This window comes from Fibrobacter intestinalis (assembly GCF_900167415.1).
GTDB classification, from domain to species: Bacteria; Fibrobacterota; Fibrobacteria; order Fibrobacterales; family Fibrobacteraceae; genus Hallerella; species Hallerella intestinalis.
In genome coordinates, this window is the sequence record NZ_FUWU01000017.1 from 15,992 (window position 1) to 57,409 (window position 41,418).

The 41,418-nt window shown below is 47.5% G+C and carries 33 protein-coding genes, 1 tRNA gene and 1 pseudogene; 13 read left to right on the forward strand and 22 right to left on the reverse strand.

The window, feature by feature from the left end; genetic code table 11:
* Nucleotides 1-424 precede the first annotated feature (424 nt).
* Complete coding sequence (locus B5D40_RS06155) at nt 425-1,858, forward strand: potassium/proton antiporter (RefSeq protein WP_078776216.1); 1,434 nt, start codon at nt 425-427, stop codon at nt 1,856-1,858.
* 84 nt (nt 1,859-1,942) lie between these two features.
* On the opposite strand, the gene rpmB is transcribed toward B5D40_RS06155, so the two are convergent.
* Genes rpmB through B5D40_RS06180 form a run of 5 tightly spaced genes read right to left on the reverse strand, consistent with a single transcriptional unit; the run spans nt 1,943 to nt 6,517 of the window.
* Nucleotides 1,943-2,164: a 50S ribosomal protein L28 gene (gene rpmB, locus B5D40_RS06160; protein WP_073303956.1), complete on the reverse strand. Its 222-nt coding sequence runs from the start codon at nt 2,162-2,164 to the stop codon at nt 1,943-1,945.
* A 53-nt stretch (nt 2,165-2,217) separates the two neighbouring features.
* Nucleotides 2,218-3,150 (reverse strand): 4-hydroxy-3-methylbut-2-enyl diphosphate reductase, encoded by a 933-nt coding sequence (gene ispH / locus B5D40_RS06165; RefSeq protein WP_078776217.1) that lies wholly within the window; start codon nt 3,148-3,150, stop codon nt 2,218-2,220.
* Complete coding sequence (locus B5D40_RS06170) at nt 3,147-4,364, reverse strand: 3-deoxy-D-manno-octulosonic acid transferase (RefSeq protein WP_078776218.1); 1,218 nt, start codon at nt 4,362-4,364, stop codon at nt 3,147-3,149. The genes ispH and B5D40_RS06170 overlap by 4 nt, the downstream gene beginning before the upstream one ends.
* 12 nt (nt 4,365-4,376) lie before the next feature.
* On the reverse strand, nt 4,377-4,967 hold the full coding sequence (locus B5D40_RS06175; protein ID WP_158222158.1) for a methyltransferase family protein: 591 nt from the start codon (nt 4,965-4,967) through the stop codon (nt 4,377-4,379).
* Entirely contained in the window at nt 4,958-6,517 is a 1,560-nt protein-coding gene (locus B5D40_RS06180) for an ATP-binding cassette domain-containing protein (protein ID WP_078776220.1), read from the reverse strand. The genes B5D40_RS06175 and B5D40_RS06180 overlap by 10 nt, the downstream gene beginning before the upstream one ends.
* 78 nt (nt 6,518-6,595) lie before the next feature.
* On the opposite strand from B5D40_RS06180, the gene B5D40_RS06185 reads away from it, so the two are divergent.
* Together B5D40_RS06185 and B5D40_RS06190 are read left to right on the forward strand one after the other, a co-directional pair.
* Nucleotides 6,596-6,668 (forward strand) — tRNA-Glu (locus B5D40_RS06185).
* Between the two features lie 176 nt (nt 6,669-6,844).
* Entirely contained in the window at nt 6,845-8,524 is a 1,680-nt protein-coding gene (locus B5D40_RS06190; protein WP_078776221.1) for a carbohydrate-binding protein, read from the forward strand.
* 109 nt (nt 8,525-8,633) lie between these two features.
* Here B5D40_RS06190 and B5D40_RS06195 read toward each other — a convergent pair whose 3' ends face one another.
* The 5 genes from B5D40_RS06195 to B5D40_RS15610 all read right to left on the reverse strand — a co-directional run bounded on the left by B5D40_RS06195 (nt 8,634) and on the right by B5D40_RS15610 (nt 19,000).
* Nucleotides 8,634-9,206 carry a chromate transporter gene (locus B5D40_RS06195; protein WP_073303946.1) on the reverse strand — a complete coding sequence of 191 codons (573 nt, stop codon included), beginning with the start codon at nt 9,204-9,206 and terminating at the stop codon, nt 8,634-8,636.
* Nucleotides 9,100-9,738: a chromate transporter gene (locus tag B5D40_RS06200; RefSeq protein ID WP_078776222.1), complete on the reverse strand. Its 639-nt coding sequence runs from the start codon at nt 9,736-9,738 to the stop codon at nt 9,100-9,102. The genes B5D40_RS06195 and B5D40_RS06200 overlap by 107 nt, the downstream gene beginning before the upstream one ends.
* Nucleotides 9,738-16,520, reverse strand: a complete 6,783-nt coding sequence (gene sov, locus B5D40_RS06205) for a T9SS outer membrane translocon Sov/SprA (protein WP_078776223.1) — start codon at nt 16,518-16,520, stop codon at nt 9,738-9,740. Before sov ends, B5D40_RS06200 begins: the two co-directional genes overlap by 1 nt.
* A 347-nt stretch (nt 16,521-16,867) precedes the next feature.
* The gene (locus tag B5D40_RS06210; protein WP_073303937.1) at nt 16,868-18,751 is read right to left on the reverse strand and encodes an AIPR family protein; all 1,884 of its coding nucleotides are present in this window, start codon (nt 18,749-18,751) and stop codon (nt 16,868-16,870) included.
* Between the two features lie 96 nt (nt 18,752-18,847).
* Entirely contained in the window at nt 18,848-19,000 is a 153-nt protein-coding gene (locus tag B5D40_RS15610; protein WP_158222159.1) for a hypothetical protein, read from the reverse strand.
* A 501-nt stretch (nt 19,001-19,501) separates the two neighbouring features.
* On the opposite strand from B5D40_RS15610, the gene B5D40_RS06215 reads away from it, so the two are divergent.
* The 3 genes from B5D40_RS06215 (at nt 19,502) to B5D40_RS06225 (ending at nt 22,831) form a co-directional block, all read left to right on the forward strand.
* Nucleotides 19,502-20,605 (forward strand): MBL fold metallo-hydrolase, encoded by a 1,104-nt coding sequence (locus B5D40_RS06215; RefSeq protein ID WP_143394470.1) that lies wholly within the window; start codon nt 19,502-19,504, stop codon nt 20,603-20,605.
* A gap of 100 nt (nt 20,606-20,705) precedes the next feature.
* A complete protein-coding gene (locus tag B5D40_RS06220) occupies nt 20,706-21,458 on the forward strand; it encodes a leucine-rich repeat domain-containing protein (protein WP_078776225.1) in 753 nt (250 codons plus the stop codon).
* A gap of 14 nt (nt 21,459-21,472) precedes the next feature.
* Nucleotides 21,473-22,831, forward strand: coding sequence for a S41 family peptidase (locus B5D40_RS06225; protein ID WP_078776226.1), 1,359 nt, complete (start codon nt 21,473-21,475; stop codon nt 22,829-22,831).
* Nucleotides 22,832-22,882: 51 nt separating this feature from the next.
* Here B5D40_RS06225 and B5D40_RS06230 read toward each other — a convergent pair whose 3' ends face one another.
* Entirely contained in the window at nt 22,883-24,181 is a 1,299-nt protein-coding gene (locus tag B5D40_RS06230; RefSeq protein ID WP_233134305.1) for a M23 family metallopeptidase, read from the reverse strand.
* Between the two features lie 61 nt (nt 24,182-24,242).
* Entirely contained in the window at nt 24,243-24,974 is a 732-nt protein-coding gene (locus B5D40_RS06235; protein ID WP_078776228.1) for an FKBP-type peptidyl-prolyl cis-trans isomerase, read from the reverse strand.
* An 829-nt stretch (nt 24,975-25,803) separates the two neighbouring features.
* On the opposite strand from B5D40_RS06235, the gene B5D40_RS06240 reads away from it, so the two are divergent.
* The 3 genes from B5D40_RS06240 (at nt 25,804) to B5D40_RS06250 (ending at nt 27,097) form a co-directional block, all read left to right on the forward strand.
* The gene (locus B5D40_RS06240) at nt 25,804-26,022 is read left to right on the forward strand and encodes a hypothetical protein (protein ID WP_073306255.1); all 219 of its coding nucleotides are present in this window, start codon (nt 25,804-25,806) and stop codon (nt 26,020-26,022) included.
* Nucleotides 26,023-26,096: 74 nt separating this feature from the next.
* The gene (locus B5D40_RS06245; RefSeq protein WP_073306254.1) at nt 26,097-26,813 is read left to right on the forward strand and encodes a zinc metallopeptidase; all 717 of its coding nucleotides are present in this window, start codon (nt 26,097-26,099) and stop codon (nt 26,811-26,813) included.
* Entirely contained in the window at nt 26,813-27,097 is a 285-nt protein-coding gene (locus tag B5D40_RS06250; protein WP_078776229.1) for a hypothetical protein, read from the forward strand. Before B5D40_RS06245 ends, B5D40_RS06250 begins: the two co-directional genes overlap by 1 nt.
* Before the next feature lie 6 nt (nt 27,098-27,103).
* Here B5D40_RS06250 and B5D40_RS06255 read toward each other — a convergent pair whose 3' ends face one another.
* From B5D40_RS06255 to B5D40_RS06300, 10 genes are all read right to left on the reverse strand, one after another.
* Nucleotides 27,104-28,351, reverse strand: a complete 1,248-nt coding sequence (locus tag B5D40_RS06255; RefSeq protein ID WP_073306252.1) for a segregation/condensation protein A — start codon at nt 28,349-28,351, stop codon at nt 27,104-27,106.
* 3 nt (nt 28,352-28,354) lie between these two features.
* Nucleotides 28,355-30,187: a glutamine--fructose-6-phosphate transaminase (isomerizing) gene (gene glmS, locus B5D40_RS06260; RefSeq protein ID WP_078776230.1), complete on the reverse strand. Its 1,833-nt coding sequence runs from the start codon at nt 30,185-30,187 to the stop codon at nt 28,355-28,357.
* A gap of 29 nt (nt 30,188-30,216) precedes the next feature.
* The gene (gene glmM, locus B5D40_RS06265; RefSeq protein WP_078776231.1) at nt 30,217-31,563 is read right to left on the reverse strand and encodes a phosphoglucosamine mutase; all 1,347 of its coding nucleotides are present in this window, start codon (nt 31,561-31,563) and stop codon (nt 30,217-30,219) included.
* A 75-nt stretch (nt 31,564-31,638) separates the two neighbouring features.
* Nucleotides 31,639-32,061 (reverse strand): hypothetical protein, encoded by a 423-nt coding sequence (locus B5D40_RS06270; RefSeq protein WP_143394471.1) that lies wholly within the window; start codon nt 32,059-32,061, stop codon nt 31,639-31,641.
* Between the two features lie 270 nt (nt 32,062-32,331).
* Nucleotides 32,332-32,922, reverse strand: coding sequence for a hypothetical protein (locus tag B5D40_RS06275; protein WP_078776233.1), 591 nt, complete (start codon nt 32,920-32,922; stop codon nt 32,332-32,334).
* Nucleotide 32,923: 1 nt separating this feature from the next.
* On the reverse strand, nt 32,924-35,425 hold the full coding sequence (locus B5D40_RS06280) for a DUF6973 domain-containing protein (RefSeq protein WP_078776234.1): 2,502 nt from the start codon (nt 35,423-35,425) through the stop codon (nt 32,924-32,926).
* 8 nt (nt 35,426-35,433) lie between these two features.
* Nucleotides 35,434-36,033: a S41 family peptidase gene (locus B5D40_RS06285; RefSeq protein ID WP_158222160.1), complete on the reverse strand. Its 600-nt coding sequence runs from the start codon at nt 36,031-36,033 to the stop codon at nt 35,434-35,436.
* 618 nt (nt 36,034-36,651) lie between these two features.
* The gene (locus B5D40_RS15260; RefSeq protein ID WP_143394472.1) at nt 36,652-36,852 is read right to left on the reverse strand and encodes a hypothetical protein; all 201 of its coding nucleotides are present in this window, start codon (nt 36,850-36,852) and stop codon (nt 36,652-36,654) included.
* Nucleotides 36,853-37,022: 170 nt separating this feature from the next.
* Nucleotides 37,023-37,640 carry a hypothetical protein gene (locus tag B5D40_RS06295; RefSeq protein ID WP_078776237.1) on the reverse strand — a complete coding sequence of 206 codons (618 nt, stop codon included), beginning with the start codon at nt 37,638-37,640 and terminating at the stop codon, nt 37,023-37,025.
* A 2-nt stretch (nt 37,641-37,642) separates the two neighbouring features.
* Nucleotides 37,643-37,927 (reverse strand): hypothetical protein, encoded by a 285-nt coding sequence (locus B5D40_RS06300; protein WP_078776238.1) that lies wholly within the window; start codon nt 37,925-37,927, stop codon nt 37,643-37,645.
* Nucleotides 37,928-38,624: 697 nt separating this feature from the next.
* On the opposite strand from B5D40_RS06300, the gene B5D40_RS06315 reads away from it, so the two are divergent.
* The 4 genes and pseudogenes from B5D40_RS06315 (at nt 38,625) to B5D40_RS06325 (ending at nt 41,339) form a co-directional block, all read left to right on the forward strand.
* Complete coding sequence (locus B5D40_RS06315; RefSeq protein WP_078776241.1) at nt 38,625-40,385, forward strand: ATP-binding cassette domain-containing protein; 1,761 nt, start codon at nt 38,625-38,627, stop codon at nt 40,383-40,385.
* A gap of 305 nt (nt 40,386-40,690) precedes the next feature.
* Nucleotides 40,691-40,753 (forward strand): annotated as a pseudogene (locus B5D40_RS16480) (zinc-ribbon domain-containing protein); the annotation flags it as partial.
* Nucleotides 40,754-40,759: 6 nt separating this feature from the next.
* Entirely contained in the window at nt 40,760-41,041 is a 282-nt protein-coding gene (locus B5D40_RS06320; protein ID WP_233134306.1) for a hypothetical protein, read from the forward strand.
* 76 nt (nt 41,042-41,117) lie between these two features.
* Nucleotides 41,118-41,339, forward strand: coding sequence for an FISUMP domain-containing protein (locus tag B5D40_RS06325; RefSeq protein WP_078776243.1), 222 nt, complete (start codon nt 41,118-41,120; stop codon nt 41,337-41,339).
* Nucleotides 41,340-41,418 lie beyond the last annotated feature (79 nt).

Sequence of the window (41,418 nt, forward strand, 5' to 3'; positions counted from 1 at the left end):
CTTTGCATCCCTGAAACTTGGAATCTCCGATTCCATAGTTGAAGTATCCCTGAAAGGGACAATTCGTCTAAGGGAACAAGTTCCCAAGACTCATGGGGCTAACCGTTTTGCTTTTAAAAGCAGCAGGACCGCCGCTTCTACTGTGTTTAAGGCAAAATTCAATTTCCATGGGTAGGCAAGCATCGCCGTCTGCGAGAAAAATTCATTTTCTGAAAAAGAAATTTCCGTTTTGAAGAAGAGTTCAACCTGTAAAGAAACATTCCTCTTTGAAAAGAATGAAAGAAAAACTCCATTTGAAGATGAGTTCCCCTTGTGAAAAGAAGTTCCCAATTTGAAAAAAATGAAATGCAAGCGTCTAGTGGAGGATTGTATATAATTATTTTTAAAGGCAGCCCAAACAACTTTTTTTTGTATTTATTGAGAAATGATTTTCTTTCTGGCATTGTTGATTATCGCAAGCATTTTTTCAACGAAGATTTCGGATAAAATCGGCGTTCCTGTTCTGCTCGTATTCTTGGCGGTAGGAATTATCGTCGGCAGCGATGTTCTAGGTCTCATCAAATTCAGCGACGCCCAAACCACCAAGCGGATTGCGGACATTCTGCTGATTTTCATTCTGTTTGACGGCGGTTTTCGAACCTCGCGGGACGATTTGCAGCTTGTCGCCAAGCCGGCGACCATTCTTGCCACATTCGGCGTGCTGATTACGGCAGTCGTGCTGGGCATCGCGATTCATTTTATCATGGACTACGAGTTCATGACTTCGATGATGATCGGTTCCATCATTTCTTCTACGGACGCTGCCGCCGTTCTTCTCATCACGCGCCAAAATCCGTTGAAACGGAAAATCGCCGCGACTCTCAATGTAGAAAGCGCGGCAAACGACCCGATGGCAATTCTCCTCACCCTAACTTTTGTAGGGAGCCTCGCCGGACAAGGATCTACGCCAATCGGATTCATCACTTCTCTCCTTTGGCAATTTACCGGCGGCATTCTTACCGGGTATCTTGTCAGCAAATTCGCGCGCCTTCTTTTTGATAAGCTCAAGTCAGAAAACCGCGGCTACTATTACGTTCTTATCGTCGGCGTCATTCTGCTGGCCTATGGTTCTGCGGAAATCATTAAAGCTAACGGAATTATCGCTGTCTTTTTTATGGGCTACTGGCTCGGCAACTCGGATTTTGTTTCCAAACGCGGCGTCAGCAATTTTTTGGAAGGCGTTTCCACTTTCAGCAATATGACGCTTTTCCTGATGCTCGGGCTTTTGGCGTTCCCCCGCAGCTTTTCCCTGGTCTGGAAAGAAGGCCTGCTGATCGCCACCCTCATGATTTTTATCGCGCGTCCTATCGCCGTATTTCTTTCGACGATTCCTTTCCGCTTTACCATGAAAGAGCGCCTATTCCTATGCTGGGGAGGCATCAAAGGCGCCGTTCCCATCGTGCTCGCCACATATCCCGCCGCCTACGGAATCGATTCCAACGAATCCGTATTCAACATCATCTTCTTTGCGGTCATCCTTTCTTGCCTTTTGCAAGGAAGTTCCCTCGGGCATCTAGCCCGCCTATTCAAATTGACCATCCCCAAGCGTCCCCTTTCGCCATTTTCCGTCGAGCTGCATTCCGTTCGCCGAGCAGACCTGGACATGTACGAATTTCAGGTTTTTTCCACCTCTTTCTGCCAAGGGAAATGCATTAAGGATTTGCATCTGGGCAATGAAGTCGTGATTACATCCATCACAAGGAACGCCAAGATTTTACCGCCTAAAGGCGGCGTACAGCTTCAGACGAACGATATTTTGTTCATCCTGGCTCCCATCGCCAAGTATCACGACCTGCTGAATTATCTCGAAAACGGTTGATAGATTCATCTATTCACTTTTTGCCCACAAACACGAAATGCCGCCTTAAGCAAGGCGGCTTCCGAATTATCTCTCTGAAAAAGATTAAAGGCCGAGATCTTTCACAACGGCATAAATGCCGCGTTTTTCGATCGTGCGCAAACCCGCAGCGCTCACACGAAGAGTAACCCAGCGGTCTTCTTCAGGAATGTAAAAACGCTTAGAGAACAGGTTCGGAAGCTGACGAATCAACTTCTTGCGGTTCGAGTGAGAAACCATGTTGCCAACAAGGGCACCTTTTCCAGAAACTTCGCAAATACGGCTCATTGTATAACTCCGTGTTTTATTGGGCACAAGATTAGTTAATTTAAGCGATTTCGTCAAGATGCTAATTCATCCGGAAGCGGGAACTTGAGTTTTTCCTGCATGGTCACCCAATTTTCCACCTGAACTTCGGGCCATTTTGCGCGCACCCAGTGCACAACATCTTGCACCAGATCTTCCGGAGTGCTCGCTCCGCTGGCCAAACCGACGACATCGATTCCTTCAAACCAAGATTCTTCGATATTGTCCACGCAATCGATGAGATGCGAAGAAATGCCCTTTTCGACGCCAAGCTCCGCCAAGCGATTGGCATTGGACGAGTTGTTCGAACCGACGACCAGCAGCATCTGGACCTGCCCGCACAGCGAGCGAACCGCCCCTTGCCGATTGCCCGTCGCATAGCAAATGTCCCCGCGCGCAGGTCCCGCTATATCGGGAAAGCGATTCCGCAACGCTTCGACAATGTGTTGGGATTCCGCCACAGAAAGAGTCGTCTGCGTAATGTAGGCCAATTTGATTTCAGGCGAAAAAGAAAGTTTTTCCACATCATCCACATTCCGAATCAGCGTCATCGAATTAGCGGGAAGCTGCCCTAAATGCCCTTCCACTTCCGCATGGCCGGTATGGCCTATCAGAATGACGTGGCGTCCCGCTTCGTGATGGCGTTTCGCGCTCATGTGCACTCTTTGAACCAGCGGACAGGTAGCATCTAAAACCCGCAGATGACGATTCCGAGCCTCTTGATACACGCTGTCCGGAACCCCGTGAGCCGAAAAGATGACCGTGGAATTTTCGGGCACCTCCGAAAGGGATTCCACAAAAATGGCTCCAGCATTGCGAAACCTTTGCACCACAAACTGATTGTGCACAATTTCGTGGCGGACGTAAATCGGCGATCCGAACTTTTCCAAAGCCCTCTCCACAATATGAAGCGCCCGGTCCACTCCTGCGCAGAAACCGCGAGGACTCGCCAGAATAATTTTTTTCATGCTTTACCATCCAAGTCAGATTTTTGTTCTACAGATAAAACGGTGGAGCGCACAAATCCGAGAAACGCCTTATACGAAGAAAGAGCTTTTTCCCGTTCGTGCGATAGGAAACGGCAAACGGCATCTGGATTCGGAACGGTCCTAGACGCATAGTCCAAAGGTCTGCGCAACCGTACGACGGCCCCTTCTCGTAAAAGTGCTTCCACCGATGCCTGCTGCCCCCGACAATACGGCCCGACATAAGTGGCGACGCCGAGCTTCAACGGCTCCCAAAAATCATGGATTCCCAAACTTCTAGAGTACGATCCTCCGATAACAGCCGCTCTGGAGACCTTAAAAATTTCCGTCAGCTTGCCGTATTCCGTCACCAAAGAAACCGCACCCTTTTGCACCTCCGGCCATTCGACCGTGGGCATTTTTTTTTGACAGAGCGCGTCCCGAAATGCGGGCAACTCCTCTTCAAATCGCGGAGCCAAAACGACAGCTTCTTTTTTTTGCAGAGCCAAAAGCAACATTCGGCACAGCGGTTTTATTTCTTCTCGGTGAAAGGATACAAACGCAGAATCCACGTCCGCTTGACGAGGCAAACGCATTTCTTCCGGGAACTTGGCCCAGCGAAGCAGTTTCCAGTCCCCGCCGACAATCGCTTTCGCCGAAAAAGAGTATTCGCTCGCTGCCATAAAACGGGCAAGATCCGCACCGGTTTGCATACTCGCAAAACCGATAGAGCCAAAATCGGAAGCGTCCACGCAATGAAAGAAACGCCCCGAAATCAAAGCGACTCGAGGCTCTTCAAAAGCTTTGCGCATCGCCGACAAATATCCCGGCCACAATTCATTTTCCGCAAGCACGAGCATCATCGGCTGAACCGATTCCATAAAGCGGCGCATGACAGCCGGAGAGTCCAGCGGAGCCAAAGACGTTTCAAAGCCCAACTCCTCCACGGCGGGTTTTAAAAATTCCAGCACTTCCGTTTTTTGCGTCGTTATCAAAATTCGGGGAATTTCCGGAACGTCCCTTTTCAAAATCTGCGCCAAAGACAATAGCATTTTGCACTCGCCAAGGCTCGCTCCATGGAGCCAAAAACAAGGACCGGACGAAAAAGGGCCATACATCCGGCTGCGGATTTTATACCTCGATTCCACAGAAGAAACCCGACTTGCCACCCAGGCAATCGCACCTAAAGTACTTCGCAAGGCATTCAATCCGACCATCGCAAATCCTCTTTAGAACGGAAAAATATCCATTACATATTTCCGCGCCATCAGCAACAATGTATAAAACACCAGCCATATCCACGTCCACTTATCCGCTATAAAAGCACTTTTTACCGATTTCTTCGAAGCGTTTAAAACGCCGTCCAGTTCTACATTTTTGTTTCTACAGGGAAAGAACATCGCCGTCCGATTTGCCCAACGCCTGTAAGACTCCCCAAAACGCTTTTCTAAAAAAGCATTTTCCCGCAACGCCAAAAGAACAACAAACAAAGTAACGACTCCGGCAAAAGCAAAAGCGTTCCACTGCCACCCTAAATGAAACAGAATAAACGCATAACAGACGCACAAATTGGAAACATACAGCGGGTGCCTTAAACGGGAATAAATTCCCCACGTCACCAAAGCCGGAGCCTCTACCCGATTTCCTCGCGAATGTTCCCCCATGACTCGTCGCGCTTCTATTCGCAGAAGAACGCCAACGGCAGCCAGCCCCACCGCCGACAGCGGAATTTTTCCCGAATGCGGCGGAAACAGGAAAAGAACCAGCGCAAAAATTCCCAGCACAACGCCGCGAAATCGATACAGACATTTCATTTGCATTCTTTCAAATTCACAAGCGTAAAGCGACAGGCAAGTTTTTCCGAAAGCGATTCGTGCGAAACCAGAAACGTCCATTTCCCATATTTTTCTGCGGCAAGCAAAAAAGCGAGCAGAAGATTTTCTCTTTCTTTTTGCGCAACAAAAGCGAACGGTTCATCCAGCAATAAAATCCGAGACGGCGACGCCAACGCCCACAATAAGGCGACCTTTGCTTTTTCACCGCCGGAAAGCCCCTGTTTTTTCAGCAGATTTTCTCCGCCAATCAAAGAATAGAAATCCGCAAATTCCTTTTCGCCAAGACGTTCAGAAACCGCTTCGCCTATAAATTCCCGCGGTGGAAGTGCCAAATCCTGCGAAACCGAAAAGACGCCATGGAGCGCATATTTTTGGGGAAGAAAAATCCGCCCCGCACAAGGCTCTTCCAATCCCGAAATCAATTTGAAAAACGTCGATTTGCCGCAGCCGTTCGCCCCGCGCAACAAAATCGGAGTTTCCGCATCCCATTGCCCATTCCATTTTTGAAAAACAAAATTTCCCTTTTCTTCTAGCGCATACGAGAAAGACACGTCCGAAAAAACGAGGGAATCCGCACAATGCACATTCGGGCATTTTTTTCGAGGAGCCGATTCCAAATCCAAAAGCGTTTTTTGCGCACTCCGCGCTTGCCGCATTTGAGGCAAAATCCTTGCGCAATCTTTGACCGGCTTGTAACAAAGGAAAAGAGCGGAACAGTAAAGAACCAAGCTTTCCGCATCCAGATTCCCACGCAAAATCATCCACCCGCAAAATCCCAAAACCAGCACGACCGCCGAAACAGAAACCGCTTCCATGCCCTGCGAAAGAGCCACTTTTTTGCCGCCCACCAGAATGCCGGATTTTTGAACTTGGCGAATTTTTTGGGAAAGCGAAGCTCCTATTTTTTGGCGGTCTTCCGGAGAACTCCAGCGCCGAAACAGAATTTTGGCATTTTCCACATCCAAGCGGAGAGTTCCGCGTTTCGCCATTTCCTCTTCCACGGACGGCGCCATGGCATGCAATTTTTTTTGAACAAAGGATACGACGGGCAAAACCACCAGCAAAACAAGAAAAGTCAGCCTCGGAGAAATCACAAAAAGCACAGGCAAAAAAACGATCAGTTGCAGCACGGCTTGGACAGCCTGCATCAGCATTTCCACGCTGGACCCGATAATTCGGATGGAATCGTAAGCGACCATCAGATTTTCATCCGCATCCCGGCGATGAAAAAAACGGGGAGAAAGCGTCCGGAGGCGCCTGGCAAACCAAATCGAAAGCACAGCTTCCACATAGCGACTCGCCTTTTCCACAGAAATTCCCCGCCAATACGAAAACAGCCAGCGCAAAACAACAAGCGACAGGGCGGCAAGAAGCCATTCCCCCATTGGTACATCCACTTTTCCACCGACAATCCGCATAAAAAGCCGAACGACAAACAAAAGGGCGGCATCCGCCAGGCTGGCGAGCAAAACAAGGGGAAAAAGCCGAAGAAGAACCTTTTGGGCCGTCTTTTTGAGCCAATGGGAAAGAATCATGCCGGCAATTTAGAATTTTTGCATTTTACCCCTTGACAACTCCAAAAGCTTTCCTATATTTGGCATCATCTAAACGATGCCCCTATCGTCTAGAGGCCTAGGACATGGGATTTTCATTCCCAGAACATGGGTTCGAATCCCGTTGGGGGTACTTCAATAGAGTCCGTCAAAAGATGGGCTCTATTTGATTTTTAAAACGTCCCCATCCAACAGCCCGAATCTTCGGTGGCGTTGTTTTTTATACAACACAAAATCTCCTCGTTTATTTCCCGAATTTCCAAACAAAAGTATTTCTAACCTAGTCCGATTCAACTTTCGGGGAATATCATGAAAAAAATTTTCGCGTTTACCGCCTCCATCTTCTTCGCCGCGCATTCTCTTACCGCACAGGAAATCGCCGATTGGGCGGGTTTCCGAAATGCCGTCGCCACATTTACATTTGACGACAATCTTGCCAACCAGCTTTCCATCGCCGTTCCCATCTTTGACAAATACGGTTACAAAGCGAGTTTTTACATCGTGAACAATTGGAATCCCAATTATGCAAAGTTTAAAGAACTCGTTTCCCAAGGTCACGAAGTCGGCAGCCATTCCGACAGCCATGCGCAAACCATGCCCAACAATGAAATCGCCAGTTCCAAAGCAACTATCGAAAGCAAAATCCCCAACCAGCAGTGCAACACGATTACCTACCCGAACTGCAATGTTCCGGACGAGACCCTGCTTTCCCAGAATTACATCGGCGGTCGCATTTGCAGCGGACAAATCGATGGCAAAACGCCGCAAAACTACAACCGCATCAGTTCCATCATCTGCGGCAACACGGGCAATGTGAATTCCGCTCAAGCCTTCCAGCAAAAAATGCAAGAAGCGATAAACAAAAAAGGCTGGGTGACTTTTCTGATTCACGAAGTCGATGAGGGCAGCGGCTACTCCCCCACGGCATCTTCGGCGATAGACGGGGCTTTGAGTTGGGCAAAGGAGAACGATTCCAAAATCTGGGTGACGACCTTTCGCAATGCCATCATGTATTCCAAAGAGCGAGACGCTTCAAAAATCACTAAACTCAGCGGTGATGCGCAAAGCGAAACTTATTCCCTGACTCACAATCTTAGCACGTCCCTTTCCCCTTTCGACTACCCGCTATCCATTCGCCTTCAAAACACCAATAATTGGACGTCGGTGAAAGCGACCCAAAAAGGAAAAAGCGTCAATGCAAAAATCCAAGACGGCTACATTTATTTTGATGCCGTTCCAAATGGCGGAGACATCGTTCTTTCTAACGGTTCCGGCGAAATCGCTCCGCCCTCTTCCAGTTCCATGATTTCCAGTTCTTCGGCCCAGCCCTTTGCGGGAAGCATTCTCATTCCGGGAACCGTCGAAGCGGAAAATTATGACATCAATGCTTTTTACGATGCCGATGGACAAAACGAATCCACGGGCTACCGGGAAGACGACGCAGGCATCGTTCCAACAGAAAACGGCTACGCCTTGGGCTATACAAACAGCGGGGACTATTTTGAATACTCGTTGAACGTGAAATCTTTGGGCACATATAACGTAACCATCCGCGGCGCAACCGGCAATTCCACCGCAGCAAGCGTCACTCTTTCCGTCGGAAGCGAAAAGCTTTCCATCCAAATTCCGACTTTAGGCAACTGGAATTCCTACGCCACCGTGGACGCCGGCACCCTCGCACTGACTGCCGGAGAGCAGACCCTGCGTTTAAACATCGACAGCAGCTATGTAAACATCGACTGGATTCGCTTTGAATGCGCTTCCTGTGAAACGGACGGCATCGTTTCCTCATTTCAATGGAATTTTAACGCAGCCCCAATCCAGTGCCAGATTTTCGATATCCACGGACAATGGATAAAATCGGCGCACTTGCAAGCGGAAAATGTTGGTGATCTCTGGGAAAAGGTCAAGCCGAGTTTGCGGCCAGGAGCCTACATCATCCGATTGGGGAACGGCAAAACTTCACGGCACATCTTGATGCGCAAATAAAAAATCGCTTTCGATTGGAGTCGGCATTTAGGATGCCGACTTTTCCTTTCAGCCTTCATTCCGTCTTGCGCCATTTTTCTTCACCCAACCAATTTTTTGCAATCACAGATTAAAAAAGAAGCAGTCCCAACAAAGCGGAAACCACAATCATTTTAATCGGACTGATTTTTAAAAATTTCGTTCCCACAAAAGTGAAAACAAAAAGACCGACCGAAACGACAAATCCAAAAGCATCTTCCGAGAACGATCCAAAATTTTCCTTGGTCATCAGTAAAAGAGTCGCCGCAGCCAAAAGACCAACAACCGCCGGGCGCAAACTCGACAGCACCAACTGCACCGACGCATTGTCCTTGTATTTCATCAGGTAGCGGCTAATGATGAGCATTAAAACCAGCGTGGGAAAAACCAGGGCAAAAGTCGCCGTGCAGCTTCCCAGAACGCACAGGAACGGGCTCGCGCCCTCATTTTGCAAAGCCGTGTAGCCCGCATAGGTCGCCGTGTTGATGCCAATCGGACCGGGCGTCATCTGGCTAATCGCGACAATATCCGTAAATTCGCCTGCGGACATCCAATGCCTAGAAGAAACCACTTCGTGCTGAATCAAGGAAAGCATTCCATAGCCGCCGCCAAAACCGAACAAACCGATTTGAAAAAACGTGACAAACAACCAGAAGAACGTCATTTTTTCTCCCGACTAAAAAGCCGGAAAGCCCCGCCACTAAAATGATGAGAATCGGCGACACGCCCAAAAGCCAGATCAAAAGTGCGCTTGCCACCGGAATCCAAATCGTGCGGCGATTCAAATTCGCTTTCTTCGCCAAATTGAAAGTCGGAACCGCTATCAACGCGACCACAGCCGGGCGAATCCCGCGGAACATGGCAGCGACATAAGGATTTTCCTTGAAATGCCGAAAGAACATCGCAATCAAAAGAATAATCAAGAACGAAGGCAGAGCTGTTCCCAATGCGCAGAGGATCCCGCCTGCCAAGCCGCGCAAACGATAGCCGACAAATACGCTGATGTTGATGGCAAAAACGCCGGGACAACTTTGCGCCACAGCCAGCAAATCCCAAAAATCTTCTTTGGAAATCCATTTTTTCTTATCCACGATTTCCGCTTCGATTAGCGGAATCATCGCATAGCCGCCGCCAAACGTAAAAAGCCCGATTTTAAAAAACGTGAAAAAACCGTTCAGAATCACATTATTCGTCATCAATTAAATCTCAACAGGAGCGCAATTTCAAACGACAGAATCTGTTCCGTATGCGCCGTTTCGTCGTCCAATTTTTCATGAATTTGCCGGTATTCCACATAGGCACTCATACTTGCCATTTTATTAAACTGGTAACCCGCACTCGGGCGCACATACCATTCGTGAATCCGGGAAGGCACGCGGCGTTCCGTTTTGGTCAGCTTGGGGAAATACACCGTATAGTCCTTTCCTTCTATCGACCACTTTTTATAAACGCCGTCCGTCCCGCTTTCCTTCTCCCACGGATCATAATCGGCACTCGGTTCATAAGATTCTCGAACCGTTTTGGTGTATTCATAACCTGCCGTCAAGCGCAAATCGATGTCGTTCTTCAATTTGAAATACCATTTCCAGAACTGGAAACCGCGTTTCGTCTTCAGCGGATACGAAATCGTCAAATCGTTGCCCACATTGTAACCGAAGTCCTTATATAGCGCCGTCGGAATCCAGGGAGTGTAATAATATTTGCTGGTGTCCGAGATGTCTTCTACCGGATTCGGCCAATTCGTCTGCGAAATGACTTCGGATTTCGGGCGGCGATCCGTAAATTCCAACTTCAAGAAAGTATTGTCTTCAATCCGTATATTCTGCTGCGTAAGAATGCTGACCCGAATAAGCGGGTTGAAATTCCACGTTGTCGTCCAGCTGTCCTCGGCACTCTGGAAAGGCTTGACAGAACGCGTGTGCGTATAATCGACGCGGTGCGTTGTGCTGACGCTGCGGAATCCGTTCAAAAAGCCTATCCGCTGCGAGAAATTCGGAACCGTCACGCCTACGCCCCACTTTGGCCAAACAATTGTCGAATCCGTGTACATCGGGTATTCGCGGGACTGGCTGAAATCCTGTTTCCATTGCATATCCGTCACCACGCCAATACTCCAGAACGGCAACGTAAATCCCGTCGAAAGATTCAAAGTTCGACTGACGCTGTGCGTAAAATTTCCTTGATAAACGAGAGTGTCCACATGGCCGTTGCGATACTGCGCAAATCGCGTGTAATCGTCGCGATGATCCAGCCCCATATCGCCAGAAACGATATTCCAGATGCCGCGATTCCTGTAACCGTTTCCAATTCCCAAACCGTAAAGATAATACTGGAATGGCGTCACGCCCTGTTCTTCGTATAGCTGCGCCAGAGTAAAGTTTTCGCCCACCGTCGAAAGGTCCACGGTCCAGCCCGCCTTGAGGTCGCGCCAGCGGAGCTTTTCAAAAAATCCCGCGGCGGCATTTTTTTCGCCGAACAATTTCAAAAATTCGATTAGCTTGAAAGACGGAGAAAATTCAAAGCGGTTCGTCTGTGAAATCGTCCAGTAATTTTTTTCCACCATCGTCGGGTCGTATAAATCGTATTCATCCGGAATCGTTTTCTGCTGCTTGAACGAAGACGAGAAGGCAAAGGACATCGGCAAGAAAGGAATGATCAGCGGATTAAATGTCGTTTTGAATTGCTGGCTGCGGCTGCGTTCGTTTTTCAGAATGCCGTAAGAACGCCCGTATTCGCGACTTCCCACACTATCCACCTTGTAATAGACCGTGCTGTCATACAAAATTTTATAGGTATTCGGGTTGTCCATATCGATCAAAGCGGTGTCGCCGTTGGCGTTCACCACGGCCACGGTATCATAGGGAATCACCACGATGCTGTCGGGAGAGATGTAAATCTTGCGATCCGTGTGGTCAAAGTCAAAAATATCATCCGAAGCAAAGAGCCCGCCATGATCCGGCGACCAGAAATTCTCTTTGGCAAAATCCTCCTGGTCTCCGCCGCCATACATATCGCGCGAAATGTTCAGGCTGTAATTTGTCGAAAGGAAGGGGAAGATATTCCAGCGGATATTCGCCTTGTGCGACAAATCCACCGTATAAGTGACATTCTTATCGACCTGCGGTTCCGAGAAGTCCGGATCCCGCTCCTGATTGACATAGCGGACATAGCTCAAGTCGAACAAGGTCAAATCGATGGTCTGCGGCCACGGTTCAAAGCTCGCGTCCGAAAAACTTTTTGCCCATTTGGAATCCTTGAGAAAGCTGAAAGGCTTATAGTTAAAGCGGTTGAAGGTTCCCAGGCTGTATTCGATAATCGTGTGATAGGAATAAGTCGAATCCGCCGAAGTCGTCGATCGGGATTCCGTTTCGGTGTAGCTGTAACTCCACGCCGGGCGTTCCAAGAAAATCTGCGAAAGAATTTCTTTGACGGGGCTGCTCTGCATTTTATAATCTTTGCTGTAGCTAAAGCTGAACCGCCGCGTCCGACTAAAAGATTCGTATCCGCGGGATTCCGCATTTTCACGCAATTTTTCTTCTTCATCGGCATTTTCAACAGTCAATTTTCCATCCCAGGCGTCTTGAATAAAATCGCCCAGATTGTCGCGGGACAATTCCAAATCGTCCGTCGGTTTCAAATAAGGGCGTTCCGTCGTGCTGCTGTAACCGAAATTCATCGGCATGTGGAAGCCTTCGTCATCGGGCAAAAATTTATTGAGGTTCAGGCTTGCGTCTGCGGCAACATCCAATTGAGAAGCCGCTTCGGAAAGGGCGGGTTTCGGAGACGTGCCACTGGTGGAAAGCGTTGCAAAATTTCCATCTTGATAACGGGCGGAAGCCGAAACCGAAAGGAAGTCGCTGAAATTCGCCTGCCCAGACGTGCGGAAAGCGTAGCCCCAATCCGAATCCATGTCCGAAAGCCGCAAGTCGTCAATCCAGAATTCGCCGGAAAGATCCGCAGGCGAAGCGTCCTCGTCGGCAATAATCACAAAGCGAATCCAATCGACAGAAGTCGTCGAAGGATTTCCGACCAGTTTCAGGACCTCTTCACGTTCGCCGCCAATCGAATCCACGACGGCATTCAAATACGGCGGTTTCCGTCCTTTTTTCAAATTCGAGAACGCCGAAAGCTTTTCCGAAAAAGCATTGGCAAGCCAGTTCCGTTCGTGGCAATCCGCCGCGCGTTCCGCCGAGGAACAAGTGATTTTGACCGGCCTGAAGCTCCATTCGTAATAATCCGTCGAACCGTCCAAAGAACCTTCGCCAAATTGCAAGGCAAAGCGCACAGGCGTCCGCGTCGCATCCGTTTCGTAATGGATTTCCATTTTCAGCGTTTTATACTTGGTCAAATCTTTTTCGTTGGATTCAAAAGCCCGAGTCGCTCCGACCGACTGCCCCGGAGACAAGTTCTTGTAAGTAAGGACCAGCGCGGTCTCTTTCAAAGCGGCATTCGATTCCGAATCGCGTTCCGTTTTGGTGTTCGGGCTTTTGTAATACGTTCCCGAATTTTCCCGGTTATTGATAGTCGAAACGCTCAACTGCGACGAATCCGCACTGGACGACGCATCGGAAGAAATGTCCACTTCGCTGCCATCGACTATCGCCGTCTGGGAATTTCCCGTAGAAGACGTCACATACTTGCTGGAAACATCCGAGGATTCCCAAGAATTTCCCATCACTCCCAATTTGACGATCTGCACCTTCGCTTCGGCAACGCCGTTGTTGAGTTTTCCCAGCCAAAGACGGGAGAACTGCGCCTGCGAAAGGATGACCGAATAACTTTCCCCGCTGGAAGTCACCAGCGTATCAAACTGATCGACCGGAATTTTCCAGCGACGCCAGCCGTTTTTTAAAACCTCGTATTGCGTATCGTCATTAGAGGACAAATCAATGCGATAGCGGACAAAGCTGATATCCGTATCCAGCGAGCCATTCCTATTGATGTCTTCCGTATCATACGCTCGTTCGCCATTATTGCCTTCTGTGCCGTTAATCGCCACGGGCGGGTCGCTTTCATCATCCAAATCGTCGTCAAAGTTATCGCGGGCAATGTCCGTATTGGTCGCGTCCGAATTGGCACTCGTTTTTAAGGTACTCACACAGCCATTCATGCGGCAATCCCACACGATTCGAACTTCTTCCGAACCGGAAAGCCCGTCCAAACCTTTGTCGTGCAAAGCGGTCGTCGTCCCCAAATCATTTTCGCCGTCATATTGTCCGTTCGGCGCGTCACCATTAATCGACAAGTCTTCGCTGATAAGCCCCAAATCCAAATAAAGGCTGCCCACATTTCCTCGAGCGACGACTTCAATATATTTCATATCGCTCAAGTCCTGATAGTAGCTGGAATTCGGACGCATCACGCCGCCCCAGCTGTTCCCCGCCAGATTGTCGTTCGGGCGCAACGTAAACTTGAGCACCGTCAAGCGCTGGTTATCCACATCGCTGTTCCCAACCGTGGGATAGATATGCTTATACAGGACCGTATTGTTGCTATGCCAAATAAATTCACCTTTGTGCTTGTAATCCTGATTTTCAATGTAGGTTCCCGGATCCGTATCCACGCCGCCAGGAGGAGACGCAAAATACCAGGAAAGACGCGACAACGGGTAAACCAGTCCCGACTCGCTGCTTTCAAAATCTTCCAGCAAGGCCGTTTTTCCGCTGCTCGTGTTCGCATCGTGATAGCTGCTGGCAAATTCCGTTTCAAACTTCCAATTGGAAGTCGCCGACGTGTTGATGCCCGGAATCATGTTCACCAGATCCGTCATCCACTTCGTCGTGTCTTGCAAGCGCAAATTCATGCCCCAAAGGAAACTGGAATACGGTTCGCTTCCCAAAGTCGGCGTACTGGCCGTCGTGCTCTGGCTTTTATACAATGCGGTGATGCCAAAGAGCGAGCCTTCACCAAAGCCGTAACGCGTCAGCGGCAACTCCGCTCTGGCTCCCAGCAAAACCTTGTTGTCGATTTCAAAAAGCGGTTCGCATTCAAATTCCACCGAGATTTCTTTGTTCGGATCCAACGCCGTTTCGCTTAAAAGTTCAATCTGCCCCAATTCATAATTCACATCGTAGTCCACGCCGCGAGTCAAAACCGTCGAGCCCGCTTTCAATTTTTCGGAGCCTTCTGAAATATCCATACACGTTCCAGAACTTACCGAATAGCTGGAACTCGGATCCCGCACGCTGATCACGGAATTGCGTTTTTTCCCGACGCTTTCAAAATAAAAACGGTTCGTGTACTTCGTACCCAGATTGGAAACCGGCAGCGTATATAGCTTTGCCATCGTCGCCGAAGAGTCGATGTTCCGAAGCGGCTCCAAGCAATTCTCCCGAGCCCGTGCCGAAGAATTCGCTCCGCTATACCAAGAAAGCGGGCGACAAGGCAACCACATTTCGCCGGTATAAGAGCCCGAAGCGTCCTTCTTGAAAATCGTCGCATCGCCCGTTAAAATCACATTCGTCGTCGAATCCACAAGCCCGAGCGTTTTCAAATACGAACTCGAAACTCCCGCCTTATTTTTAAGGCGCAACACGAAACTGGAGGCGCTTTCATCCGAAATGCCGACGGAATAAACGTTGCGAAGCATCAGCTTGTCGATGTCCGTCAATTCCGAAAGGGTCGCATCCCATTGAATCAACGCCACGCGCGATCCATCATTGACCGTCGTCCCCGACCTGCCCGTGCCATCATCCGACCAGCTGGCCGCAATCAGCGTATTCTTGTTTGCTCCAAGAACTTTGACGATACCCGTTTTGCTGTCATAGGAATAATCGTTAATGGACATCGGCACCAAACGGTCGATGGTCTTTTCTATTCGGGCACCCGTCGGCGTAATATAAACCGCCGTGATATTTTCCACCACATTGGTCGTCGTATTCGTCGGCGCTCGCCGGTAAAGTTTCAAATTCGTCGCCGCATACGGAGCCGTGCTGCGCCCAGCGAGTCCCGCGCTAATATAATTGCTCCGGGCTTCCTGATTGATAAAGTAGTAGCGGTACGCGATAAACTGCTTGTCTTGAATCTGGAACTCCGTCGTACTGGAGCTGGCGTTAATCGTGTATTTTTCCTGGCTCCCTCCATCCTGAGACGCAATCGTCGTCAGCCACCAGTCTCCCAGTTTCCATTCCGCTTTAATGCCAAAAAGTCCTTTGTGGTTTTCGGAATATCCGGTCAGTTCCGTTCCCGGAAGCGCCAAAGAAGTCGTTCCCGCTTCAATGCGCTGTAAAATGTAGTCTTCAAATTCGCCTTTATAAGATTCCTCGTAAACCACCCGGATCTGGTTTTTCGCCCCCAACCCGCTCTCGACGTTATTGACTTCCACGGTAATGTAAGGTCCGATTTTTCCTTTCACCATGAAGCTCGGGTCGTAATGCAACGTCGGGCTCGGGAAAAGGTTGTCCTTGGTGCTGCCAGGTGCGTCGTCCTTTTCGCCTCGACCGGAAAGCCGAATATCCATCGTTCCTTGAAGCATCAGCTTTGGCTTATCAAATCCAAAATCCTTCATCCACGACGGCATATTGATGGGAATGTCGATATCGTAAAGTGTTCCACTCTCCGGTTTAGAATATCCCCCGCTGCTTTGCCCCGCAAAAGAATTCAGCCACAGACGATTGAAGCCGACGTCGTACATATCCGAGACGTAAGCGGCAATTTCCGGATAAGTCGAAGACCACATTTCCATCGTGTCCCGACTGAGCGGATTCACATACTTCTTTGTCACCTCCATTTCGCGATTTTCAAAATCGATGTCGTGTTCGTATTGCTCATTTCGAGGAGGTTTCATCAACTGCGATTTTTGGGCAATCCCGCTCTTGGGCGCCAAATCCGAAAGCGGCGTCGCATTTGGAGGAAGCGGCATATACTGCACAGCGCTTTTAGCGGAACCCGACGCAGCAGAAGACACAGCGGAATCCGCCGACTCTTCAGCAAACGAAAGAGCAACCAAAAAAGCCAATACGGTCAAAAATTTTTCCATTCTAGACCAGATTCAGAACATCCTTTGCTATGCAGAATAAACGCACTAAAAATACAGAATCAATACGCCACTGCCCACAAAAAGTCGATAGAAATTAACAATTTTTTCATTTGAAATCTTTGCCGTCTTGGAAATTTCGGTTCTTTAAGCGCACCAACCGATCCCTGAGTTTTGGTTAGTATGCTTCGACGGGCTCAACAACCATGCTTCGACAATCGATCCCTGAGCTTGTCGAAGGGCAAGGGAGAAGTGATTAGCGCTCACGTTTTCCATTCTTTTTCTCCCCGACACAAAAAAAAACGAGCCTGAAAGTATCCAGACTCGTTTATCCTAGAACCGAAGAAATCCTACTTCAAGAATATGTCGATATCGCCAAGGCATTTTTCCCACGCCTTGTCTTTGGCAACAAGCATTTGCATAATCTTTTCATAGGTGGCAGTCGTTCCAAAGCCTTTCCACAAGCGACGTTCCACGTTTTCACCCGAATCTTTGTCGATTGTGGTAATCGTATCGTAATAGTCCTTGTTGTCTTTGAATTCATTGACCAGAATCGATTTCAGATAGTCGCTGTAAATACGAGAAGCATATTTGAGAAGCGATTCGTTGAAATCCAATTCATTATTGACCAGATATTCGAAATCCTGAATCGGATTGCCGTAAACCAGCCAATGCCGAAGGGCGATGGCCACAACAACGTCGCGAACAGCGCTGCGGAAGAGGAACTTGTCTTCCAGACGACCATTCCATGTGATTTTGGTCAGCGGGTTTCCGTCATTCGCTTCAATTGAAACGCCCTTGCCCGGAACGACGTTGCGAATTTTAATCGGCAAGCGGGTCAAAAGTTGCCACGCCTTTGTAAAGGCGATTGTCTTGCGGACAAAATCCCTTTCCTTATCGGGAGCCACTCGCAGGAATGCACCAAAGCAGTGCTGGTACAGGCCTTCCTTGTCAAAGATGCAATCGCTGGAACGGCTTTCCGAAATTTTTCCGTCCATCATAAAAAGCGTCTTGGCGAGTTCTGGCCGCATCCGGACTTCCAGTTTGCGGGTCCGCGCTTTTAAACGCACGCCGTCCTTATAGACATAAGTAAAACCTTCTTCCTGATAACGCTGCCAAATAAAGAACTGCAAATCGTCCGCAGCGCGCAGATGGTAGCTGAACACCGGATTCTGGCGGTTATTCGCCATCGTCACCTGACGCAAGAAAGACTCCGCATCGGGATAAGGGACGACAACTTTCACCAGAACGAATGGATTTACCGGATTCTTGCTGGTTTTGAAATAGCTTTCATAAGTGAACAGAGACTGCGCACCGTTGATGATTTTCGGGCGTTCAATCTGCAAAACTTTTTTGCCATCGCGATCTTTTAAACGCAAATCGTCGCCGGTCAAAGTCATGCCGTTGTGCAAAAACGGGAAATCGCTGGCATCGTTCGCCTTTTCCATTTCCTGGAATGCTTCGATAAGAGCCGCATTGGTGTGGGTCAATTTACCCAAATAAGTTCGGATGTTACTCGAAACAATCGCCATGTTGTGCTTTGTCTTCAAGCGTTTGCCCAAAGACTGGTGGTAATCAAAAATCGTGCGAATCGGGCAGAATCCCACGAAAAGTTCACCGCTCTTGCTGGTCATGTGCAAAGGATCGTCTTGCATCACAATGTCGAGCTTGTCGTCGTTATTGCGGAAATCCTTGGCCAAATCATCGTGTTCCGCACGAATTTCCAGTTTCGCGCGGATATCGGATTTCCAAATGCTGAGCTTGCGGCGCATATCTTTCAAAGTGCGCTCCATTTCGGCATCCGTCACATAGCGGCTAGAAAGAGTCCGCAAAACCGTAATTTCCAAGGTTTCCATGTAAGGTCTGCTGGCCGGCTGGTCGTTGCCATCGTCCGCATCCGCCGCATCCATTTTCAGCACATCCCACGGATCCGCTTCTTCACGGAGCGACATAAAGAACGGATTGTCCGGGTCGCTAGTGCGGAATACAGCAATCTGCAATTGTTTCAGATCGTAGGAAAGGTTGTGCATCACCTTTTCTAATGGGGTCGTTTCATCGATAAAAATGAAAATTTCGAGAAAACCCTGGGAATACTGGAAGCCGTGAAAGCATCCTTCTTCATCCAAATTCAAATGCCTTAAAGCCTTGATGCGATCCGTCGGGTCGTTAGGGTTCAAGCTGAGCAAACTCGCTACAAAGGAAAGTCTGCGTTCTTGTGCTTTCGTTAAATCCATTTTATTCCTCTAAAAACTCCAAAACACTAGAGTTTTTGAAATTCATATACATAGTAATTAAATATTACTTTTTTAGAGGACTCCCAACCAAAAAAATCATGTTTCATTATTTTTACATTCAAACGGGGACACGATTTTTCCGATTTTTAGCCTTTGCGTTATAATATAGGTTTTCTTTTGCTCTTCGCCAAATTTTTCTGAATTCCTACTTGCATTTTGCCATCGCCCGCACCCGATAAGTTCTGACATTTTCAAAAATTACTTTTTGCTTACACAAAAAAAAACAACAGACGCATCGATTTTCCAAAGCAAGCCGTTTGACAAAAATTTCCGCAAAAGACACCCACTGGGAACTATATCCAATCCTCCACCACAATATCACAATTAAAATTTTTTCAAAGGGCGAACATCTTTTTCCCAAGCTGAACCCTTCTTCAAACGGGGCTTTTTCTTTCTCAAGGGCGAATCCTTTTTCAAAGTGTGAACTTTCTTTCCCAAGCTGAACTCTTCAATGTTTCTTCATACCGTAAATTTTTCTCGCAGACAGCGAGATGCTCGTTTGCCACACACAAATCTTGGGAAATTGCATTTTAGCTTGAACACAAGGGAAGCGGCAGCCCGCCGCCTTGAAAAGCAAAACGACAGGCCGCCATTTCTCCAATGAACTCTAATCACTAGAAAGGCGAAACGATTACGAGCAAATCAGGAGGAATTTTGCGCATCCGTACCCAAAATTTGTATTTTCAAAAAATGCCCGCCAGAATACGCATCTATACCGCTTTTTGGAGCATTGCCGTCTGGATTTGCATCGCCTGCTCCCACAACATTCCGGACGCTTCCGAGCAAATTTCGCAACGGCCTTTGCATCACCTTCCCGACGGGCATTTTCGCAACACGGACACCCTGACAGAACCCATTCGAGACACGATGGAAATCGATTCGCTGGTTCCGACGCACAGAACCGTTCTGCACCCCTTGCCCATCGTTCGCGGCAAAGAGGAAATCTGGGCGGATTCCTCCGCCGCTTCCGCCACCTGGATCGGGCACAGCACTTATTACATTCGGCTGCGAAACTTCGGCATTTTATGCGACCCCATCTTTAGCGAAAGAGCGTCCCCAGTGCAGCTTTTCTTTGGACCCAAACGCGGCTCGCCGCCCGGAAGAAGTCTGGATTCGCTCCCCGGCGTGGACCTGGTTCTGATTTCGCACGACCATTACGACCATCTCGATTACACCAGCATCCGAAACATCCACAAAAAATGGCCGCATTGCCTTTACGCCGTTCCTCTCAAAATTGCGGAAATTCTGGAAGGCTGGGGAATTCCCCGGGCGCAAATCATAGAATTGGACTGGTGGGAATCCCAAGAGCTTCATGCCAAAGGGAACGCATTACGCCTGACGTGCGTTCCTGCGCACCACACCAGCCGAAGAAGCGCTTTTTCTTCAAGCAGAAATTCGACTCTTTGGGGCGGCTGGATTGTCGAATTTCGGAGCCGCAAAATCTGGTTTGCTGGAGACATCGCCATGGGCGACGGCTCTTATTACAAGGAAATCGCCCAAAAATTTGCCCCGATAGACGTTTCTTTTTTACCCATCGGCAGCTACAAGCCCTCTCGTTACACCCGGGTTCACATCAGTCCTAGGCAAGCCGTCCAGTTGCACCTTCTTGTTCGGTCGCAAAAAAGTTTCGCCATGCACTGGGGCACGTTTAGCATGGTCTATGAACGTATGGACGATCCGCCAAAGGATTTAAAAAGAGCCAAAAAAGAAATGGACGTTCCTGATTCCAGCTTCGTCGTGCCGGCTCTCGGTGAAATTCACAAGCTATTCGACTATTCCGATTTGGAACGATAGAAAAACATCTTATCCTTTCTTTTTGCGATTTTCCCCCAACAATCTGCACAAAAATGCTATCATTTTACAAAAGCTGTCATTCCAAAAATGGAGCCGGATTATGAACATTCTTGACGTAATTGCAAAAGCAAAGGCCGAAAAAGCAAAAAAATTGGATCTTTCAGACCTGCACTTGCGCTTACTTCCGCAAGAGCTGTTTGCCCTGGAAGATCTGGAAGAGCTGGTTCTGGACCAAAATCTTCTTGTGGAACTTCCGGAAAGTATCGGTAGGCTCAAAAATTTGAAAAGCCTTTCCGTCAGCGAGAACGATCTGATGGAAATTCCCGAGTCCATTGCCGAGCTTTCCCTTTTGGAAAACCTGTATCTCGGCTACAACAGCCTTTCCGAAATTCCTGAATCTCTCGGGATGCTTAAAAATCTGAAAAAAGTGAATATCGCCAGGAACCAGCTTTTGGAACTCCCGGATTCCATCGGCAACTGGACGCAAGTGGAAAAATTCTCCCTGCACGACAATATGCTGTCTAAAATTCCGGATTCCATCGGCAATATGGCAAAGCTGGAAAAGCTCTATCTGGACAATAACGAGTTGCAAGTGCTTCCCGAAAGCATCGGCAATCTGCAAGAGTTGGAAATTCTGATGGTTTCCGGCAACAAGCTGGCGTCTTTGCCTAAATCCATCGGCGATTTGCAGAAACTTGTCGAACTGGTTCTCGACGAAAATTCCCTGGACGCGCTTCCCGAAAATCTGGCAGACTGCAAAGCGCTCAAGTCGCTCTCCGTCGTAAACAACCCGCTTTCTGGAACGCTGCCTGCGGTTCTTGCCGAAAAAGAAAATCTGCGGATAGACGTTTAAGCGAAAGCAACCCTATGAAAAAATTCATCCTCTTTTTCAGCTCCGCCATTTTTTGGATGGCGGGATGTTCTACCGATACCATTTCCATTCCTTCCATAGCCAAAGAGGGAAACGAAGAATTCAAATTCAACTACAACATTCTCCATTACTATTATTATAAAGCCGAAGAAGAGCTCCGCTCTCCCGAATACTACTTGAACAATCCGGACACGATTCTGGTGAATCCCAAATACGCCGATGTTGCCGAAGTCGTAGCGATGTATCTAGGAATGTCGGACTTGTTTACATTCTATTATCCGAGCCAATACTTTGATGCCATCCAATCCTCGATTACGGAATCCAAGACAAACGACAAATCGTTCGGCATGGAAGTGGATTCTTCTCTGCAAGTCAAATACGTTTATAGGGTCGGCCCGGCGGCTACGGCGGGAGTGCATCGGGGAGATCAAGTCATCGCTCTCGACAGCATTCCTTTAAACGACGACTCTACTAGCGCATTCGACAAATACAACTCCATTCTAGAGCAAAAAACGGAAGACAACTTTCTGCTGACCGTTTTGCAAAATGGCGAAGCGCGGGATTTTTCGCTGACTCGCGAAAGCCTGCTGACGCCGACCGTCTATCTGGATTCCATCGACAGCGTCCCCGTTATTCGGATTACGGAATTTTCAAATATCACAAACGGGTTTGGTGAAGATGGCAGCTATGCGGAATTTCAAGATGTTTTAAACCAGACAGATGGAGCCAAATCTACCGTATTGGATTTGCGGGGAAATCCCGGAGGCTCCATAAGCCTGTGCACTCAAATGGCCGGCGAACTCCTTTCTAAAGGCGACACGATTATCGTCGAAAAGAATTGGAAAAGAGAATCTCCCGAAAAAACATTCTCAACCCTATACACCGTCAATGAAAAAGACGGCATGGCAAAAGACCGCTACGTTGTACTGATGCTAGATAGCAACAGCGCCAGCTGCGCCGAAATGTTTGCCGCCGCTTTAACAGCCAACATCAAAGCGCCGATCGTCGGCACGAATTCCTTTGGCAAGGGCATTGGGCAGTATTATATTCAAACTCCCGAAAACGGTTTTGGCGTCATCACCGCCATCCAGATTCTAGACAAGAACGGCGAATCTTTCCATTCCTATGGTTTTGTTCCGGATTTCGACATTCCCGACAGCGTTTCTGCTTTAGTCAAAGCCGTTGAACTGGCAAAAGCCGCTACATTCAAAAGGCAGGCGGGCTACAATCCCGAAGTGCAGACCTACTGGACATCTTCGAAGTATAAGGCCATTCCCCGCACTCCTGAAGAAAGTTTAAAACTCTTGCTTCGAGGGATGGCCCTCAAAAAACTAGATTACCTAGACGCCCATTAAAATCTCCAAAAATTGGCGGCATTTGATAGTCTGGCTATTGTTAAAAGTCACCTAAATCTTTCGCTGCTTGACTTTTACCGAAGTTCCATCGATTTCCCGCGGAATTTCGGATTCCGTTTTTTGAATATCTTCCCGAATGGCGACGACCTGTTTTTGCAAACGAGCCAACCGTTCGCCTTGAAGCTTGGGTGTCGCTATCATCGTTTTGGACTTCGGATTTATCCATTGGCCTTGGGCATTTTTAAATCCGAGATGCAAGTGCGGTCCCGTACTGCGCCCCGTACTGCCGACACGTCCTATCACTTGTCCGCCGGTCACCTGCTGTCCCACTCCTACACCTCGCGATTGCAAGTGCATATAATAGCTCGTAGAATTATCGGCGTGCCTAATGGCAATTTTGTTGCCGCTGAGATTGTCAAAGCCCGACACGACCACTTTCCCTTTGGCCACCGCATAGACAGGAGCCCCCCGCGGACTTCCGTAATCGATTCCGCTGTGCATTTTGCGCTGTCCCGTAATCGGGTGAATCCTAGAACCGAACGGACTCGTAATATGCAAGCGATCTAACGGGTAGCGCAAGCCGTCGAAAATAAGAGCCTCGCCCGATTCCGTATAGTGGGCGTTATAAGTGCTTTTCGGGTCGGGATCCGCATACAAAAAAGCTTCGTGATGCCCGACAACGCGCCCTTCAAATTCCGCATAAAGAACCTTTCCTGAAATCCACACGCTGTCTTGAAAAAAAGATTCTTCGAGCATAATGCGAAATCGGTCTCCGGGTTGAACGCTTGAAAACGGGATTTTGCACTGCAAGACTCCAGCAACAACCCCCACCATTCGCGCCGGAATGCCGACCGACAACAGGGTCTGGTGCAACGTTCCGCCAGCAGCAATCGTTCCTTCAAAAACGGATTGTTTAATTTCCAACGGTTTCGCCGCCAATCGGTATTCAAAAGAGCCGCTCTGCAATTTTTTTAACAGCAAATGCACCGTCGCCAGATTGGGCGCATAGCGAAACGCCTGTACATTTCCCGCAGAATCCTTGGCAACATGGAAAGTTTCTCCGACACGCAAATTCGAAAGTTCCACGCTGTCTTGAATAGCTAGCACAACAGAGCGCCTGTCCTGGAAATTCACCTGCAAGCGTTCCAAAACCTGATAAAGGCCTTCGCCAGCACAAACCGAATCGCTGGAAATTTCAAGAGTCTGCGGGCGACTGCTTGCATAAGAAGCCAATTCCTTTTGCGCCGCCGAGAGCTGCCGTTCAGCTTCCTGAATCTGCGCATCCAGCTTTTCGATTTTTCCCGATTCAAAACAGGCAGAAAAAAGAATCGAAAGTCCCAAACAACACAATAGTCGAATTTGCATACCGCTTTACAAAAAAGCCCGCCCGAAAAAGGGCGGGTTTAAAAATTTATTTCTTCGCCGAAGCTGCTGGAGCCTGAATTCCCAACAGTTCCACTTCAAAAACCAGAAGGCTGTTTGGCGGAATCATCGGTTGGCGTCCGCTCGGTCCATAAGCGAGATTGCTCGGAATCCAGGCCTGTACCTTTCCGCCGACCTTCATCGTCTTGAGAAGTTCCGTCCATCCCGGAATCACAGCCGTCACCGGAAATTCCGCAGGCTGCCCGCGCTTGATGGAGCTGTCAAATTCGGAACCGTCCAAAAGAGTGCCCGCATAATGCACCGAGACAATCGACGAATCCGTGGGCGTTTCGCCAGTTCCTTCGGCAATCACCTTATACTGGAGTCCGCTTTCGGTCGTAATCACGCCTTCAGCCGTTTTGTTCTTGGCCAAGAAAGCGTCCTGTTCCGCGACATTCTTTGCAGCGAGAATGCTGTCCTTTTCCATCTTTTTCTTTTGCAGGTTCTGCGAAAATTCGTTCAGCACAGCAAAAACCATGGAGTCCGACATCATCCAATGCGCACTGTCCTGATTATAGCGATCCTTAAATCCCTGATAGAAAGCGTTCAAATCCAAATCAATGGAATCCCTGGAGACAAGCTGGTAATGCGCCTGCGAACCAAAATTCGCTCCGAGCGCATAACTGTAATTGTCTTTTTCCGTCACCAGAGAAGTTTTGCCCGGTTCATTGCAGCCGAGGAAAAGCAGAGCGGAAAGTCCGAGAATCATCGTTTTTTTCATTACAAAGTCCTTTACAAAAATGATGAAGAATGTCTATAAAATAAAAATTTTGCAAAAAAAAGAACTCGGACGGCGTTTCTTTCTTCTTTAAAATGGGGACTTATATACAAAACTCCACCCGATTTGCTTGGTTGGTGCCCTTCGATAAACTCAGGGACCGTCGGTTAGTGAGCTTGTCGAACTAGTCGAACCATGGTTAGGGATTAGGGGTTAGCGACTAGTAATCAGTGATTAGTTGGAAGTTGGAAGTTGGAAGTCGGAACTGATAACTGATAACCGAGCTCCCCCTTCTCGCTATGGCGCAAAATCCAATTCCACCCCACAAAACCAAAACTTCCAACCACAAAGCGTGGCGGGGGATAGGGTGAAGGGAAAAGGGGCTGCCCATGAGTCTTAAGAGTTTTACTCTTTTAGACGAATTGTCCCTGGAAGGGAGCCTTTGCAAAAGCGTGCAAGGCTCATGGGGCGCTGCATCCCTGAAACTAGGAATCTCCGATTCCGTAGTTGAAGTATCCCTGGAAGGGACAATTCGCCTAAGGGAACAAGTTCCCAAGGCTCATGGGTAAGCGAGCACCTCGCAGTCTGCGAGAAGAAATTTCCCTTGAGAAAAATAAATCCATGCTTTGAAAAAAATTATTTGAGGGAATTTGGAGGAAGATTGTATATAATTCCTTTAAAATCGGAAAAAATCTGACACTAATTGGTTGCGGGATTTTGCGTTACTTTTTGATACCATTTAATGTCAATGGAAGATTCTGCAATTATTCGGTTAGCGTTCCGTGAGGTGATAATGCGATGGCGAGCCGAATTACACATAAGCCAATTTAAAATGGCGGACCTCTGCGCCACATCGCGGACGCACATCAGCCGGTTGGAAAATTGCAAAGAATCCACGACTTTACCGAAAATCAACACCATTCTGAACGGAATCGGGAAAAGCTGGACCGAATTCGGCGAAGCCATGGACAAAGCCCTGAAAGAACAGGTAGCCGCCAAACAAATAAAGCTCAAAGCGGCAGAAAACAAACCCATTTGGTCGGTAAAATAGCCGATTTTTCACAAACACTCCTTTTTTTCGTCTAATTTTGTGTAATTTGAAAGAAAAAGGAGATTCATAACTCTATGATGTTCGACCCTCTCTACATGGGCATTCTGCTTGTGACACTTGTTCTGTCCGGCATTGTTTCCGCCGTGGTCAATTCCCGTTTCAAAGCGGGGCAAAAAGTCCAAATTCAAAGCGGACTTTCCGGCGCAGAAGTCGCTTCCGCCATTCTCGCCGATGCAGGCATCTTTGATGTGCGCATCCAAGAAACCGGCGGATTCCTGTCCGATTACTATAACCCGATGGACAAGACGCTGAACCTTTCCCACGACGTTTATCACGGACGCAGCGCGAGTTCCGCCGGAGTTGCCGCTCACGAAGTCGGACACGCCATTCAACACGCCCAGAACTATTTTCCCATGTGGCTGCGCTCGTTCATCGTCCCCGCTGCGAATATCGGTTCCAATTTTGGACCATGGCTAGTCATCTTGGGAATCATTCTCGCTTCCGCCGGCAAGGCCGCCTTAGGCCAAAACGTCGCTATTGTCGGCGTTCTTTTATTCGGCATCGCCACCCTTTTTACTTTGGTGACCGTTCCCGTGGAATTTGACGCCTCTTCCCGCGCGAAAAAGTGCCTGGCAAGATTGAACATTCTCGCTCCGGGACGCGAGCAACGGATTGTCGCTGGAGTTCTGCTCGCCGCCGGACTGACTTACGTCGCCGCAGCCATCTCTTCCATTATGCAACTCCTGTACTGGGCTCTTCGGGCAGGACTTTTAGGACGGAGAGACGACTAATGGGAACCCACTTGGAAATCGAATGTCCGATGTGCCACGGTATTCTGGTCGTCGATAAAGAAACCGGAAAAATCCTGGAACACAAGGAATTCAAAAAAGAAAAGCAATCGCTGGAAGATTTTTTGGAAAAAGAAAAAACGCGAACAGCGGATTTAGATAAAAAATTTGCCGAAGCCCGGGAACGGGAAAAAAATCGCCTTTCAGAAATCGAAAAGAAATTTCAGGCGGCAAAAAATAATCCCGATCTGGCAAACAAACCGCCTCCGACAATCCAGTGGGATTAAATTTCGCTAATCCGGCAAATCTTCTGAAGGCGTTTCTTCGGAAGATTTTTTTTCTGCGGTTTCTAAAGGCATGGGAGCCTCGGCGTCTTCCGGCATCTGCGAGGGCTCGGAAGGATCAAGAGCTGGCGGCTCTTCGTTGGGGGCAAGTATTTCGGAAATTTCCGCATTCTCCACTTGCAACGCCGATTCCTCTTGAGCTTTGGCCTCTTCTTCAAAAACGGATTCCGCGGCATCCTTTTTTTCATCATCCGCTTGCGGACTTTCATTTTCCGCAGCACTCGAAAATTCCGCTTCCAAAGCGGACAAATCCATTTCTCCATTCAACATGGCGGCAATGTCGTTATCGTTCACGGCACGCCCACGAGTTGCCAAAAGCGAAGCGGTTCGCATGACCTGATCGAGAGTCGCCTTCTGGTTGTTGTGGCGGACCAATTCCCGTTCGCGAAGTTTTTCCAAGATTCCCGACTTGTATTCATGTTCCGGTTCAAAAATCCGGGTTTCATTCGCCATCTCTTCGGCAAATTCGCTGTTGTCTTTTTTTCGATAAATCCAAATGGCACCAAAAAGTTCACTTTGACGAAAGACGACTTCATCCGTTTTAATCATTTCCATCAAAGCCATAAATGTAACGACCGTGACGATGGGCATTGGTGCACGCCCGAGCAAATCTTCAAAAAGTACGCGCCCTTCCCTGCGCAAAGTATTGGAAATATATTGCTGGCGGTCTTCAATCTTCACGTCATCCAGTTCAATGTGATGGACGTTTTCACTGCGATGCGTTTTGAGCATTTTCTGATAGGCGCGAAAAAGCTGCCAGATATTTGCGTCTGCGAGAGTGTCGTCGGATTCCGTTTTTTCCATGCGCCCACGATAGCAAGTGCCAAAATTTTGGGATTCCATCTGCTGGAAATTTTTGACATTCTGCTTGTGGAACTGGTATTCCCGCATATTCCGAAACAATTCGTCCCGGGAGAAATCGAATTCTTCAATCTCTTCTTCCGTCCGCTGGTCTTTGGGCAACAATTCCCGAACTTTCATCGCCATGAGGCGGCTCGCCATCAGCAAAAAATCGCCGGCTTGGGAAAGATCCGCCTGCGAAACGTCCTTCATCCATTCCAGATACTGGTCCGTGATTTCCGAAATGGAAATGTCCGCGGGCTTGACTTCGCTCTGCTGCACTAAATACAGCAAAAGATCCATCGGGCCATCAAAAGCGCCGATATGAACTTCGTAGGATTCGGGAATTTCCGGCATGAATTATTCCACCGTCACGCTTTTCGCCAGATTGCGAGGCTGATCCACATCGTTTCCCCGAAGAACGGCAATGTGATACGCTAAAAGCTGCAACGGAACGCAAGTGATGAGAGGCATTAAAGACTTTTCCACCTTGGGAACAAAAATCACATCGTCAGCAAATTCGGAAATTTCTGAACAGTCCGTGGTCGTTACGACAATAATGCGGCCACCGCGCGCTTTGATTTCCCGGACATTGGAAAGAACCTTGTCAAAAAGGCTGTCTTTAGGAGCAATCACAACAACGGGCATTTTTTCATCGATAAGGGCGATGGGACCGTGCTTCATTTCTGCCGCAGGATAACCTTCTGCGTGGATGTAGCTGATTTCCTTGAGCTTTAATGCGCCCTCCATGGCGACTGGGTAATTGTAATGGCGTCCCAGATAAAGGAAATTTTTCGCATCGACATACTTTTTGGCGATTATGCGAATCTGGTCGGAAAGTTTCAGAGTTTCTTCTATCTGCTGCGGGATGCTGGAAATCGCCCGAGCGAATTCGATTCCCTGTTCCGCAGACACGCGGCGTTCCCGTCCGAGCAAAAGGGCGATCATCGCAAGAACCGCAACCTGCGAAGTAAAAGCCTTCGTACTCGCCACTCCGATTTCGGGACCGGCGTGCAAATAAACGCCGCCGTCGCTTTCTCGCGCAATCGTAGAACCGACCGCATTGCATATTCCCAAAACCGTAGCGCCCTTGGTTTTCGCTTCCCGTAAAGCAGCAAGAGTGTCCGCCGTTTCACCGGATTGAGAAATCACCAAAACAAGAGTTCCCGGTTTGATAATCGGATTCCGATAACGAAATTCCGAAGCGTATTCCACTTCGACAGGAACGCCCGCCAAATCTTCTATCAGATATTCGCCGACCATTCCTGCATAATAGCTAGTTCCGCAAGCCGTGATGATGATGCGATTCAGGTTGCGCAATTCGATTCGGTTTGAATCCAGACCCGCCAATTTCGCAGAACCCTCTGAAAGCAGCAATCGCCCGCGCATCGTGTTGCGAAGGGTTTCCGGCTGTTCAAAAATTTCTTTCAGCATGTAATGTTCAAAACCGCCCTTGCTCGCCGCATCCGCATCAAAGCTCACTTCTTCAACGCAGCGGTTTACCGCCCGGCTAGAAACGGTTACAATCTTGTATCCATTGCGATCCGCTATCACCACATCATTGTCGTCCAGATACACGACCTTTTGCGTATAGTCCACTATCGCCGACACATCGCTTGCCAAAAAGAATTCGTCCTGTTCGCCCAAGCCCAAAACCAGAGGGCTGCCTCGCCGAGCACCGATTAGCACATCGGGTTCATCGGCACAAAGAATAGCCAAACCGAAAGTTCCTTCCAATTTATTCAAAGCCGCCAGAACCGCCGATTTGAAATCGCCCTTATACAATTTTGCAATCAAATGGGCGACGACTTCCGTATCGGTTTCCGACTGGAACCGGATTCCTTCCGATTGCAGGGTCGCTTTTATCTGGGAATAGTTTTCGATGATGCCGTTATGCACCACCATAATTTTTCCATCATAGCTAACCTGCGGATGTGCATTGTTTTCTGAAGGGGCGCCGTGCGTCGCCCAACGGGTATGGGCAATTCCGATTGTCGCCGGCATGGGCTTCTGGGAAAGTTTACAAGCCAGATTCGCGATTTTTCCCGTTGCCTTTTCCATTTCCAAGGTGTGATTTTCATGCGCAACAGCTATTCCCGAAGAATCGTAGCCCCGATATTCCAAGCGTTTGAGTCCATTCAACAAAACGCTTGTCGCATCCCGCAGCCCAATGTATCCAACGATTCCGCACATATCCTTTTCCTTATCGCTTTTATTTCACATTACCCTTGTATTTTCGCTTCCACTCTGGCGCAAAGTTCTTCGGCCTGATTTTCCGTCGGCGCTTCAGCAATCACCCGAATCACCGGTTCCGTATTGGATGCGCGCACATGGACAAAACTTTTGTCCTTGCCGAGCCAAAGACCGTCGCGCGTATCGGCAGACCAGCCCGCAAAATCTTTCTGCACTTCTTCAAAAATGGTTTTGACCGGTTTGCCGCCCAGCGGGAATTTCTTTTTGGGCATTGCATAGCTGGGATGTTCCGCTTTGAATTTTTCGGGGCCGCCGTGATTTTCAGCCATCCAAGAAAGCACCAGCGCCGCCGCAACAAGAGAGTCCCTGCCATAGTGCAAAGCGGGCAAAATCACGCCGCCGTTTCCTTCGCCGCCGACCACGCAATTGTTTTGCATCATCTGGATGCTGACATTCACCTCGCCGACTTTCGCCCGAGAGAATCCGACTCCGAATTTTTCGGCAACATCGGCACACATCCGGGAAGTCGAAAGGTTTACACAAACATCTCCTTTCTTTTTTGCAAGAACCGCTTCGGTCGCAATGGCAAGCGTATATTCTTCGCCAATCGCTTCTCCGTTTCCATCGACAAGCGCACAGCGGTCAGCGTCCGGATCCACGGCAAAGCCCACCGCACAATGATTTTCTCGAACCGCTTTCCCCAAGTCCTTCAGATTCGCAGGAATCGGTTCGGGCCCACGCGGAAAAGTGCCATCCGGTTCACAGTGAACCCGCACGACTTCGCAGCCAAGGGCCTCCAAAAGCCGCGGAACGATATACGATCCGGCTCCGTTCACCGCATCGACAGCCACCTTGAAATGCTTCCGCCGAATCGCCTCGACATCCACAAAGGGAATCGCCAGCGTTTCATCAATGTGAAAAGCGTCCGCGTCTTTTAAAACATTCGCCACACCCATCTGCCGATAATCCGGATAAATAAACTTGCCCGAATCCGCAATCGCGAAAAGATCCTTGACCTGTTCCGGCGAAAGGAAAATGCCGCGTTCGTCCAAAAACTTCAGCGCGTTCCATTCCAGCGGATTGTGGCTCGCCGTGATAATGATTCCGGCATCCGCATAAAGGCGGGTTACAAAAAGTTCCACACTGGGAGTCGTCGCAAGCCCCACATCAATCACATCGGCTCCGGCAAGGCGGCAAAGCCCCGAAACATACGAAATAATGGCATCTCCCGTCGGGCGGCTGTCCCGGCCAATCACGACTTTGCGCGCACCGGTCACTTCCAAAAAAGCTTTTACATGATTCGTTAAAACCGTAGGCGTCAGCGTATCGCCGACAACGCCTCGAATCCCAGAAACAGAACGCATTAAAACGGACATAGAATTCCTCTTTGTAATTCGGATTAAAATTACAAATTTTGGCTTTCGACTCCCGAATGCCTTGCCCAAAAGAGCCTATTCCAAGGAATCCTCTGGAACCGGCGACGGCACAGACAGCACCGAATCCCGATAGGCTGCGTTTGCGCAAAAGATATTTACGCCTGAAGAATAATAATAGTCTCTACAATACCCGTCATCCAATTCAATTGACGTTAGCGTAAAACACGAATCCTCAACCTGAACGTCCAGCAGAACAGAATCCATTTCCCAATGAAATTTTTTTGCATCCACAAATTCATCAAGACGTGTCCAATGCGAATCTTCCCAAACAACTTTCGTTCTTTCTTTTTGCGGACTTAGTAAAAAATTATAAGCCTCCCTGTCAACTCTTTTCCCTCCCTTGGGCATAAATATGCTGTAAGTTCCCTTGGCAATTCCAATCGTATCCGCCAACGAGTCAAGCCAAATTGAAACATAGGAAGAATCTTCTCTCGACACTAGTATCCTTTGGGCGTGTTTTTTGTTTCGGTAGATGTCCAAATTATAATACGTTCCAAAAGAAATATTTGTAGCATGATTTCCCTTAGCATTAAGAGCTTCACACGACCATCCAAAAAAAATCACCCCAAAAAAAGAACAGACACCAAACTAAGGGCAAATAGCAATTTTTTCATCCTATGCCTCTAGCCATGTCAATCTTTTAGAGAGCACTAGCTCAATCCACTTCACCGCATTGTAAATTGCATGGACAGGCGAACCCAACTTTTTCTATTCCAAAGAATCTTTTGGCACAGAAACCGAAAGCACCGAATCGCGGCAAGCAGCGTTTGCACAAAAAACGCTTTCGCCTGAATAATAATACTTACGACAATACCAGTCATCCAAAAACAGAGATGTCAATGTAAAGCACGAATCTGCAACTTGGACGTCAAGCAAAATAGTATCACTTTCATAAATCGTGTCACTTTCAATAAAATCTTCAAGACGAACAACATGATCGTTTTCCCATGCCAATTTGGTCCTTCCCGTTTTTTGGGACAGGGTGAAGCTATAAGCGGTGTTGTCTATTCTCTTACTATCCTTTGGGGGTTTATGGATGCTGTAACTCCCTTCCGCAATTCCAATTGTATCTGCCAGAAGATCCAACCAAAAGGAAACATAGGAGGAATCCTCGTTCAACGTCAATATTCTTTTGGCATACCCGCCCATGTACAAAGAAGGATAGGAATAATATGTTCCAAACGGGATTTCATGTTTATAATTACCTGTGACTCCAACATCTTCACAGCCTTCAAATAAAAAATCATCACACCCCCAAAGAACAGATAGCAAACTAAAGGCAAATAGCAATTTTTTCATCCTATGCCTCTAGCCATACCAATATTTTAGAAAGCACCAGCTCAATCCACTTCACCGCATTGTAAATGGTGTTGACCTTTCCGTTGATGATGTTTGTAATTCTACTTTGTATGTCACTGGGGGTATCATACCAATTCCAGGAATTGGCATTATGACTATCCTCATCGTCCAAGCGAATTTCGGAATGCACGATATTTGCGGTCGAAAAATTGGCAAAAACTCCATATTCCTTCGAGAACGGATAATCCAATGTCGAATTTAAATCCGCAGGGACAAAGCAGAATTCCAGCGACACATTCTTGGTCACCACGTTGGGGCCAAGTTCTCCAGAATAGGAATTGCCATTGTCGTCATCTTCTGCATCATGATGCCTCCTAAAAGCGTATGTGCCTTCCGGGCAATCCTTGTCCATTCTTAAGACGACATAATCGTATGGAACCCGGGGAATAGACTCGTCACCCAAATCCAGAGTACAGAAACTAAACGTCACTCCGCCATTGCCCACCGATATGCCCAGCGGATTCGGGTCGCCGCTAATAATCTTGTTCCCATTATTGGAATCCTCCAGGTCGAGATAAATTCGCAGACTATCTTTGCAACTACTTCCTTCTCCTTTTAGAACAGCGATTTTTGAAGCACTGATTTGAGGTTCTTCAAAAGCAGAGCAATCTCTTGTTTCCCCTGGCAAACAAAAACGCTTGCCTACGCTATCCCTAAAATACACCAAGTTTAGTAGCCAAGGTCTTCTTTCCAGCTGATTTGTATCATTAAAGGCCAAGGCCTCGTCCGCCAAATCCGAATACATTTGCTTTGTCTTCTCACGAGAAGGGCCAACCACTTCGTGATTGACACAAATGCCAAACCAATTCCATTCGCAGGCAACTCTCAATTTAGGACTATACCGATATCTTCCAATTGTATTGTTATGAAAGTCCATGGATCTTGCAAACCCCGCCTTGGAATTTTCCTCGTGTGCATCGGTAAAATCCTTAGACCATCCCAAGCATTCCGAAATGTCGTCAAACTGAGTCCCTGTCTCCCTGCACAGTAAAGCGTTCCAGACAGAATGCCTAAACGCGTCGGCACGAGTATCCCCTTCGTTTCCGCGGCACTTCAAAGCAGCATAAGATTTCGACCACTCTTTTGCCCGGTTGTAGGCTCGGACGGAACCGGGTCCTTTCATGGGATTTTCCAGCAACAGCCACAATTCTCCGCTAGTTAAAGTCAAACTACCTACATCATATTCCGAATACATACTTTTGAGGGGAACTCTTTTCAAATACTTAACAGTTCTGCTATTAAAATAATCCACCATCCTCAAACGCACAACCTGCGCATACACCTCCCTAACATCGCGATAATTGCTCGCCAAAAACAACGTATCTAGACCGGGAAACTTCGCGAGAATTTCAAAGAAAGCGATCGCGGTCGAATCAAAATTGGGAATCCCCACAAACCATTCCTCCGCCAGCGAATCCATCTCGTTCCAAGTGACTTCTGGAATCGAGAATCCATCAAGCAGGGAATCCGTTGACCGAACCATTTGTTCCAAGGAATATCCGTTCTCGTCCGCAAGAACCTTCCGAATATCACCCACGCCATGAATCTTCGGATTTCCGGAGACCAACTTTCCATCGACATAAACCGCAATCTTTTCATTGAAAGCATATTCCGACGAAATATCGGCAAGAGAATAGTCGTTGGAGAGGTCTAATTCGCTCCAGTCTGCATAATGAATTCCAAAAGCAAAGCCCGCCTCGTTCGGGTAGATGGCTCCGGGATCTAGATTCACATTTTCCACATCGAAATGCAGAGCCCACACGTCATCCCCCAGATTTTCAAGAGAGTGCGTGGCGTTCGGAAGATTCCAGACCTCAACGACCGGCGTCTGATTATGATCGGCCGTTATTTCCACATCAAAGCGGAAGCCGGTCACCGGGACATTGCCCTCATTTTTGGCATAAAGACGGTATCTGCCATAATTGGATGTACCTTCAGACAACGAATAGACTGCGACCCTATTGGGATTTAAGGACAGATCCTGTTCGGTCGGGAAATCTCCTGCTAGAATCACTCCCGACGAGGAGATGACGACAATATTCTCATTCAGAGAGGCAGTTCTTTCCGAACCCGAAAAATCATCTCCGGTTTTCCAGGAGCTCCAATCCGCGTAATGCAGGCCGATCTGCAAATAGCCGGCAGCCGGAAATTCCTCTAAACTATCGATATGAATATCCTTAAATTCGACTTTTGCTCGATACTGGTTTGCGGAAAGTTTCTCGATTGAGATCTCGCCACCATTCAAGAAATACGGTTCCACCACAACATTCTTCGAATCGGCAGCGGAGAAGTAATAATAGACGGAAAAGTCCGCAATCGGACTTCCATTATTTTTTATGCGGATATTCGGAATCGACAGGTTCGACGATCCGCTTTCGAATGAGGTTACATCCACAGAAGCGTAAGCGCAGACTGCCATTGCTAAAATAAAAACTTTCAACATAGATTTCCCTATTTCCCAAAGTTCTTCGAATTCATTCTGCCATTCAAATCCGAAAAGAATACCCTTCCGCTGAATTTCTTTTCAACTCGAATGAAATTTTCTCGAATGTCAAGCACCCGAAAACCTCCCTTTTTTACATTTACCCCATTTTCATTGGAGATTTCCGATTTTGAAGAGTCTTCAATAAAGATTAGCTTATAGTTTTCATTTTCCATTACGTAAGCGAACACCTGTTTTTTTCCTTCCAATTTATAAGCCGAATCGCCGAGCACCGGAACATCCCGCGTTGTAAGAATCGTTCGACGTAGAGTTGTCTGAAGAGTATCCCCGTCTCTCACATAAATCAATTCTATAGGTTTGTTATCCGCACCGCGAAACAACGGCAGGATATTTTCTAAACTCTTTTGCTGCAAAAACTCGCCATCAACGGAAATTATCCGGTCTCCTACATTCAAATCGGCATTTGCCGCCGGAGTGCCGGGCACAATATTTTTGACAACAATTCCATTTCGATTTTCTAGCAATACAAGTCCAATCCCACCAAAGGAATCTGCGGCTATTGCCGCAACAACTCCTACCGAACAAGCAAATAGCGTTCCAAATTTCACGATTTTCCTCTCTTACAAAAAAGTTATCCAAAAGTAGTCTTTTTTTACCCAGTTGTCAAGCGAGTTTTATCAAAAAAAAATTGAATTGTCGTTTATTTTTTTTCTGTTCGCATACTTTATAAATATTCTACATCCACACTTTTTTCGGCAATCAAATCATAATAGATATCCACGCCAGCCAGTCCCCATAAACCGAAACAACACATAAAGTTACGAACAAGCTTCACAAAGCACCCAAATAAAAGTGTTGAAAAAAAACTTCTTTGCTTATCCAGTCAAATTTATCCTTCCTATTTCATTTTAAAGTTTTCCAGCAAAAAATCAAATTTTCCTAGGCCCCATTAGCAAATTCAAAACGCAAAAGATCCTCAATGCGGACATTTTCAACGGGCAGATGGCCTTTCCAACCCTGACCACGCCGATTCTCCTAAGCGGAATCGCGCCAAGAAACACCGAGACTTCCTCGATCGCCTGCACAACGGACACGTCGAGGAATAGAAGGCCAGGTCGCCAAAATCCCACCAACAAAATTAGACGGCCAGAAACGTTTGTTAAATTGTCGGGCGGAACAAATGAAATTTGTACGAAATCCTGTTTGTCTTGTTTCCGTTTTTTGCATCATTTCGGCACCACCCGGCATTCATCCCGTTCAATCGCATGATTTTTGTGTACGTTGCAGTAACAGCTTTTTTGCAGTAGAACAAGGATAGCGACAAGCAAAAGGATCGATACGCCGACCATCACGTCACCTGTAATCGCGATAAATATCTTACCCCATCCGTCTTCTTCATTTTCATAAAATTTTTCTACAAACGGCACCCAAGTCACCTTTGTATTCTGATGAACCTCGACGCTCTTGGCATAGATAGCACCATAGAACCGCTAGCCCGATTGTCCAATGACAACTTCCGCATTGGGCACAACAATTGTTCCCACGAAATAGCTTTGAATGAACTCGCAGTTGGTTCCATAGCAGAAACAAGCAAGTATTACTCATAACAAAATTTTGTGAGGTCATATTTTATGTATGCAAAACAAAATCCATTGACACACTCCCCTCGAATTGATTTTGCGGGATGATTATACTCAGGGCACCATGGTCGAAAAGGATTTTCATCAAAAGAAAACCAGTCTGTTGTATCCTCCTCTGCAATAATATTCAAGTAACCACCCCACCAACTCGTCGGGTTCGTTTCCAGTATTAGCGTTTCTTCGCCAATAAAAATCTTCAATTTCAATTTTTCTGAATTCATAGAAATATCATCAATCGGTCCTCTCAAAAAGCAACTAGAAACAGTCCATATTCGTTTATCTTCCTCAAGCAAACAGCCATTCAGCAATTTGTCTCCCATCAGGCCAATATAATATTCGTTGTTTATGTCTAGTTTTTGTCTGCAATAAGTTTTTTTTTGCATTCCGGCACAAAATTGTCTATCATCAACAAAGAAATTGACGCTATCCATTTCTTTTAACGATATCACACTTATATCCAAGAATTCGTTTGAATCATAACAAACAGAGTAGTCAGGCTCATCAATAAAAGGGAGCTTACACCCAACAAAAAGGCAAATAGAAATTAGGCTACTACAAAAAAGAAATTGCTTCATGATTAAAGCTTTCCCAAATCAGCGACATAAAGACTTTTTCCAATTTCGGTATTTCTCATCACAATAGTTGTACCCATCGATTCCTCTACAAACGGCACCCAAGTCACCTTTGTATTCTGATAAACCACGATGCTCTTGGCATAGATGGCACCATAGAACCGCTTGCCCGATTGTCCAATGACTACTTCCGCATTGGGCGCAACGATTGTCCCTGCAAAATTACTTTGGATAAATACATGATTGGTCCCGTAGTAAAAAATCGATATGTGCCGAGCCGCTTCGACCATATCATCCGCGACAATTGTCCCATTCCACTAAAAGTCATTCCCCACATGGAATGCAATACTGCCATTCGTCGGCGCATTCAATTTCGCATCTCTCTGAAAAACGAGGGATCCGGCCAAGCGATGGCCCGTTGAATTAAAACTCAATTCGGAATTGGAGTTGAAAACATATTCTACATGATTCGATGTATTTTCAATCCTAAAGCGAAGAACGGTTTGATTACTCTGGGAAAACTGCTCATCCAAAGTGCGAACCGTGATAGCACTCGATAAACTCGCTAGAATCAGGAAAACCGCTAAACAAACCCTATGCACGTCCTACTCCTAGGATAAAATAATTTCTCTCAAACTCAAATATAAAATAACCAAAATAAACTTCCAAAAAATCGTTTGTAAAAAACTTTACTATAAAAACAGACAAATCCACATCGATTCTAAATTTCAACAAATCAAACAAATTAAAGACATGTGTTTGCAACGGCATTTTCCGTTATGCACAATCACCCTGGCGGAAACGACCCCGATCACCGCGGACATCAGCGCAACTCGGCGGATTTTCAATGCGGCTCGAATTTTTGGATTGCGCCTTTTTGATCGGCTTGTTCTTGGCGGGAGTGAGCACAATTGGAAATTCCGGAACAAGAGTTTCGATTACGCATTCCTCCAGAAATACGATTTTTCAATTTTCTAACTTTGCCGCATGGCAATTCTATCCGTCAAAGATCTCACACTGCGATTCAGCGACCCACCGCTCCTTGACCGCATCTCGTTCGACATCAATGAGGGCGAATGTGTTTGTCTGGTCGGGCGCAACGGCGAAGGGAAAAGTACCCTGCTCAAAATCCTCGCCGAAGAAATGGATGCCAATTCCGGAGAAATCATCCGTAAAAACGGTTTGCGCACGGCTCGGCTGATTCAAGAAATTCCCGCGCATATCGAAGGGACTGTCCGCGACATCGTCATCGGCAAAACGGCAGAGCGTCATTCCGTTGGCGAAGATATTCTTGGGAAAACCGGCATTGATCCCGAAGCGCTTTACGACTCCCTTTCTGGCGGGCAAAAACGGCGTGTGCTTTTCGCCAGAGCCCTCGCGCAAGAACCCGATTTGCTTTTGCTTGACGAGCCGACAAACCATTTGGACATTCCCAGCGTTCAATGGTTAGAAAACATTCTCGCCCGTTTGCCATGTTCCATCCTTTTCATCAGCCACGACAGGGCTTTTGTCCGCAGGATCGCCACCAGAATTTTGGAACTGGACAGGGGTCGCATCCGCTCCTGGAGTTTTCCCTACGATGAATTTGTACGCCATCGGAATGAAGCCTTTGCCGAAGAGGAAAAGGCAAACAGACTCTTTGACAAGCGACTTGCCGAAGAAGAAATCTGGATTCGGAAAGGCATTCAGGCGAGGCGAACACGAAACGAAGGTCGCGTGCGCGCTTTGATAAAAATGCGCAAAGAACGCGCCGAGCGCAGAAATCGAACCGGCAATGTCAAAATGCAAATAACCGAAGCCGAACGTTCCGGAAGGTTCGTCATTCAAGCCGAAGGCATTTCTTACGCCTACGAAAATCAGTCTCTATTTCAAAATTTCTCCACCGAAATTTCCCGCGGCGACCGCATCGGCATCGTCGGGGCAAACGGCTGCGGAAAAACGACACTGCTCAAAATTCTTCTCGGAGAACTAACGCCGCAAACGGGTTCCGTCCGACTGGGCACCAATCTGCAAATCGCCTACTTCGACCAGATGCGAACCAGGCTTCGTGAAGACAAATCGCTCGTTGAAAATATCGGCGACGGCCAAGAATACGTCGTCATCAACGGCCAGAAACGCCACGTTTTAAGCTACCTGCAAGATTTCCTGTTCACTGCATCGCGCGCCCGCGGGCCCATTTCGGCACTCTCCGGCGGAGAACGCAACCGATTGCTTTTAGCGTGCCTATTTTCGCACCCGTCCAACGTTCTTATTCTCGACGAACCCACCAACGATTTGGACATGGAGACCCTCGATTTGCTTACCGATTTGCTCGCCGAATACAACGGCACAGTCATCACCGTTAGCCACGACCGCGATTTTTTGGACAACGTCACCACCGAAATTCTAGGCTTTGAAGAAAATGGCTACATCCACGAAAGCGTGGGGGGCTATTCCGATTACGCCGCCAACAAAAAACTTCGGGAAAAAGAAAACGAGGCCGTTGTCAAAAAAGATTCAACGCCGACCGAAAAACGAATGCGAGAAAAGAAAAAACGCAGCTACAAGGAAGAGCGCGAATATCAGGAACTTCCCGAAAAAATTGAAGTGCTGGAAAAAGAAATCACGGCATTGCAAACAGCCCTCGGCACGGAGGAAGTTTACACCAATGCGAACCGACTCGTCGAAATCCAAAGCGACCTGGCAGAAAAGGAAAAACAGCTCGAAGCCGCCTACGAACGCTTCGAAATCCTAGATGGCATCGGTTAAATGAGAGTTGAGAACTGAGTTCTAAGTTCTGAACAAGGTTACGACATTCGCATTGAATTACGCTCATCGCAGGCGACAGAGAGACAGCAAATCACACTCGCGAAAAAAAATTTTTCGCTTGCGCTGAAGGAGACATCAATCCACGCCCCGCTCGGTGAAACGATTGCCGTTCTGTTACGCACTCGATACTTTGACCCCGACTCTGTAAAAATTTCTTCTTGATAAGCGTTTTTTTTCATAAAAGCCTTGACAATGTTTGTTTTTTTTACATTCGCAAACAATACAACCAAAAAAGGAATCAACTTATGTTCTGCAAACATTGCGGTGGTCAAATCTCGGAAAACACAAAATTTTGCAGCAAATGCGGAGCTTCTGTGGCAGAAGAGCTCCCAAATTTTCAGCAAAATCCAGTAAATCCCCCGAATTTATCAAATTCGAGAAATACAGCCAACACTTCCATAGTCAAATGGATTGTTATTGGTATCATTTCCATATTTGTTCTTGGTTTTATTTTTGATGTGGTTATATTGGGCATGGTCGCTTCGGATACGGACAAAATGATGAAAGAAGCCGACCAACTATACGATAAGGCCACGAAAGATTACGACAAGGCCATGAGGGATATAGATAGGCAAATCAATTCCATTCGGTTTTGAAACAATTTGCGAAAAAAAACTTCTTTAATCTATTTCCATCGTCCATTTTCACCAAAATAAGCTTTAGGAGTAAAAAATGAGAATACTAAACTTTACGAGCGCAGGGCTTGTAGCAATCCTTGCCGTCATGACCGCCTGTGGCACAGATTTTGAAATCGACACTTTCAAAGATACGCGCGACGGCCAGGAATACAAGACCATTCAACTAGGCGGCCATATTTGGATGGCCGAGAACATGCGTTATAATATTGGAAGGAATATATGTAGTCGTCCCTTAAATCCCGCCCAGCCCGCATAACTATTGGGGAAAATTGATTTCTACCCTGTGAAAATATTGCAAGGATTTCTAAAATATGATTGAAAACCTTGCATTTTTT

What these genes read in the sequence shown, in the direction of transcription:
- B5D40_RS06155 (WP_078776216.1), top strand. Translation starts at nt 425, where the DNA reads ATGATTTTCTTTCTGGCATTGTTGATTATCGCAAGCATTTTTTCAACG.
- rpmB (WP_073303956.1), bottom strand. Translation starts at nt 2,164, where the DNA reads ATGAGCCGTATTTGCGAAGTTTCTGGAAAAGGTGCCCTTGTTGGCAAC.
- ispH (WP_078776217.1), bottom strand. Translation starts at nt 3,150, where the DNA reads ATGAAAAAAATTATTCTGGCGAGTCCTCGCGGTTTCTGCGCAGGAGTG.
- B5D40_RS06170 (WP_078776218.1), bottom strand. Translation starts at nt 4,364, where the DNA reads ATGGTCGGATTGAATGCCTTGCGAAGTACTTTAGGTGCGATTGCCTGG.
- B5D40_RS06175 (WP_158222158.1), bottom strand. Translation starts at nt 4,967, where the DNA reads ATGCAAATGAAATGTCTGTATCGATTTCGCGGCGTTGTGCTGGGAATT.
- B5D40_RS06180 (WP_078776220.1), bottom strand. Translation starts at nt 6,517, where the DNA reads ATGATTCTTTCCCATTGGCTCAAAAAGACGGCCCAAAAGGTTCTTCTT.
- B5D40_RS06190 (WP_078776221.1), top strand. Translation starts at nt 6,845, where the DNA reads ATGAAAAAAATTTTCGCGTTTACCGCCTCCATCTTCTTCGCCGCGCAT.
- B5D40_RS06195 (WP_073303946.1), bottom strand. Translation starts at nt 9,206, where the DNA reads ATGACGTTCTTCTGGTTGTTTGTCACGTTTTTTCAAATCGGTTTGTTC.
- B5D40_RS06200 (WP_078776222.1), bottom strand. Translation starts at nt 9,738, where the DNA reads ATGACGAATAATGTGATTCTGAACGGTTTTTTCACGTTTTTTAAAATC.
- sov (WP_078776223.1), bottom strand. Translation starts at nt 16,520, where the DNA reads ATGGAAAAATTTTTGACCGTATTGGCTTTTTTGGTTGCTCTTTCGTTT.
- B5D40_RS06210 (WP_073303937.1), bottom strand. Translation starts at nt 18,751, where the DNA reads ATGGATTTAACGAAAGCACAAGAACGCAGACTTTCCTTTGTAGCGAGT.
- B5D40_RS15610 (WP_158222159.1), bottom strand. Translation starts at nt 19,000, where the DNA reads ATGTCAGAACTTATCGGGTGCGGGCGATGGCAAAATGCAAGTAGGAAT.
- B5D40_RS06215 (WP_143394470.1), top strand. Translation starts at nt 19,502, where the DNA reads ATGCCCGCCAGAATACGCATCTATACCGCTTTTTGGAGCATTGCCGTC.
- B5D40_RS06220 (WP_078776225.1), top strand. Translation starts at nt 20,706, where the DNA reads ATGAACATTCTTGACGTAATTGCAAAAGCAAAGGCCGAAAAAGCAAAA.
- B5D40_RS06225 (WP_078776226.1), top strand. Translation starts at nt 21,473, where the DNA reads ATGAAAAAATTCATCCTCTTTTTCAGCTCCGCCATTTTTTGGATGGCG.
- B5D40_RS06235 (WP_078776228.1), bottom strand. Translation starts at nt 24,974, where the DNA reads ATGAAAAAAACGATGATTCTCGGACTTTCCGCTCTGCTTTTCCTCGGC.
- B5D40_RS06240 (WP_073306255.1), top strand. Translation starts at nt 25,804, where the DNA reads ATGGCGGACCTCTGCGCCACATCGCGGACGCACATCAGCCGGTTGGAA.
- B5D40_RS06245 (WP_073306254.1), top strand. Translation starts at nt 26,097, where the DNA reads ATGATGTTCGACCCTCTCTACATGGGCATTCTGCTTGTGACACTTGTT.
- B5D40_RS06250 (WP_078776229.1), top strand. Translation starts at nt 26,813, where the DNA reads ATGGGAACCCACTTGGAAATCGAATGTCCGATGTGCCACGGTATTCTG.
- B5D40_RS06255 (WP_073306252.1), bottom strand. Translation starts at nt 28,351, where the DNA reads ATGCCGGAAATTCCCGAATCCTACGAAGTTCATATCGGCGCTTTTGAT.
- glmS (WP_078776230.1), bottom strand. Translation starts at nt 30,187, where the DNA reads ATGTGCGGAATCGTTGGATACATTGGGCTGCGGGATGCGACAAGCGTT.
- glmM (WP_078776231.1), bottom strand. Translation starts at nt 31,563, where the DNA reads ATGTCCGTTTTAATGCGTTCTGTTTCTGGGATTCGAGGCGTTGTCGGC.
- B5D40_RS06275 (WP_078776233.1), bottom strand. Translation starts at nt 32,922, where the DNA reads ATGAAAAAATTGCTATTTGCCTTTAGTTTGCTATCTGTTCTTTGGGGG.
- B5D40_RS06280 (WP_078776234.1), bottom strand. Translation starts at nt 35,425, where the DNA reads ATGTTGAAAGTTTTTATTTTAGCAATGGCAGTCTGCGCTTACGCTTCT.
- B5D40_RS06295 (WP_078776237.1), bottom strand. Translation starts at nt 37,640, where the DNA reads ATGAAGCAATTTCTTTTTTGTAGTAGCCTAATTTCTATTTGCCTTTTT.
- B5D40_RS06300 (WP_078776238.1), bottom strand. Translation starts at nt 37,927, where the DNA reads ATGGTCGAAGCGGCTCGGCACATATCGATTTTTTACTACGGGACCAAT.
- B5D40_RS06315 (WP_078776241.1), top strand. Translation starts at nt 38,625, where the DNA reads ATGGCAATTCTATCCGTCAAAGATCTCACACTGCGATTCAGCGACCCA.
- B5D40_RS06325 (WP_078776243.1), top strand. Translation starts at nt 41,118, where the DNA reads ATGAGAATACTAAACTTTACGAGCGCAGGGCTTGTAGCAATCCTTGCC.